43 protein-coding genes and 12 tRNA genes are annotated in these 44,509 nt (G+C 43.0%); 49 read left to right on the plus strand and 6 right to left on the minus strand.

Translation table 11 applies throughout. The features are described from left to right. Positions 1-61: 61 nt before the first annotated feature. The 12 genes from BTU61_RS06425 (at position 62) to BTU61_RS06480 (ending at position 1,103) form a co-directional block, all read left to right on the plus strand. A tRNA-Val gene (locus BTU61_RS06425) sits at positions 62-134 on the plus strand. Between the two features lie 5 nt (positions 135-139). Beyond that, positions 140-210, plus strand: a tRNA-Gly gene (locus BTU61_RS06430). 36 nt (positions 211-246) lie between these two features. Further along, positions 247-320, plus strand: a tRNA-Ile gene (locus BTU61_RS06435). Between the two features lie 10 nt (positions 321-330). After that, a tRNA-Glu gene (locus tag BTU61_RS06440) sits at positions 331-402 on the plus strand. Positions 403-409: 7 nt separating this feature from the next. Continuing rightward, positions 410-499: transfer RNA gene (locus BTU61_RS06445), tRNA-Ser, on the plus strand. 12 nt (positions 500-511) lie between these two features. Then, a tRNA-Met gene (locus BTU61_RS06450) sits at positions 512-585 on the plus strand. A 3-nt stretch (positions 586-588) separates the two neighbouring features. Beyond that, positions 589-661, plus strand: a tRNA-Phe gene (locus tag BTU61_RS06455). A 15-nt stretch (positions 662-676) separates the two neighbouring features. Then, positions 677-757 (plus strand) — tRNA-Tyr (locus BTU61_RS06460). A 6-nt stretch (positions 758-763) separates the two neighbouring features. Continuing rightward, positions 764-834 (plus strand) — tRNA-Trp (locus BTU61_RS06465). Between the two features lie 12 nt (positions 835-846). Continuing rightward, positions 847-919: transfer RNA gene (locus BTU61_RS06470), tRNA-His, on the plus strand. Between the two features lie 19 nt (positions 920-938). After that, positions 939-1,010: transfer RNA gene (locus BTU61_RS06475), tRNA-Gln, on the plus strand. Positions 1,011-1,019: 9 nt separating this feature from the next. After that, positions 1,020-1,103 (plus strand) — tRNA-Leu (locus BTU61_RS06480). Between the two features lie 335 nt (positions 1,104-1,438). Here the strand turns inward: BTU61_RS06480 and BTU61_RS06485 are convergent. Then, a complete protein-coding gene (locus BTU61_RS06485) occupies positions 1,439-2,695 on the minus strand; it encodes an MFS transporter (protein ID WP_200772842.1) in 1,257 nt (418 codons plus the stop codon). Between the two features lie 312 nt (positions 2,696-3,007). On the opposite strand from BTU61_RS06485, the gene BTU61_RS10315 reads away from it, so the two are divergent. The 6 genes from BTU61_RS10315 to BTU61_RS06510 all read left to right on the plus strand — a co-directional run bounded on the left by BTU61_RS10315 (position 3,008) and on the right by BTU61_RS06510 (position 7,438). Next, the gene (locus BTU61_RS10315; protein WP_267910313.1) at positions 3,008-3,133 is read left to right on the plus strand and encodes a hypothetical protein; all 126 of its coding nucleotides are present in this window, start codon (positions 3,008-3,010) and stop codon (positions 3,131-3,133) included. A gap of 165 nt (positions 3,134-3,298) precedes the next feature. Further along, positions 3,299-3,736, plus strand: coding sequence for a zinc-dependent MarR family transcriptional regulator (locus BTU61_RS06490; protein WP_200772843.1), 438 nt, complete (start codon positions 3,299-3,301; stop codon positions 3,734-3,736). 1 nt (position 3,737) lies between these two features. Further along, the gene (locus BTU61_RS06495) at positions 3,738-4,442 is read left to right on the plus strand and encodes a metal ABC transporter ATP-binding protein (protein ID WP_200772844.1); all 705 of its coding nucleotides are present in this window, start codon (positions 3,738-3,740) and stop codon (positions 4,440-4,442) included. Then, positions 4,435-5,238: a metal ABC transporter permease gene (locus BTU61_RS06500; RefSeq protein ID WP_200772845.1), complete on the plus strand. Its 804-nt coding sequence runs from the start codon at positions 4,435-4,437 to the stop codon at positions 5,236-5,238. The genes BTU61_RS06495 and BTU61_RS06500 overlap by 8 nt, the downstream gene beginning before the upstream one ends. 2 nt (positions 5,239-5,240) lie before the next feature. Then, positions 5,241-6,749, plus strand: coding sequence for a zinc ABC transporter substrate-binding protein AdcA (locus BTU61_RS06505; protein WP_200772846.1), 1,509 nt, complete (start codon positions 5,241-5,243; stop codon positions 6,747-6,749). 131 nt (positions 6,750-6,880) lie between these two features. Next, positions 6,881-7,438, plus strand: coding sequence for a DUF6287 domain-containing protein (locus BTU61_RS06510; RefSeq protein ID WP_200772847.1), 558 nt, complete (start codon positions 6,881-6,883; stop codon positions 7,436-7,438). 76 nt (positions 7,439-7,514) lie between these two features. Here BTU61_RS06510 and BTU61_RS06515 read toward each other — a convergent pair whose 3' ends face one another. Together BTU61_RS06515 and BTU61_RS06520 are read right to left on the minus strand one after the other, a co-directional pair. Then, complete coding sequence (locus BTU61_RS06515; RefSeq protein ID WP_200772848.1) at positions 7,515-8,369, minus strand: putative RNA methyltransferase; 855 nt, start codon at positions 8,367-8,369, stop codon at positions 7,515-7,517. A 107-nt stretch (positions 8,370-8,476) separates the two neighbouring features. After that, a complete protein-coding gene (locus tag BTU61_RS06520) occupies positions 8,477-8,785 on the minus strand; it encodes a YciI family protein (protein ID WP_200772849.1) in 309 nt (102 codons plus the stop codon). 87 nt (positions 8,786-8,872) lie between these two features. Between BTU61_RS06520 and BTU61_RS06525 the strand changes: the two genes are divergently transcribed. The 5 genes from BTU61_RS06525 (at position 8,873) to BTU61_RS06545 (ending at position 11,918) form a co-directional block, all read left to right on the plus strand. Beyond that, the gene (locus tag BTU61_RS06525; RefSeq protein WP_200772850.1) at positions 8,873-9,190 is read left to right on the plus strand and encodes a winged helix-turn-helix transcriptional regulator; all 318 of its coding nucleotides are present in this window, start codon (positions 8,873-8,875) and stop codon (positions 9,188-9,190) included. Between the two features lie 122 nt (positions 9,191-9,312). Then, positions 9,313-10,179, plus strand: coding sequence for an ABC transporter ATP-binding protein (locus BTU61_RS06530; protein ID WP_200772851.1), 867 nt, complete (start codon positions 9,313-9,315; stop codon positions 10,177-10,179). Beyond that, positions 10,179-11,021, plus strand: coding sequence for an ABC transporter permease (locus tag BTU61_RS06535; RefSeq protein WP_200772852.1), 843 nt, complete (start codon positions 10,179-10,181; stop codon positions 11,019-11,021). The genes BTU61_RS06530 and BTU61_RS06535 overlap by 1 nt, the downstream gene beginning before the upstream one ends. Before the next feature lie 18 nt (positions 11,022-11,039). Then, a complete protein-coding gene (locus BTU61_RS06540) occupies positions 11,040-11,495 on the plus strand; it encodes a LytTR family DNA-binding domain-containing protein (protein ID WP_200772853.1) in 456 nt (151 codons plus the stop codon). 9 nt (positions 11,496-11,504) lie between these two features. After that, a complete protein-coding gene (locus tag BTU61_RS06545; RefSeq protein ID WP_200772854.1) occupies positions 11,505-11,918 on the plus strand; it encodes a DUF3021 domain-containing protein in 414 nt (137 codons plus the stop codon). 62 nt (positions 11,919-11,980) lie between these two features. Here BTU61_RS06545 and tyrS read toward each other — a convergent pair whose 3' ends face one another. Beyond that, on the minus strand, positions 11,981-13,237 hold the full coding sequence (gene tyrS, locus BTU61_RS06550; protein WP_200772855.1) for a tyrosine--tRNA ligase: 1,257 nt from the start codon (positions 13,235-13,237) through the stop codon (positions 11,981-11,983). Positions 13,238-13,432: 195 nt separating this feature from the next. Between tyrS and pbp1b the strand changes: the two genes are divergently transcribed. The 22 genes from pbp1b to folK all read left to right on the plus strand — a co-directional run bounded on the left by pbp1b (position 13,433) and on the right by folK (position 39,173). Continuing rightward, positions 13,433-15,856 (plus strand): penicillin-binding protein PBP1B, encoded by a 2,424-nt coding sequence (pbp1b, locus tag BTU61_RS06555; RefSeq protein ID WP_200772856.1) that lies wholly within the window; start codon positions 13,433-13,435, stop codon positions 15,854-15,856. A 340-nt stretch (positions 15,857-16,196) separates the two neighbouring features. Next, the gene (gene rpoB, locus BTU61_RS06560) at positions 16,197-19,766 is read left to right on the plus strand and encodes a DNA-directed RNA polymerase subunit beta (protein WP_200772857.1); all 3,570 of its coding nucleotides are present in this window, start codon (positions 16,197-16,199) and stop codon (positions 19,764-19,766) included. A gap of 160 nt (positions 19,767-19,926) precedes the next feature. After that, complete coding sequence (gene rpoC / locus BTU61_RS06565) at positions 19,927-23,580, plus strand: DNA-directed RNA polymerase subunit beta' (RefSeq protein WP_200772858.1); 3,654 nt, start codon at positions 19,927-19,929, stop codon at positions 23,578-23,580. A gap of 326 nt (positions 23,581-23,906) precedes the next feature. Continuing rightward, entirely contained in the window at positions 23,907-25,055 is a 1,149-nt protein-coding gene (wecB, locus tag BTU61_RS06570) for a non-hydrolyzing UDP-N-acetylglucosamine 2-epimerase (protein ID WP_200772859.1), read from the plus strand. Between the two features lie 5 nt (positions 25,056-25,060). After that, a complete protein-coding gene (locus BTU61_RS06575) occupies positions 25,061-25,849 on the plus strand; it encodes a hypothetical protein (protein ID WP_200772860.1) in 789 nt (262 codons plus the stop codon). Positions 25,850-25,858: 9 nt separating this feature from the next. Further along, entirely contained in the window at positions 25,859-25,999 is a 141-nt protein-coding gene (locus BTU61_RS06580; RefSeq protein WP_187539697.1) for a hypothetical protein, read from the plus strand. Continuing rightward, positions 25,992-27,302 (plus strand): glycosyltransferase family 2 protein, encoded by a 1,311-nt coding sequence (locus BTU61_RS06585; RefSeq protein ID WP_200772861.1) that lies wholly within the window; start codon positions 25,992-25,994, stop codon positions 27,300-27,302. Before BTU61_RS06580 ends, BTU61_RS06585 begins: the two co-directional genes overlap by 8 nt. A gap of 8 nt (positions 27,303-27,310) precedes the next feature. After that, positions 27,311-28,414: a family 8 glycosyl hydrolase gene (locus BTU61_RS06590; protein ID WP_200772862.1), complete on the plus strand. Its 1,104-nt coding sequence runs from the start codon at positions 27,311-27,313 to the stop codon at positions 28,412-28,414. 228 nt (positions 28,415-28,642) lie between these two features. Continuing rightward, a complete protein-coding gene (locus tag BTU61_RS06595; protein WP_200772958.1) occupies positions 28,643-29,032 on the plus strand; it encodes a DUF1033 family protein in 390 nt (129 codons plus the stop codon). A gap of 85 nt (positions 29,033-29,117) precedes the next feature. Beyond that, positions 29,118-30,059 carry a competence type IV pilus ATPase ComGA gene (gene comGA / locus BTU61_RS06600; RefSeq protein ID WP_200772863.1) on the plus strand — a complete coding sequence of 314 codons (942 nt, stop codon included), beginning with the start codon at positions 29,118-29,120 and terminating at the stop codon, positions 30,057-30,059. After that, on the plus strand, positions 29,992-31,023 hold the full coding sequence (comGB, locus tag BTU61_RS06605; protein ID WP_244967046.1) for a competence type IV pilus assembly protein ComGB: 1,032 nt from the start codon (positions 29,992-29,994) through the stop codon (positions 31,021-31,023). The genes comGA and comGB overlap by 68 nt, the downstream gene beginning before the upstream one ends. Next, the gene (gene comGC, locus BTU61_RS06610; protein WP_187539705.1) at positions 31,020-31,337 is read left to right on the plus strand and encodes a competence type IV pilus major pilin ComGC; all 318 of its coding nucleotides are present in this window, start codon (positions 31,020-31,022) and stop codon (positions 31,335-31,337) included. The genes comGB and comGC overlap by 4 nt, the downstream gene beginning before the upstream one ends. Beyond that, entirely contained in the window at positions 31,327-31,731 is a 405-nt protein-coding gene (gene comGD / locus BTU61_RS06615) for a competence type IV pilus minor pilin ComGD (protein ID WP_234700114.1), read from the plus strand. Before comGC ends, comGD begins: the two co-directional genes overlap by 11 nt. Before the next feature lie 40 nt (positions 31,732-31,771). Beyond that, entirely contained in the window at positions 31,772-31,984 is a 213-nt protein-coding gene (gene comGE / locus BTU61_RS06620) for a competence type IV pilus minor pilin ComGE (RefSeq protein WP_234700115.1), read from the plus strand. Beyond that, the gene (gene comGF, locus BTU61_RS06625; protein WP_200772864.1) at positions 31,974-32,426 is read left to right on the plus strand and encodes a competence type IV pilus minor pilin ComGF; all 453 of its coding nucleotides are present in this window, start codon (positions 31,974-31,976) and stop codon (positions 32,424-32,426) included. The genes comGE and comGF overlap by 11 nt, the downstream gene beginning before the upstream one ends. After that, positions 32,392-32,859 carry a competence type IV pilus minor pilin ComGG gene (comGG, locus tag BTU61_RS06630; RefSeq protein WP_200772865.1) on the plus strand — a complete coding sequence of 156 codons (468 nt, stop codon included), beginning with the start codon at positions 32,392-32,394 and terminating at the stop codon, positions 32,857-32,859. The genes comGF and comGG overlap by 35 nt, the downstream gene beginning before the upstream one ends. A 30-nt stretch (positions 32,860-32,889) precedes the next feature. After that, positions 32,890-33,843 carry a class I SAM-dependent methyltransferase gene (locus BTU61_RS06635; protein WP_200772866.1) on the plus strand — a complete coding sequence of 318 codons (954 nt, stop codon included), beginning with the start codon at positions 32,890-32,892 and terminating at the stop codon, positions 33,841-33,843. Positions 33,844-33,894: 51 nt separating this feature from the next. Continuing rightward, on the plus strand, positions 33,895-35,088 hold the full coding sequence (locus tag BTU61_RS06640) for an acetate kinase (RefSeq protein ID WP_200772867.1): 1,194 nt from the start codon (positions 33,895-33,897) through the stop codon (positions 35,086-35,088). A gap of 416 nt (positions 35,089-35,504) precedes the next feature. After that, positions 35,505-36,464, plus strand: coding sequence for a dihydropteroate synthase (folP, locus tag BTU61_RS06645; protein ID WP_200772868.1), 960 nt, complete (start codon positions 35,505-35,507; stop codon positions 36,462-36,464). After that, positions 36,465-37,775, plus strand: coding sequence for a bifunctional folylpolyglutamate synthase/dihydrofolate synthase (locus BTU61_RS06650; protein ID WP_200772869.1), 1,311 nt, complete (start codon positions 36,465-36,467; stop codon positions 37,773-37,775). Between the two features lie 8 nt (positions 37,776-37,783). Beyond that, positions 37,784-38,338, plus strand: coding sequence for a GTP cyclohydrolase I FolE (gene folE / locus BTU61_RS06655; protein WP_200772870.1), 555 nt, complete (start codon positions 37,784-37,786; stop codon positions 38,336-38,338). 25 nt (positions 38,339-38,363) lie between these two features. Then, positions 38,364-39,173 (plus strand): 2-amino-4-hydroxy-6-hydroxymethyldihydropteridine diphosphokinase, encoded by an 810-nt coding sequence (gene folK / locus BTU61_RS06660; RefSeq protein ID WP_200772871.1) that lies wholly within the window; start codon positions 38,364-38,366, stop codon positions 39,171-39,173. 331 nt (positions 39,174-39,504) lie between these two features. Here the strand turns inward: folK and BTU61_RS06665 are convergent, their stop codons facing one another. Further along, entirely contained in the window at positions 39,505-40,989 is a 1,485-nt protein-coding gene (locus tag BTU61_RS06665) for a DUF1846 domain-containing protein (protein ID WP_200772872.1), read from the minus strand. A 493-nt stretch (positions 40,990-41,482) separates the two neighbouring features. Further along, positions 41,483-42,547 (minus strand): glutamyl aminopeptidase, encoded by a 1,065-nt coding sequence (gene pepA, locus BTU61_RS06670; RefSeq protein ID WP_200772873.1) that lies wholly within the window; start codon positions 42,545-42,547, stop codon positions 41,483-41,485. Positions 42,548-42,690: 143 nt separating this feature from the next. Here pepA and BTU61_RS06675 point away from each other — a divergent pair, with 143 nt between their 5' ends. From BTU61_RS06675 to BTU61_RS06690, 4 genes are all read left to right on the plus strand, one after another. Continuing rightward, a complete protein-coding gene (locus BTU61_RS06675; protein ID WP_003004245.1) occupies positions 42,691-42,981 on the plus strand; it encodes a DUF4651 domain-containing protein in 291 nt (96 codons plus the stop codon). Continuing rightward, on the plus strand, positions 42,978-43,295 hold the full coding sequence (locus tag BTU61_RS06680; RefSeq protein WP_200772874.1) for a thioredoxin family protein: 318 nt from the start codon (positions 42,978-42,980) through the stop codon (positions 43,293-43,295). Before BTU61_RS06675 ends, BTU61_RS06680 begins: the two co-directional genes overlap by 4 nt. 9 nt (positions 43,296-43,304) lie before the next feature. After that, positions 43,305-43,931, plus strand: a complete 627-nt coding sequence (gene ytpR / locus BTU61_RS06685) for a YtpR family tRNA-binding protein (RefSeq protein ID WP_200772875.1) — start codon at positions 43,305-43,307, stop codon at positions 43,929-43,931. A 97-nt stretch (positions 43,932-44,028) separates the two neighbouring features. After that, positions 44,029-44,424 carry a single-stranded DNA-binding protein gene (locus BTU61_RS06690; protein ID WP_003004675.1) on the plus strand — a complete coding sequence of 132 codons (396 nt, stop codon included), beginning with the start codon at positions 44,029-44,031 and terminating at the stop codon, positions 44,422-44,424. Positions 44,425-44,509: the final 85 nt, after the last annotated feature.

The raw sequence follows: 44,509 nt of genomic DNA on the forward strand, positions 1-44,509 counted from the left end.
AGGCTCATTTGGGAGTTTAACTTAATTGAAATTGAAAAACAATTAGGTTAAACGACCATAAGGGAGTTTAGCTCAGCTGGGAGAGCATCTGCCTTACAAGCAGAGGGTCAGCGGTTCGATCCCGTTAACTCCCATTTAAGCGGGTGTAGTTTAGTGGTAAAACTACAGCCTTCCAAGCTGTTGTCGCGAGTTCGATTCTCGTCACCCGCTTTGAACGATTGTTCAATTTACCAAGTTTTTTAACTTGGGCGCGTAGCTCAGGTGGTTAGAGCGCACGCCTGATAAGCGTGAGGTCGGTGGTTCGAGTCCACTCGTGCCCATTAATTCTATGGTCCGTTGGTCAAGGGGTTAAGACACCGCCTTTTCACGGCGGTAACACGGGTTCGAATCCCGTACGGACTATATTTTTGGAGGATTACCCAAGTCCGGCTGAAGGGAACGGTCTTGAAAACCGTCAGGCGTGTAAAAGCGTGCGTGGGTTCGAATCCCACATCCTCCTTATTTATATTAACGCGGGATGGAGCAGCTCGGTAGCTCGTCGGGCTCATAACCCGAAGGTCGTAGGTTCAAATCCTGCTCCCGCAATTTGGCTCGGTAGCTCAGTTGGTAGAGCAATGGATTGAAGCTCCATGTGTCGGCGGTTCGATTCCGTCTCGCGCCATCAATTCAATAATTCGGAAGGGTAGCGAAGAGGCTAAACGCGGCGGACTGTAAATCCGCTCCTTCGGGTTCGGGGGTTCGAATCCCTCCCCTTCCATCCTTTACGGGCATAGTTTAAAGGTAGAACTAAGGTCTCCAAAACCTTCAGTGTGGGTTCAATTCCTACTGCCCGTGTTAATAATTATGGCGGGTGTGGTGAAGTGGTTAACACACCAGATTGTGGCTCTGGCATGCGTGGGTTCGATCCCCATCACTCGCCTATTTATTATTTATATTATTGGGGTATAGCCAAGCGGTAAGGCAAGGGACTTTGACTCCCTCATGCGTTGGTTCGAATCCAGCTACCCCAGTTATACTTTGCCGGCGTGGCGGAATTGGCAGACGCGCTGGACTCAAAATCCAGTGTCCGCAAGGACGTGCCGGTTCGACCCCGGCCGCCGGTATAGTAATAAAGACAAGGTTTTCGGACCTTGTCTTTTTTTTCTTTGTTGTGTGTCGAGTTACCAATTTTTTCCGGCTCTTTGTCAACTGTAGTGGGTTGATGAAAAGTTACAACCTGGAGAGGACCAAATTGGTTCTCTCCTTTTTTAAGATAATAATATTTTTGTCTTTAATTCTAAGTATGTTTGTGATAAAATTTAATTGTTCCATAAGGTTCTTTCTAATGAGGGTTTGGTCACTTTTTCATTATAGATCTTATGGAGCTTTTTTTTACAACAAAACAGACTCCATAATTCCTACAGTGGTTTTACCCACTACAGAAATTATAGAACCAATTTCAATAAGTGTGTTCTTTTTGGAGTATTCTATATATTCTAGGTAACATTATCATGGTATAGATCAGGAGAGAAACACCTCCAAATATGAATATCAGACCTCCGTTTATATCTTTTTGAAATAGATAAGTAAATACAATGGTACCTATCGGCATGATAGACGTATTTAGTGTGAACAAAGTACTCATTACTCTTCCTAAATAATTTGTTTCAATGCTACTTTGAAGATAGGTCATGACGACAATATTTAGAATAACAAGAGTGAATGCGATAATTCCCATAAATAAACCGCCAACGGAAGAAATAATCACTTGGGTGTTAGTAGTTGCAAATGTAATACCCAAACCAATGATAGCGATAGTTAGAAGAAAAAGTGGAATGCGAATTTTATTAGAGAGAAGTGTGTTATTTTCTTTTTTGTCTGGCAGTAGCGACATAGACACACTGGCTAATAACATTCCAACTGCAGACATCGTTTCTAAGATACCTACTGTTGCATTATCTAATAAGAGTTGCTCTTTGACTACAAATGGTACTCCAATGCTAATGGAAGTATAGAAAAAATTCAGTACAACACTAACAAGAATAATATATTTGACAATCTGATTTTCTTTTAAAAATCGGATAATTTCTTTAACCCCGTGTTGATGCTTTTCATTCTGTTTAATCTTGACTTCTTGCTCTCCGTGTTCATAGAAGAATTTCATGGTAAGTAAGACACCTAAAGAAAGGAGGTTTGCAATGATTTCTATGAGAATAAAGCCCGAGAAGCCTAACCAATTGTAAAAAATAACTCCAATAGCTGGGGAAAGCATGGTTGCGATAGCAATGGCGGTTTGTGTAACAGAGCTTAATCGTTGAATTTTTGTATCATTTACTAACTCGTGGATAGAAGCTGAATAACAAGTATCATTTATGTTAACTGTAATAGAGTGGAGTATGACAAACGGGATTACTAGATATAAGATAGTAGATGAATTCGTTAAAAAATAAAAAGCATAAAACAGAAGAAAGATTATAAGCCTAAAGATGAAATTATAAATTAAGATCTTTTTATGACGGTATCGGTCTACTAAATTACCGATTGGAAGCAAGAAAATCAAACTAACTAAAGGATAGATGATCATATTGATTCCAAAACTCATTGCTGATTTTGTCTGGTCCAGTAACATTAATCCTAAAGCAAAATTAAAAGCTTTTCCACTTAAGGAACTAATAAAACTGCTAATAAAGTCTTTGATGATTTGTCTATTAGACATTTGATCACTTATTAAATTTTTAATATTAACCCCCTCCATTCGTTTCAACACTGATTCGGTTATCTAATTCCATTCAATGAACTTGAAAGGTAATCAGACTATTAGATAAACCATAATTTTTGTTAATTAAGATTTTACCAATTATACTAATAAAAGTATATTAAAAAATGTAGAAAGAGAGTAAATTTTTTAAGATTAGTGGTTGTATTATTTAATAACTAAGAAATAAGATTATCGACTCACTGCTTATGGAAGTAGTTATTTAAGAGAGAAAGATGAGTTACTAAAAATTACTATTTAGGATTTGGGGAAATGGCTGCATCTATTGCTGATAATCAATTTGTAAAAATGCGTTTTAACTATTTTAGAAATGAATTAGTCGGTTTGAAGTATTTGAAGGAATATTTATATTTTTTAAGAAGTATAGAGTTTTCTTAGTTTTGTATTACTAATAGAGTGTATAATGAACTTATTGCTTCTCAGTATCAGAATACTTTTCCTTACAATATTGAGTATGATTTGAAAGTTTTCCTTCTCCTTTTTCTTTTTTTGTGATATAATTAACCAGTAAAACATTTACCGGTTAATGAGAAGGAGTTTATTTTGTCTGAAGTTGCTAATAAAATTGATCGTTTTTTAAATTCGATTTTATTATTATCTGAGAATCAGCATGAAATTCTAGTTGGTTCTTGTACTAGTGGCGTTTCTTTAACTAACACGCAGGAACATATCTTGATGTTGGTTGCTGATGAACCGCTGACAAATTCAGTTTTGTCTAAGAAATTAAATGTCAGTCAGGCGGCTATTACCAAGGCTGTCAAACCGTTGTTGAGTCAGGGTATGCTAGAGACCTATCGTGATGAAAATGATGCACGGGTACTCTATTATCGTTTGACGGATATTGGAAAGCCGATTGCATTGGAGCATCAGCATCACCATCTGCATACTCTTCATACGTATGAGGATGTATTGGGTAAATTTACTCAAAATGAACAAAGTGTGATTTCTCGATTTTTAGAATTATTAGAAAAGGAGTTGTGAGTTGAGGTATATTACGGTTTCAAATTTATCGTTCTATTATGATCGAGAACCTGTTCTGGAAGGGATCAATTACTACTTAGATAGTGGGGAGTTTGTTACCTTGACTGGGGAGAATGGTGCTGCTAAGTCAACCTTGATTAAGGCTAGTCTTGGCATCTTACAGCCCAAGGTTGGGACTGTTGAGATTTCAAAGACCAATGTAAATGGAAAGAAATTACGGATTGCTTATTTACCTCAACAAATTGCCAGTTTTAATGCAGGATTTCCAAGTACGGTTTATGAATTTGTGAAGTCAGGCCGTTACCCGCGGAAAGGTTGGTTTCGTAAATTAAATGAGCATGATGAACAACATATTCTTAAAAGTTTGGAATCTGTTGGAATGTTAGAGCATAAGAATCAAGCGATTGGATCTTTGTCTGGTGGCCAAAAACAACGAGCTGTTATTGCGAGAATGTTTGCATCTGATCCGGATATCTTTATTTTAGATGAACCGACAACAGGGATGGATGCCACAACAAAGAGTGATTTCTATGAATTAATGCACCATAGTGCGCATCATCATCAAAAATCTGTTTTAATGATTACCCATGACCCTGAAGAGGTAAGTCAGTTTGCGGACCGCAATATTCATTTGGTGCGAGACCAGAGCTCTCCTTGGAGATGTTTTAACGTCCATGGGACTGAAGGGGAGGGTTACCATGCTTGATTTATTTCAGTATGATTTTATGCAGCGGGCCTTACTAGCCATGATTGCGATGAGTCTTTTTTCTCCGGTATTAGGGATTTTCCTGATTTTAAGACGGCAGAGTTTGATGAGTGATACGCTGAGTCACGTTTCTTTGGCAGGGGTTGCTTTTGGGCTTTTCCTGGGTATTTCTCCAACGCTCTCGACCATGTTGATAGTGATTGTAGCAGCGGTCTTCCTAGAGTATTTGCGGACCTTATTTAAGGACTTTATGGAAATTGGGACGGCGATTTTGATGTCGACGGGTCTTGCACTCGCCTTGGTCCTGATGCGTGGTGGTGGAAAGAGCTCCATGAGCTTGGATCAGTATTTGTTTGGTTCGACCCTAACCATTACGGATGAGCAGGTGCTGGCCTTGTTTGTTATTGCCTTCGTTGTATTGGTGCTGACAGCCTTATTCTTGCGTCCTATGTATATTTTGACCTTTGATGAAGATACGGCTTTTGTGGATGGGCTTCCGGTCCGGACCATGTCTATCTTATTTAATGTGGTGACAGGGGTTGCGATCGCTTTAATGATCCCTGCAGCAGGGTCTTTATTGGTCTCAACCATCATGGTCTTACCAGCTAGTATTGCGCTGAAACTAGGGAAGAACTTTCGTGGGGTCATGCTGATTGCAGTCATCATTGGCTTTATAGGGATGTTTAGTGGATTGATTTTGTCTTATGTTGCAGATACACCAGCAAGTGCTAGCATCACGCTTTTATTTGTGGCTCTGTTCTTGCTTGTGAATCTTGGATCACGTTTGAGGAAGTAAATATGAAATATAAAAAAATAGGTTTAATGTTGTTGGTGGCTTTTGTCCTTATCTTGACAGCTTGTGGAAAAAGCCAGAGTAAAAATGGGAAACTGAAAGTGATGACCACTTTTTATCCTGTTTATGATTTTACAAAAAATATTGTTGGAGATGAAGGAACAGTGGATCTGCTGATTGGAGCGGGGTCTGAGCCTCATGAGTATGAACTGTCTGCTAAGGGACGTGCCATGATTCAAGATTCAGATGTCTTTGTCTATGAAAATGAAAACATGGAAACATGGGTGCCAAATCTTTTGAAATCCATGAAGGATAAGAAAACCAAAGCGATCGATGCCACCAAGGGCATGGTCTTGCTTCCGGGATTGGAAGAGGAACATGAACACAAAGGGGGCGAGGAACACCATCATGAATATGATCCTCACCTTTGGCTTTCTCCACATCGTGCCATGAAGATGGTAGAGTCGATTCGCGATCAGTTGGTGGCAGCTTATCCAGATAAGAAAAAGACGTTTGAGAAAAATGCGCAAGCTTATTTGAAGAAGTTACAGGCTTTGGATCAAGCGTATCAAGATGGCTTGAAAGATGCGAAGCAAAAGAATTTTGTGACCCAACATGCCGCTTTCCGTTATTTGGCACTGGATTATGGCTTGAATCAAGTAGCTATTTCAGGGCTTTCACCTGATAGTGAGCCATCTGCCGCACGATTGCGTGAATTGACAGAGTATATCAAGAAAAATGAGATCAAGGTGATTTACTTTGAGGAAAATGCTTCTAAGTCTTTGGCGAAAACCTTGTCTTCTGAAGCTGGTGTTGAGTTGGCTGTCTTAAATCCTTTGGAAAGCCTGACGGATCAAGAAATGAAAGATGGCGAAGACTACGTGTCTGTCATGAAGGAGAATCTGAAGGCGCTAGAAAAAACAACGTCACAAGCTGGCAAGGATATTCAACCGGAACATGAGGAAGATACTAAGACGGTTCAAAAGGGCTATTTCGAGGATAGTCAAGTGAAGGATCGTAGCTTGGCCAATTATGCGGGAGATTGGAAATCCGTTTATCCATACTTGCAAGATGGAACTTTGGATCAGGTCTTTGATTATAAGGCAAAATTAAATCCAACCATGACTGCTGCTGAGTATAAGGAATATTATACCAAGGGTTACCAAACAGATATTGATCGGATCAAGATTGATAAGGATTCAATGGAGTTTTATCAAAAAGGATCTTCTAAGAAATATACCTATAAATACGTAGGGAAGCACATTTTGACTTATAAGAAGGGGAATCGTGGTGTTCGTTATCTCTTTGAAGCCAAGGAGAGCGATGCGGGAGACTTCAAATATGTTCAATTTAGTGACCATGAAATTACTCCGGTAAAGGCAGCTCACTTCCACATTTTCCATGGAGGAAAGAGTCAAGAGGCGCTTTATGATGAGTTGGAAAATTGGCCAACTTATTATCCTTCGAATTTATCTGGTTTAGAAGTTGCACAGGAAATGGTGGCTCATTCATAATCCGTATGCAAAGAAGTTGGGAGGAAACTCTCAGCTTCTTTTTGGTCTAAAATAGGGAGTGAAGCTTGTAAAATACTGGAAAATACGTTACAATGAAAGGGCTTTAAATAAAAATGTATGGGGAATTTTAAATGAAAAAAGTTGGCGCAATGTTAATAGGTCTTCTCAGTGTGATCCTGTTGGTGGCTTGTTCGCAACAGGGAGCAAGCAAAAAATCAACCGCCTCATCTAGTAAAACGACGACCTCTTCTGAGGTCAAAAAGACGGATGCCTCTAGTTCGGAAGTGAAGGAGAAAGAAAAAAAAGAAGAGAAAAAAGAAGTGAAGAAAATGGATCTTGAGGCTATTGCTAATGGGGATTACAGCAGTATTGCTGGTGTCTGGCAAGATGATAAAGGAAACAAGCTGGTCTTTAACGATAAAGGGTTAGTATCACAAGAGTTAGAGGGCTATGGAGCTTCTTTGACGGATTATGGAACAGCTTCTGAAGGTATCTATGGAGGTCGCGATGGAGGCTTCTTGTTGGAGTATATTCCTGCTGGAGTGAGCATTGGTGACCAAGTCGACGACCAAGGGCAAGTCGTCTTTAAGGACTCCTCAGACGCCACTAAAAATCGCTTGTGGTCGGGTGTCGGACAAGCTAGTTTCGCAGAACAAGGATCTTTCTACTATCATGTCGGAGATCAATAAAAATACAAAAAGGGAATAGGACAGAAGCAACTGTAACGGGTTGTGCTTCTATCTTATTCCCTTTTTAATCTGCACTTTACGGGCTTTGTATCTTGAGTTTTCCAACTAGTATTTGGGCTTCGATGGTGATTTCTGTGAGACGGGTCCAGTTGATTTTTTCTTGGTCAACATGAAATAAAAGAGGGGTCATGGCGAGGAGCGCCTGACGTTCTTCAGGAGTTAAACTCTTGGTAAGACTGACCGTTTCGGATGAGAGGATCTGACAGTGATCTTCAAAGTACTCCAAAATTTCCTGGTTGGAGTAAGATTGCTTGGCCAATTGATCTTGGGCCAACTGACGAATTTCTTTTAGATGAGAAGAGGTTGGGACGACCTTCATGATGATCCCTTCTGCCTTTAAGACACGTTCAAATTCAGCGTAATTAGCCGGGGAGAAGATGTCCAAAATGACCTCCATACTCTTAGATTGAATGGGTAAATGAGCCAAATCTCCTACAAACCAATTGACCTTCCAGCTAGCGTCACTCTTGGCAGCTAGTTGTACGGATTCCTTTGAAAGATCGAATGCATAGAAGGTAACTTGGGGATAAACTTCTTGTAGTTTTCGGGAGTAATAGCCTTCCCCGCAACCGATATCTAGAATTCTGGCATCCCTGGTCGGAATCTTTTGTCCGATCGCTGTGAGAATCGGCTCATAAAACCCTGCTTCTAAGATCAGCTGGCGATTCTGGAAATTTTCTTTGTCATAGTCCTTTGATTGTTTGATCTGGGGAGCCAGGTTGACATAGCCAAATTTCGCCAAATCAAAAGAATGGTTTTTCGGACATTTAAAACTAGTCCCCACAAGTTCTAGGCCTAGTTGACAGATGGGACAGGCAAAGGCAGTGGCTGTTTGAAATCGTTGTAATTTTGGTTTGATCGGTGTATTCATATTAGTAGTGTAACAAAAGAGCCTCTAGATAGCAACCGATGCTTTAATGGGACTAAGTCACACTTTTTAAACGGTTCTACGCGGTATTGAGTGGACCTTGAGTTTCTTTATCTAATTTTGTCCACTGGATTGTTCAGGACAGTTTTCAATTCAGGACAATATTTACTTACCTCAAATTCAATGATCTCATATTGAGCAATCTCATTTTGATAGAATGGATCGTGTGTAATGATTTCTTGAACGGCTTCTTTATTTTTTGCTCTCATGAGAATGATACCGCCGGTCCTTGGATTTTTCCTTCCAGATGCGATAAAATGACCTTTTGTATAATACTGATTTAAAAAATCTATGTGTTTTTCTAAGAATTTTTCAACTTTATCAAGGGGCTTGATATAGGTAAGATTTACAATAAACATAAGTGACTCCTTTAAAATAAATGATAAATAGATTATAATACTTTACAAACTACCTGAATAGTAGGCACATTTTTGTAAGGAGAAAAAATGTTAACAAATAAAAATTGGAACTGTAGTATGTCTCGAGTCTTAGATGTGGTTGGTGGGAAATGGAGGATGAATATATTATGGGTTATAAACAAGCATAAGAGAGTTCGTTTCAATCAATTGAGAAGAGAAGTTGAAGGGATTACAACGATCAGTTTGACACGTGGATTAGATGTTTTAATAGAGAACCAATTGGTTGAGAAATATGATTTTGAGTCTATGCCGCTCCATACAGAATATGAGCTGACGGAAAAAGGTAAATCACTGATGCCAATTTTAAAGGACTTGAATCAATGGGGAAAAGAATGGTTGCAATAAATTTTCTTCTTTTTGTCACTTTCATCTTGCCACTTAGGTTCTCATTTTGACCGCTTATCCCAAAAGGCCGTTTTTTAAACGGCTTTTTTGCTAGACTGATACTGTCAAAAAGGAGAGAGAACATGATATTACAAGCTAAAAACATCAGTAAACGGTATGGAAATCATCTAGTGGTTGATCATATTCACCTACAGTTTGAAAAGGGAACGTTTAATGCGATTCTAGGACCAAATGGGGCGGGGAAATCAACGACGATTTCCATGTTGATTGGTTTGAAACAACCAACGCAAGGCGACATTATTTATGAACCTGGTACTAAAATTGGTGTGGTCTTCCAAACCAGTGTTTTAGATGAGATGCTGACGGTTAGGGAAAATCTGACCATTCGTGCTAGACAGTACAAAGGACTAAAACCAAATCGTGTGTCTGATCTTATTGATCGACTAGGCCTATCAGCTTTCCAAAAGCAGAAATATGGGACGCTTTCAGGCGGCCAAAAGCGTCGGGTTGACATTGCGCGTGCTCTACTGCACGGTCCAGATCTTCTGTTCTTAGATGAGCCAACGACAGGTTTAGACATTCAAACTCGGAAGTCTATTTGGGATTTGCTCTATCAATTGCAGAGGGAAGAGGGAATGACCGTTGTATTGACCACGCATTATCTTGACGAAGCAGATGAAGCTGATCAAATTTATATTGTAGATCATGGGAAAGTGATTGCTCAAGGATCGGCACTAGATATTAAGAGCCAGTATGCTACTAATATCTTAAAGATTCGTTTCAAGGAGAGACAGCAGATAGAAAGCCTCAAATCTTCGGGAATGTCAGTAGAGCAACAAAGTCAATTGGAGTATATTTTTCAACCCGAGAGTGAAAGGGAAGCCATTGATTACCTGGCGCAAGTTAGTGATAAAATAGCCCATTTTGAGTTTCGTCCAGGGACCATGGATGATGCCTTTATTGCACTGACAGGAAGGGAGGTTCGCTAATGTTAGCCTTACTAAAGCGAAATTTTTTATTGTATTTTAGGAATCGTTCAGGTGTTTTCTTCTCCTTGTTGGGAGCCTTGATTTCCTTTATTCTTTATATTATTTTTCTTCAAAAAAATCTAACAGATGCCTGGGCTCAGCTTCCCAATGGTGGTCCTGTGTTAAATAATTGGTTGATGAGCGGGACGCTGGCAGTGACAGGTATCACAACGAGTCTGGCTGTCTTGACTCAGTTGGTAAAGGACCGCGAACGTCAAGTAGATCAGGATCTTTATTTATCGGATCAAGGAATATGGCGGTTAGCATTTTCGTATCTAACGAGTGCAATCATCATTTCTTTTTCCATGCAGATCCTTATGTATGTGCTGATGTGTGGCTATTTTAGAGAAGTTCCAACCTTATCTCTATTACCTGAAGTGCTCCTCATTATGCTACTTAGTAGCCTACTTTCTAGCTTAGTGAATGCCATTTTTGTTTATTTTTTCCAATCAGTAGACAGTCTTGGGAAGTTTGCGACCATAGTGGGTACAGCTTCCGGTTTTTTGGTAGGGACTTATGTACCTTTGGGCGTTCTACCTAATTTTGCTCAACTACTAATGAAATGTACCCCGGCTACTTATATTGCTGCACTTTATCGACAAGTCCTCATGAAAGAAGCATTAAGTGAGACCTTTAAAGGTCAAGATAAGCTTCTTCAAGAGTTTCAAGAAAAAATGGGTGTTCAGCTCAAATGGCAAACTTTATTGACAAAGGAACAAACATACCTTATAGTGTTAGGAGGTATTCTTCTAGCTTTGGGGATTTGGATTTCCTTGGCAAAAAGATCGAGTAAAAGAAAGTAAGTGAGAATTGGAGTAGGAATGAAGATTCGTTTTGAGGAAAAACAAGATGTCCCAGAAAACGACCCCTGTGTGGTCATTCAAGCCAAGCAATTATCTGATCAAGCACGAGAGGTGATGGAGTATCTCGAACAATTTTCGACAGTGAATCAAGTAGTGATCCCTATCAAAACAGATGATCATTTGATCATGGTGAAAATTGATGACATTATTCTAGCCGAGATTGATAAGAATCAGCTAACCATTTATACGACAGACAAAACGTTCACCATCAGAGATACTTTGACAAATTTTCAACATCGGATTAATCGTCGTAATTTTTTACAGATATCACGCCACGCGGTGATGAATATCGACCATTTAGAATCGCTATCGGATAGTTTTTCAGGCAATATGATGGCTAAACTGACACGTGGAGTAAAATCAAGTGTCAGTCGGAAATATGTCAAATCCTTGATGGATTATTTAGGGGTATAGGAGAAAGTGATGAAACGAGTTATAGCTTATTTTGTATCTGGTATGAGGACAGGATCCTTCTTTTATTTGTGTTTGGTGTTATTATCCCATGTCTATACCAACATCGTATATCCTGCCGTGAATGTACGCAACATCCTAGCGATCTTTTTAATGAGTGGAACAATGGGAGTCTTGACGTTCATTCTTGAGGAAGAAGAGTTTTTGACCTATAGTTTGCGTGTGGCTTTGCATTTAGTTGTGACAGCTACCATCTTAGCATTAACTTACTTATTTTTTGGCTGGGGGGGAGCCTTATGGAGCCCGATTCCTTGGTTGATCTTTCTAGCCATTTACGGCCTGATCTGGCTGTACCAGATTTGGCAACTCCATAAAAAAACTCAACGAATCAACCAAGCTTTGTTGCATCGCAGAAAAGGGAAATAGTCTCAGAAAAAAGTGTATAAGAAAACCACGAAGTTCATACCAAACTTCGTGGTTTTACTTTCTTAATAAGTCAAAACAAAGTATTTTTTCTTACCGCGACGGATAACGGTCAATTCATTTTCTAATTTATCGCTATCGCTCAAGACATAGTCAAGGTCTTGGATGCGTTCGCCATTGACGTAGATCGCTCCATTTTGAACATCTTCGCGGGCTTGGCGTTTAGAATTGACCACACCAGCTGTGACCAAGAGTTCAACAATGTTGAGGTTGTCTTCTGCTTGGACATGGTAGTTTGGCACACCACGAAGTCCTTGTTTGAGTTCTTTGACAGACAAGTTCTTGATGTTTCCTGCAAAGAGTTGTTCCGTGATGTTGAGGGCTTCTTTGTAGGCTTCTTCACCGTGGACAAGGGTGACCACTTCACGCGCCAAGATCTTTTGAGCCAAACGTTCATGAGGAGCAGCCTCAAACTGCTTACGGATCTCTTCGATCTCGTCCAGTGACAAGAAAGTGAAGATCTTCAAGAAGCGTACAGCATCGGCATCCATGACATTCATCCAGAATTGGTACATTTCGTATGGAGACGTTTTATCTGCATTGAGCCAGACGGCGTTGCCTTCTGATTTACCGAATTTCTTACCAGTTGCATCTGTGATCAAAGGAACAGTCATAACATGACCCGTCTTATCTGCTTTACGGCGCATCAACTCAGTACCAGCTGTCATATTTCCCCATTGGTCAGATCCACCGATTTGAAGGGTGACATTGTGTTCTTGGTTGAGGACGTAGAAGTCGTAGCCTTGCATGATTTGGTAGGCAAACTCCGTGTAAGAAATCCCTGTCTCAATCCGTTTTTTAACAGATTCTTTACTCATCATAGCATTGACCGTAAAGTATTTTCCGACATCACGAAGGAAGTCAATAAAGCTAATGCTTCCGAACCAATCGTAGTTGTTGACCATTTCAGCTTTGTTGTCCCCATTTTCAAAATCGAGGAAACGAGACAATTGCCCTTGAATGGAGCGAACCCATTCTTGTACAGTTTCTTTTGTTTGGAGACTACGTTCAGCATCTTTGAAGGACGGATCTCCAATGAGACCAGTCGCACCGCCAACGAGCGCATACGGTTTGTGGCCTGCTAGTTGAAGGCGACGGCTCGTCAAGATAGCCACCAAGTGACCAAGGTGAAGGCTGTCAGCAGTTGGATCATAACCAGTATAATAAGAAACCTGACCTTCTTCCAGCGCTTTGCGCAAGGCTTCTTCATCCGTTGTTTGAAATACCAAACCACGCTCTTTTAGCTCATCAAAAATGTGCATGTATCTTTTCTCCTTTATTTATTCATTTGTTCATCCTTCTATTCTACCATAAACCAAGGAAATGGCAATGATTTCCATCATTTTCTTACATCTCTGATAAGGAACGATAAGGAACTATCAAGAATTCTTGCGCGCTTGTGATTGAAATCGGAGGGCCTAATCTGCTATAATATAGGGAACAAGGAGAAAGAATCAGTGAATCAATTCAAAGAGAAGATGCAGGAATATTGGAAGAAGATCCAACAATTCTTTTCAAAACTGTACAAAGATATTTCCAAGAAGGAAAACAATGAAGAAAGTAGCTGGTCTGTTGGCGATATAGTTGCGACCTGTTTGCGGACCCTCAAACTCTTGTGGGATGTGATGATCGCCCTGTTCGTGTGCCTCTTTTTATTTGGTGCAGGGATCGGGATTGGTTATGCAGCGAGCCTCTTTAGCAATGTCAAGGTTCCAAAGACAGAAGAACTGGTCCAGCAGGTTCGCAATGTGAGCAGTGTTTCAAAACTGACCTATTCCGATAAGAGCTTGATTGCAGAGGTGGACAGTGACTTGATCCGTACACCTGTAGCGGGAGATGCTATTTCGGACAATGTCAAAAAGGCTGTGATTGCGACAGAAGATGAGAACTTTGAAAGCCATAATGGGGTTGTGCCCAAAGCGGTTCTTCGGGCAACGCTCGGATCTGTTGCAGGTGTTGGTTCTTCTAGTGGGGGATCGACCTTGACCCAGCAATTGATCAAACAACAAGTAGTTGGAGATGCGCCTACCTTTACCCGTAAGGCAACGGAAATTGTAGATGCCTTGGCTTTGGAGCGGGGGATGGATAAAAATGAAATCCTCACAACCTACTTAAATGTTTCGCCTTTTGGACGAAACAATCGGGGACAAAATATTGCAGGTGTGGAAGCCGCAGCTCAAGGGATTTTTGGAGTCCCTGCCAAAGACTTGTCTGTCCCACAAGCGGCTTTTATTGCTGGCTTGCCTCAAAGCCCCATCGTCTATTCTCCTTATGCAGCAGATGGTAGCTTAAAGAAAAAAGAAGATCTTGAGCTTGGTTTAGCGCGTGCCAAAGACGTCTTGTTCAATATGTACCGGACGGGAGCCTTGTCGAAAAAAGACTACGAGACCTATGCTCAGTACGACTTGACCAAAGACTTCATCGCTCCAGATGGCATCGAGAAAACACCGCATGACTACCTCTACTTCCAAGCCATGGCAGAAGCTAAAGAGGCCATGTATGATTTCTTGATCAAGAGAGACAATGTCACCAAGCAAGACTTGAAAAATAATGAAACCGTCAAGGCTTACCAGGAATTAGCTGAGAGCGAGTTGCGAGAAGGTGGCTACACCATTCAAACCACGATTAACAAACCAGTTCACAATGCCATGCAGGCCGCGGTAGCGAATTTTGGAAGTGTCTTGGATGATGGGACGGGTCTTGTAGAAGTTGGGAATGTCCTTATGGACAACCGAACGGGTGCTGTTTTAGGATTTATCGGCGGACGGAATTTTGACGGCAACCAAAACAACCATGCCTTTGATACAGAACGTTCACCAGGGTCTGCTATCAAACCGCTGTTGGCCTATGGTATTGCCATTGATCAAGGCTTGATGGGAAGTAATAGTATCCTCTCAAACTACCCAACTAATTTCTCTAGTGGGGAGCCCATCATGCACGTGGATAGTAAAGGAACGGCTATGATGGACCTCCGGGAGGCCCTCAATACCTCATGGAATATTCCAGCTTACTGGACTTACCGGACCCTTCGTGAAAAGGGTGTGGATGTCCCATCCTACATGAAGAAGATGGGCTATGATATCCCTGAATATGGCATTGAGAGTCTGCCGATGGGGGGAGGAATTGAGGTCACTGTTGCCCAACATACCAATGGCTTCCAAACCATTGCTAATAATGGGAACTACCTCAAACGCTACATGGTGGAGCAAATCATTGATCGAGATGGGGATGTGGTGTATAAGCACGAGGCAGATCCAGTTCGTGTCTACTCTCCAGCAACAGCAACGATTATGCAGGATCTCTTGCGCGGTGTTATTACGTCTGGTGCTACAACGACCTTTAAGTCTCGGATTAGCCAAGTCAACCCAACACTGGCGGGTGCTGACTGGATTGGAAAAACCGGTACCACTAACTCAAATGGGGATATGTGGTTGATGTTGTCCACACCAAATGTTTCTTTAGGAGGTTGGATCGGTCATGACAACAATGCTTCCATGCAGACCTTGACCGGCTACAACAACAATGCCCAATACATGGCGCAGTTGGCTAATGCGATCTACCAAGCAGATCCAAGTCTCTTTGGAATTCAGGATAAATTTACCCTCGATAAGAGTGTGATTCGTTCGGATGTTTTGAAGTCGACAGGTGAGAAACCGGGACGTGTCAATGTCAATGGTAAAGATGTAGATGTGAGTGGGCAAACTGTGACGAGTCTTTGGGCTAAGAATGGTGCTCCGACGACTCAATACCATTTTGCGATTGGGGGATCAGACAGTGATTATCAAAGTGCTTGGGCAGCCATTTTAGGAAATGCTAGTGGTAGTCAAAACAATAACCGAAATAACAATCATTCAAACCGAAGCAGTTCAAATCGAAGGTGATCAAATTTTGCGCAAAGCCTTGATTTTTCAAGGGAAAAACGGTATAATAAAGATAACTAATTTGTCGTGTGCTTTATTTGAAATATTGTCCAAATAAGAGCTTACAGCAGTTAAATCATACTTGGATAAGTCGATTTAGCTGCTCTTTTTGTGCCTATTTTTATGGGAAAATCGTATTTGTTACACAAATTTAATTTTTCTAAAAATTACAAAAAGCGACGAATGAGGTGAAGAGACAGCTCTTCACGTGATGCAAATCACACAATTGTAGTTGAAACCGGATAGGTGGTGAAAGTCATTTTACCAAGCTATCCTAGTATGGAAAAAGGAGCTAAAAACTTTGGCAGGACATGACGTTCAATACGGGAAACATCGGACCCGTCGTAGTTTTTCAAGAATCAAAGAGGTTCTTGATTTACCAAACTTGATTGAAATCCAGACAGACTCATTCAAAGATTTCTTGGATCATGGCTTGAAGGAAGTATTTGAAGATGTGCTTCCAATCTCAAACTTCACGGATACAATGGAATTGGAATTTGTGGGTTATGAAATCCGCGAACCCAAGTATTCGCTTGAAGAAGCGCGCATCCACGATGCCAGCTACTCAGCACCAATCTTTGTGACCTTCCGTTTGGTCAACAAAGAAACAGGTGAAATCAAGACCCAAGAAGTTTTCTTTGGTGATTTTCCAATCATGACTGAAATGGGAACCTTTATCATCAATGGTGGAGAACGGATTATCGTATCTCAGTTGGTGCGTTCACCAGGTGTTTACTTTAACGACAAAGTGGACAAAAACGGTAAGGTCGGTTATGGATCAACGGTTATCCCAAACCGTGGGGCTTGGTTAGAGCTTGAAACCGATTCAAAAGACATTGCTTACACACGCATTGACCGTACGCGTAAAATTCCATTTACAACGCTTGTGCGTGCTCTTGGATTCTCAGGAGACGATGAAATCATCGATATCTTTGGGGACAGCGATTTGGTTCGTAATACCATTGAAAAAGATATTCATAAAAATCCAATGGATTCTCGGACAGATGAAGCCCTCAAAGAAATCTATGAGCGTCTTCGTCCAGGTGAACCTAAGACAGCTGAAAGCTCACGTAGCTTGTTGGTAGCCCGTTTCTTTGATCCACGTCGCTATGACTTGGCCCCTGTTGGTCGCTACAAGATCAACAAGAAACTTAATATCAAGAACCGCTTGTTGAACCAAACCATCGCAGAACCATTAGTAGATGCTGAAACAGGAGAAATCCTTGTAGAAGCTGGTACTGTCCTGACGCGCGATGTCATCGATAGCATCTCTGAACAATTGGATAATGGCTTGAACAAGATCACCTACATTCCAAATGATGCGGCTGTTTTGACAGATCCAGTTGAATTGCAAAAATTTAAAGTGGTCTCACCAAATGATCCTGATCGTGTCGTTACCGTCATTGGTAATGCAAACCCGTCTGATAAAGTTCGTGTTGTGACTCCAGCTGATATTCTTGCTGAGATGAGCTACTTCCTCAATTTGGCTGAAGGCCTTGGCCGTGTGGATGATATTGACCACCTTGGAAACCGTCGGATTCGTGCCGTTGGTGAATTGCTTGCCAACCAAGTCCGTCTTGGACTTTCACGGATGGAGCGTAACGTCCGTGAGCGGATGTCTGTACAAGATAACGATGTCTTGACACCACAACAAATCATCAACATCCGCCCAGTAACTGCGGCAATTAAAGAATTCTTTGGTTCTTCACAATTGTCTCAGTTCATGGACCAACACAACCCACTTTCTGAGTTGTCCCACAAGCGTCGTTTATCTGCCTTAGGACCTGGTGGTTTGACACGTGACCGTGCTGGATATGAAGTCCGTGACGTGCACTATACCCACTATGGTCGGATGTGCCCAATCGAAACACCTGAAGGACCAAACATTGGTTTGATCAATAACTTGTCTTCATACGGACACTTGAACAAATATGGCTTCATCCAAACACCATACCGTAAAGTAGACCGTGAAGCAGGCGTTGTGACAAATGAAATCGTCTGGTTGACAGCTGATGAAGAAGATGAGTACATCGTAGCGCAGGCCAACTCTAAGTTGAATGAAGAAGGTGGCTTTGCTGAGCCAATCGTCATGGGACGTCATCGCGGTAACAACCAAGAGTTCCCGTCTGATCAAGTTGACTATATGGACGTTTCTCCAAAACAGGTAGTTGCCGTTGCGACAGCATGTATTCCTTTCTTGGAAAACGATGACTCCAACCGTGCCCTTATGGGTGCCAACATGCAACGTCAGGCTGTGCCATTGATTGATCCAAAAGCACCATTTGTTGGTACGGGTATGGAATACCAAGCAGCCCATGACTCAGGAGCTGCGGTCATTGCCCAACACGATGGTAAAGTTACTTACGCAGATGCGGATAAGGTAGAAGTTCGTCGGGAAGATGGTTCTTTGGATGTCTACCATGTTCAAAAATTCCGTCGTTCAAACTCAGGCACAGCCTACAACCAACGTACTCTTGTTAAAGTAGGTGAAACCGTTGAAAAAGGCGATTTTATCGCAGACGGACCATCTATGGAAAAAGGGGAAATGGCCCTTGGACAAAACCCAATCGTTGCGTACATGACTTGGGAAGGGTATAACTTCGAGGATGCCGTTATCATGAGCGAACGCTTGGTGAAAGAAGATGTCTACACATCTGTTCACTTGGAAGAATTCGAATCAGAAACGCGTGATACCAAGTTAGGCCCTGAAGAAATTACACGTGAAATTCCAAACGTCGGTGAAGATGCTCTTCGTGACTTGGATGAAACAGGTATTATCCGTATTGGTGCTGAGGTTAAAGAAGGCGATATCCTTGTCGGTAAAGTAACACCGAAGGGTGAAAAAGACCTTTCTGCTGAAGAACGTCTCCTTCATGCCATCTTTGGAGATAAATCTCGTGAAGTGCGTGATACGTCTCTTCGTGTCCCTCACGGTGGAGATGGAGTCGTTCGCGATGTCAAAATCTTTACGCGTGCAAACGGAGATGAATTGCAATCGGGTGTTAACATGTTGGTTCGTGTTTACATTGCACAAAAACGCAAGATCCGCGTTGGAGATAAGATGGCCGGTCGTCACGGAAACAAAGGGGTTGTGTCTCGTATTGTTCCAGTTGAAGATATGCCTTACCTTCCAGACGGTACACCGGTTGATATCATGTTGAACCCACTTGGGGTGCCATCGCGTATGAATATCGGTCAGGTTATGGAACTTCACCTTGGTATGGCAGCTCGTAACTTGGGTATTCACATCGCAACACCAGTCTTTGACGGAGCAAGTTCAGAAGATCTCTGGGATACGGTCAAAGAAGCTGGTATGGATAGCGATGCTAAGACGGTTCTTTATGATGGCCGTACCGGTGAGCCGTTTGACAACCGTGTTTCTGTCGGTGTCATGTACATGATCAAACTTCACCACATGGTTGATGATAAACTCCATGCCCGTTCTGTCGGACCATACTCAATGGTTACCCAACAACCACTCGGAGGTAAAGCTCAGTTTGGTGGACAACGTTTTGGGGAAATGGAAGTGTGGGCCCTTGAGGCTTATGGTGCATCAAATGTCCTTCAAGAAATCTTGACCTACAAGTCAGACGATGTCAATGGACGTTTGAAAGCCTATGAAGCGATCACCAAAGGAAAACCAATTCCAAAACCAGGTGTGCCAGAATCCTTCCGCGTTCTTGTCAAGGAATTGCAATCACTTGGTCTTGACATGCGTGTCCTTGACGAAGATGATCAAGAAGTGGAACTTCGTGATCTCGACGAAGGGGAAGACGATGATGTGATTCACGTGGATGACCTTGAAAAAGCACGTGAAAAAGCAGCCAAGGAAGCTAAAGCAGCCTTTGATGCGGAAGAAGCAGAAAAATAATCAGTCAAAATGATTGTCTTGTGAGAAACGAATGTTTCTGATAGGATGATTCGATAATAAGATACAGACACAAGGAGGTGGTGAGAAAGTTGGCTTTCTTCCCCCACCTAAGACTGTATTTAAATGAAACAAGTATGAAAACAAGGAAAGGTAAGAAATAGTGGTTGATGTAAATCGTTTTAAAAGTATGCAAATCACCCTAGCTTCTCCAAGCAAGGTCCGTTCATGGTCTTATGGAGAGGTCAAGAAACCTGAAACAATCAACTACCGTACATTAAAACCAGAACGCGAAGGTCTCTTTGATGAAGTCATCTTTGGACCTACAAAAGACTGGGAATGTGCGTGTGGAAAATACAAACGGATCCGTTACAAAGGGATTGTTTGTGACCGCTGTGGTGTGGAAGTAACACGTGCCAAGGTTCGTCGTGAACGCATGGGGCATATCGAGTTGAAAGCACCTGTATCACACATCTGGTACTTCAAAGGCATCCCTTCTCGTATGGGATTGACCTTGGATATGAGTCCTCGTGCCCTTGAAGAAGTCATCTACTTCGCAGCTTACGTGGTGATCGATCCAAAAGATACACCGCTTGAGCACAAATCCATCATGACAGAACGTGAATACCGTGAACGCTTGCGTGAATACGGACCAGGTTCCTTTGTAGCTAAGATGGGTGCAGAAGCGATCCAAGACCTCTTGAAACAAGTGGATCTGGAAGCTGAAATTGCTCTCTTGAAAGAAGAATTGAAGACTGCAACTGGTCAAAAACGTGTGAAGGCTGTGCGTCGTTTGGACGTCTTGGATGCCTTCTATAAATCTGGCAACAAGCCAGAATGGATGGTCCTCAACATCCTTCCCGTTATTCCACCAGATCTTCGTCCGATGGTCCAATTGGATGGTGGCCGGTTTGCCGCCTCTGACTTGAACGACCTTTATCGCCGGGTAATTAACCGCAACAACCGTTTGGCTCGTCTCTTGGAATTGAATGCACCAGGTATCATCGTGCAAAACGAAAAACGGATGCTCCAAGAAGCGGTTGACGCTTTGATCGACAACGGTCGTCGTGGTCGTCCGATCACAGGACCAGGTAGCCGTCCACTGAAATCATTGAGCCACATGCTCAAAGGGAAACAAGGACGCTTCCGTCAAAACTTGCTCGGTAAACGGGTGGACTTCTCAGGACGTTCCGTTATCGCCGTTGGTCCGACTCTGAAGATGTACCAATGTGGTGTACCACGTGAAATGGCCATTGAGCTCTTTAAACCATTTGTCATGCGTGAAATCGTTGCGCGTGATATCGTACAAAATGTAAAAGCTGCAAAACGCTTGGTAGAGCGCGGAGATGAACGGATCTGGGATATCCTCGAAGAAGTCATCAAAGAACATCCAGTTCTCTTGAACCGCGCACCGACCCTTCACCGTTTGGGTATCCAAGCCTTTGAACCAGTCTTGATTGACGGGAAAGCCCTTCGCTTGCATCCACTTGCCTGTGAAGCTTATAACGCCGACTTTGACGGGGACCAAATGGCTATCCACGTGCCTCTTTCAGAAGAAGCCCAAGCAGAAGCGCGTATCTTGATGTTGGCTGCTGAACACATCTTGAATCCAAAAGATGGAAAACCAGTCGTTACGCCATCTCAGGATATGGTTTTGGGGAACTACTACCTTACAATGGAAGAAGCGGGTCGTGAAGGGGAAGGCATGGTCTTTAAGGACCGTGACGAAGCTGTGATGGCGTATCGCAATGGTTATGTGCACCTACACTCACGTGTTGGGATTACGACTGATAGCTTGAACAAACCATGGACAGAAGCGCAACAACACAAGATTCTCTTGACAACTGTTGGTAAGATTCTCTTCAACGATATCATGCCTGCAGAACTTCCATATCTCCAAGAGCCAAACAACGCCAACTTGACTGAAGGGGTTCCAGCTAAGTACTTCTTGGAATCAGGTCAAGATGCTAAATCAGCGATTGAAAAATTAGAATTGAATGTTCCATTCAAGAAGAAAAATCTTGGGAACATCATTGCTGAAATCTTCAAACGCTTCCGTACAACAGAAACATCTGCTTTCTTGGACCGTTTGAAAAACCTTGGTTACAACCATTCAACCCTTGCTGGCTTGACAGTGGGGATTGCCGATATTCCAGTTGTTGAAGACAAGGCCGAAATCATCGAAGAATCTCACAAACGTGTGGAACAAATCACTAAGCAATTCCGTCGTGGTATGATTACAGATGATGAACGATACAATGCTGTTACTGCTGAATGGCGTGCGGCCCGTGAACGATTGGAAAAACGCCTGATTGATAACCAAGATCCGAAGAACCCAATCGTTATGATGATGGACTCTGGAGCCCGTGGTAACATCTCAAACTTCTCGCAACTTGCCGGTATGCGTGGTTTGATGGCCGCTCCGAATGGTCGGATCATGGAATTGCCAATCCTTTCAAACTTCCGTGAAGGTTTGTCAGTACTCGAAATGTTCTTCTCAACTCACGGTGCTCGTAAAGGGATGACCGATACGGCCTTGAAGACTGCTGACTCAGGTTACTTGACTCGTCGTTTGGTAGACGTTGCCCAAGACGTGATTATTCGCGAAGACGATTGTGGAACTGACCGTGGTCTCTTGATCCGCTCTATCACAGAAGGCAAAGAGATGATTGAGTCTCTGGAAGAACGTCTGAACGGTCGTTACACTAAGAAAACCGTTCGCCATCCTGAAACTGGTGAAGTCATCATCGGCCCAGACGAATTAATTACAGAAGACAAGGCGCGTGAAATCGTCAATGCTGGTGTGGAAGAAGTCACTATCCGCTCTGTATTTACATGTAACACTCGTCACGGTGTCTGCCGTCACTGTTATGGTATCAACTTGGCAACTGGGGATGCGGTTGAAGTTGGTGAAGCAGTTGGTACAATCGCTGCCCAATCTATCGGGGAACCTGGTACACAGTTGACCATGCGTACCTTCCACACGGGTGGGGTTGCTTCAAATACCGATATCACGCAGGGTCTTCCTCGTGTCCAAGAAATCTTTGAAGCCCGCAATCCGAAAGGGGAAGCGGTCATCACAGAAGTCAAGGGTGAAGTTACAGCGATCGAAGAAGATGCTTCAACTCGGACTAAGAAAGTCTTTGTCAGTGGAGCAACTGGTGAAGGTGAATACGTTGTCCCTTACACTGCTCGCATGAAAGTCGAAGTGGGAGATCATGTTTCTCGTGGTGCAGCTCTGACGGAAGGGTCTATCCAACCAAAACATCTCCTTGCTGTACGTGATGTCTTGTCTGTTGAAACTTACCTCCTTGCGGAAGTACAAAAAGTATACCGTAGCCAAGGGGTAGAAATCGGCGACAAACACATCGAGGTCATGGTTCGCCAAATGATCCGTAAAGTTCGCGTCATGGATCCAGGAGATACCGACCTTCTCATGGGAACGCTCATGGATATCACAGACTTTACAGATGCCAATAAGGATGTCCTCATCTCAGGTGGGGTACCAGCGACAGCTCGCCCAGTTCTTATGGGAATCACCAAAGCCTCGCTTGAAACCAATAGCTTCTTGTCAGCTGCTTCCTTCCAGGAAACAACGCGTGTCCTTACAGATGCAGCAATCCGTGGTAAGAAAGACCATCTTCTTGGTCTCAAGGAAAATGTTATCATCGGTAAGATCATCCCAGCAGGTACTGGTATGGCTCGCTACCGTAACCTTGAACCACAAGCTGTCAACGAAGTTGAAATTATTGATGAGGTTCCATTGACAGATGAAGCAGCAGATGCAGTCCAAACTGCTGAAGTCGTGGAAGAATAAAAATGAAAAATCGGAGCCCTCGGGTTCCGATTTTTTTTGAAGAAAAACATAAAAATTTATGAATAAAAAATTGACTGAATAATTATTTAATTAATATTTTACCAAAAATATTAGCCCGTTAAAATATATGCATTTGCGCATCAGTGCTTTAAAACTAGTGAATATGTATTACAAAACCCAAAATAAATAAATGACTAACTATTAGTAATTAGTAAATAAAACCAAAATAATATTTGACAAGTACAGTCAGAGGGGGTAGAATGAGAAAAAGATGTACAAAAATTAACAATTTGTTGAGATAATCACGATCTCAACGGGAGAAGTTTATGGGGAAATTGAAGATCATGGTTGTGTTTGGAACACGACCGGAGGCCATCAAAATGGTTCCTTTGGTGTTGGAGTTACAAAAACATCGAGAGACGCTGGAGACAGTCACCGTGGTTACAGCCCAGCACCGTCAAATGTTGGACCAAGTCTTAGAGACTTTTCATATTCAGCCACAGTATGACTTGAATATTATGGGGAAACGTCAAACCTTACTCGAGATTACTGGTAAGATACTGGATCAATTGGATCCTGTGGTGAAAAAGGAAAAACCGGATATGATGCTGGTGCATGGAGATACGACAACTACCTTTGCGGCTAGTCTGGTTGCCTTTTACAACCAAGTCAGTATTGGGCACGTCGAAGCTGGTTTACGGACCTTTGATAAGTATTCTCCATATCCAGAAGAGATGAACCGTCAGATGACGGATAACTTAGCAGATTTGTATTTTGCGCCAACAAGCGAAAGCAAGGCCAATCTTTTAATGGAACATCATCCGGAATCTGCTATTGTGGTGACGGGAAACACAGCGATTGATGCGCTGAAACTGACGGTTCAAGAGGACTACCACCATGAGGTGCTGGATCGATTGGATCCAACGAAAAAATTGATCCTTGTGACCATGCATCGAAGAGAAAATCAAGGGCAACCGATGAGAGCAGTATTTCATGCTCTACGAGAAATGGTGGACAAGCATCCAGAGATTGAGGTGGTTTACCCCGTTCATTTGAGTCCGGCTGTTCAAGAAGCTGCGACGAGTATCTTAGGAAATCACGATCGGATTCATCTCATTGCCCCTTTGGATGTATTGGACTTCCATAACTTGGCTTCTAGAAGTTACTTTATCATGTCGGATTCTGGTGGTGTGCAAGAGGAGGCGCCATCACTAGGAAAACCGGTACTGGTCTTACGGGGTACGACAGAACGTCCAGAAGGGGTCAAAGCTGGTACCTTAAAATTAGTTGGTACAGATCCTGTAATGGTCAAATCCACAATGGAAGAGCTATTAACCAACGAAAGACTGTATGCTGAAATGGCCAATGCTCGCAATCCTTATGGAGATGGAAAAGCATCTGAGCGGATCGTACAAGCGATTCAACAGTATTATGGTTTAGGAGATGCTGTTGAAGAATTTCAAGAGGGAGAATAAGAATCATGAAAAAAACTGAGAAGTTAAGTCGATGGTTGCTGATTTTGCTTGTTTTCGAAGTCCTTCTTTTCCTATATTGCTTATTTTTTGCAAGAGAGATTCTGATTGAAGAAGGTTTGTTTCTTGTCTTGGGTTTGTTCACAATCATTGTTTTAACGGATTTATTGCTAACCTGGGTCATCCTTCTTTCCTTTGCTTTTGGAATTGTGTCGTTGGTCGCAGGCGTTGTGTATATTCCGTTTAACCAGGCCTTGCTCTTACTCTTTAGTTTTCCAGTCTTGCTTGGAATCTTGAGTCAAATTCGTTATCACCTATTTAAAGAAATTGCAAAAGTACAGGATCAAGAACCAGATGCTTATGTGGATTATCGCAATCGAATTGCAGCCTATAGTTCGCAGAGCAACGATCGCATTCAGGCTCTCTTAATTCATTGGTCGCATGAAGAATTGTTTTTCCAAATGCAACCTAGGGAATACAACCGAACCTTGAATCAAATTCATTACTTGTTATCCAATCATATCAAGCAAAATGGGAGTTTGTATTATGTATCAGATGGAAACTTTTTGTTGTTCGATTCAACTAGTCAGACCAATCTGAAAGACGAATATGAAACGGTGGTAAAACCCCAATTGGAAAGTCTCGTTTTTCGTGGTGAAGATGGGGTTCAAGCCATTCAATTTCAATCAGGATTTTTAGCGGTTGATCCTACTAACCGCACCAAGTATTATCGCTATAAAGAGATGATGAGTTATTTAAAACGTCAGTTAGAGACGGATATTATTGTGGAATATTAGGAGGAAACCATGACGCTCACAACTATCTTTTTTAATATCGCCATCAGCATCAGTCTGTTTTTTGCCTTGTGCTTTATTGTATTATTTGTAGCCTATATGATGATCTATCATCGTGTGAATAAAAACTTTAAGGCGGTGGACCATGATTAGTCAAATTGTGATGATTATTGCCCTGGTCTCCATTTGGCTGTCCTTGGGCTGGGCCTTAGTAATCCTTTTTTCAGCCGTTCATTTTTGGTTCAAACATAGTGATTTTCGTGTCGATACGGCGCCTCTTCCTTATTATCCTAAAGTTACAATCGTTGTGCCAGCCCATAATGAGGATGTGGTCATTGCCCAAACAGCTAAGGCCATTCTCGACCTCAACTACCCCCATGATCGTGTGGAATTATTCCTCTTTGCGGATAATTGTTCTGACAGGACCTATGAAGAATGCCTTGCCGTTCAAGCTCTACCAGAGTATGCGGGACGTGATGTAACCATTATCAACCGAAGTGGGACAGGTGGAAAAGCGGGTGTTTTGAATGATGCTTTGAAAATGGCGACGGGAGACTACATTTGTGTCTACGATGCGGACGCCATGCCTGAAAAGAACGCCCTTTATTTCTTGGTGAAGGAAGTGCTCAAAGATCCAGAGCGTCATGTGGCCTCTTTTGGTCGGAATAAAACGCGGAATGCCGGTCAAAACTTCTTGACCCGTTGTATCAACCAAGAAATTGTGGTCACCCAACGGGTTCACCATGTGGGCATGTGGCATCTCTTTAAGATTGGCCGGATTCCTGGGACTAACTTTATCATCCAAACGGAGTTTGTGAAGAGTATTGGAGGATGGAAGAATGGTGCCTTAACAGAGGACACGGATATTTCCTTCAAAATTATGCACAGTGGGAAATTAATTGCTTTAGCCTATAATTCAGAAGCCTTTCAACAGGAACCGGAGACCCTGAAGAGTTATTATATGCAACGGAAACGCTGGGCTAAGGGGAATTATGAAGTGGTGCTGTCAAACTTTAAGCATTTGTTTGGCAAGGGCAATTGGCGGGTCAAGCTTGAAGTCATCAATTATTCTTGTATTTTCTTCTGGTTTAATGCAGCGATTGTCTTATCAGACTTGATCTTTTTTGCAAATATCTTAGCCATGTGTATCCATACAGTGGTGCCTGGGGTTCAAATTCCATTCGCGTTTGACTCTGAGAATATCTATATTGCTCAATTGATGCTCTTTAACTGGATCTTGATGATCGGGCTTTATTTGCTTCAGATCAATGTAGCCTTGGCTTCTCAGTTTGGACAAGCTACAGTTAAGCAAATTTGGTTAGCCTTGGCTGCCTATTTCACCTATTCCCAACTCTTCATCATTGTGTCGATTGATGCCATTTCTTCGATTGTAATGGATAAAGTATTGCACCGTAAAGAAACCAAATGGGTTAAAACAAAACGATTCGCTGGATAGGAGAACTTATGAAAACAAAAAAGATGAGATATGTGTGGTTTCTAGCGATCCTTTGTATTTTCTGTTTGACCTTGTTTTTGGCGAGAACGAGAAGTAAGGTGGACATGCGCAATCGGATCTACCGTCAGTGGCAGGACCATTTTGTGGTCTCTAAAGGAAAAGAGTCCTATGTTCAAACAAACAATTCTAAGGATCAGACAGTGGTTCTATCAGAAGCGCAGAGTTATGGAATGGTGATCACGGTAGCAGCTGCTAAAAAAGGACAAGCACAACAAGAAGATTTTGAGCGTCTCTACCAATATTATTTGAATCATCGGATTGCGGATACTCAATTGATGTCTTGGAAACAAACGATTGTGGATGGAAAAGCTTCAGCTGAGGATCATAATGCAACGGATGGGGATCTTTACATTGCCTACTCTTTACTAGAAGCTGCTCAACAATGGCCAAAACAGGCCAAAAAATACCAAGACCAAGCTAAAGCTATTTTAGAGGATGTCCTCAAATACAATTACAATGAAGAAACAGGTGTTCTGACGGTTGGGAATTGGGCCAATCAGGATTCAAATTTTTACTATTTGATGCGGACGTCTGACACGCTGCCAGCGCAATTTCAACTGTTTTATAAGGTCACAAACGATTCTAAGTGGTTAGATATCAAAGATAAGATGTTGCACCAGTTGGATGTAGTGAGCTCAAAGACATCCTCAGGTCTACTTCCAGACTTCATTTGGGTGGATCACGATGGGGCTAGTGTAGCCGATCCAAATACCATTGAATCTAAGTATGATGGTTCTTATTCCTACAACGCCTGTCGTTTACCTTATAACCTCTCTCAAAGCAAGGATAAAACCAGTCAGAAATTGCTGAAAAAAATGCTTGGTTTCTTTAAAAAGCAACGAAACCTTTATGCAGGTTATGATTTAAAAGGGAAGGCCTTAAACGATCATCAGGCAGCCAGCTTCCTTGCACCGATTGTTTATGCTTCAGAGAGTGGAGAAGGGTATTTAAAATTGGTTCAACAGAATAAATATATTTTTACCCAAGATCTCCCTTTGAACAACTACTATGATGCAACCATGACTACCATGATTGCCCTAGAATTGTTTTAAGTAAGAAACATAAAAAAGAGAGTCTTGCAAGATGCTTGTTTCATGTTGTAAGGCTCTCTTCTTGTTTGTGTCTCGTAAAAAAGACCTCAAAGAAATAGGACAGCCATTTTTTAGAAAATGGCGCTGATATTTTCATGAAAAGAGGCCCTTAAAGAGGGTCTTGAGCACAAAACTTTTATTCTCAAAGGATTTTCTATATAATAGAGGATACAAAGGATGGAAGAGTTTATGTATCGAGTGATTGAGTTGTACGGGGATTGTGAGCCCTGGTGGTTTTTAGATAATTGGCAAGAGGATATTGTGGATAGTTGGAAGTTTGAGGACTATTACCAAGCTTTGAAAAACTATAAACAAAAGTGGTTGGAATTGAACGAACGTTTTCCTAGTTATAAAAGTAGGAGTGATTTGATGACAGCCTTTTGGGATCCCAAAGAGCAAGAGTGGTGTGAGGAATGTAGTGAGGATGTGCAATTGTTTCACTCGATTGTCTTGCTAGAAGATGGGCACAAAATTCCAAAAAGTAAACTCCGGCCTGGCTACGAAAAGGAAAAAGGAAGCAAGAAGCACCGCTCCTGCCAATATACCCTTAGTGCTAAGCAGGCTCCAAAAAACCTATAATGAATCCAGAAGATTTTTTAGATGTTTCTAGAAAATCTTCTTTTTTTGCGTTCTTTTTCGAATAGTATAAGTGAGAGGAGGAACTATGGTTCAAGAAATTGCAAAAAAATTGATTCGCATGGGAAAGAAGGAAGAAGCCCAGGATCTTTATTTTATCCCTCGAAGTGAGGGATACCAAGTCTTTATGAGGGTGGGAGATGAGAGGCGCTTTGTACAGACCTTTCCTTTTGAGGAGATGACAGCGATCATCAGCCACTTTAAATTCGTAGCAGGGATGAATGTGGGTGAAAAAAGACGCAGTCAATTGGGCTCGTGTGACTACCCTTTGGAAGAGGGGGTGGTCTCGATCCGTTTGTCAACGGTTGGGGATTATAGAGGCTATGAAAGCTTGGTAATTCGTCTCCTACATGATGAGGAGCGGGAGTTGCGCTTCTGGTTTGACCAGTTGCCGGAATTGCAGAAAAAGTTAGCAGGTCGGGGGCTCTATCTTTTTGCGGGGCCTGTTGGTTCGGGCAAGACCACCCTCATGCATGCTTTAGCGCAGGCCCGTTTTGCGGACCAGCAAGTCATGTCTATTGAAGATCCTGTTGAGATCAAGCAGGACAATATGCTCCAGCTCCAGCTCAATGATCAGATTGGCATGACCTATGACAACTTGATTAAACTCTCCCTACGCCATCGACCGGATCTTCTCATCATTGGGGAGATCCGAGATAAGGAAACCGCTCGTGCAGTGGTACGAGCTAGTTTGACAGGTGTGACGGTCTTCTCCACTATTCACGCCAAGAGTGTTAGAGGAGTCTATGAGCGCCTCTTGGAGCTTGGGGTGAGTGAGGATGAGCTAAAGATTGTCTTACAAGGAATTTGCTACCAACGATTAATTGCAGGAGGAGGTGTTGTTGATTTTGCAACGGAAAACTACCAAGAACACAAAGCCAGCCGCTGGAACCAGCAAATGGATCTCTTGGCTCAATCAGGATATATCCAGCTGGCTCAGGCACAAGCCGAAAAAATTATCTACAACTAAACAAAAGCAAATCATTGAATTGTTTTCCAATCTTTACTCGAGTGGTTTTCACCTAGCTGAAATTGTGGATTTCCTAGACCGTTCCCATCTGGTGGATGGGCGCTTGGTAGCTAAGATGCGGGAGGATCTTGCTCAAGGACGACGCTTCTCTGAGATGATGGCGGGAATTGGTTTTTCAGATGCGGTGACCACACAGTTATCTTTAGCAGAGCACCACGGGAACATTGAATTGAGCTTAGAGAAAATCGGAGCTTATTTGGAAAATATGCGCAAGGTCAAGAAAAAATTAATTGAGGTAAGTACCTATCCTCTTCTTTTAGTCGGATTTTTAATCCTCATTATGTTGGGCTTGCGCAATTATTTACTTCCTCAGATGGATAGCCAAAATATAGGAACGCAATTGATCAGCCTGTTTCCGCAAATCTTTTTGGCTCTCGTCGCGGGCAGTGGGATTTTGGTCCTACTAGGAGTGGCTTATTACCGGAAATCTGGCAAAATCAAAGTATTTAGTGCCCTGTCTCACCTGCCTTTTGGGAAAGGCATGATTCAAGCTTATTTGACGGCTTATTATGCCAGAGAATGGGGCAATATGATCGGCCAGGGATTAGAGTTATCCCAAATTTTTAGCATGATGCAAGAACAAAAATCTCAGCTCTTTCAAGAGATTGGAGTGGACTTGGTGCTGTCCTTGGATCGGGGTCAATCTTTTTCAGAGACAGTTGGCCACTATCCCTTTTTCAAAAAAGAGTTGCCTCTTATGATTGAGTATGGCGAAGTAAAATCAAAACTCGGAAGTGAGCTAGAGATTTATGCTGAGAAAACCTGGGAGGATTTCTTCCGCCGGGTTCACAAGGCTATGAATGTGATTCAACCCTTGGTCTTTGTCTTTGTGGCTCTTGTAATTGTATTACTGTATGCAGCTATGTTGCTGCCAATTTATCAAAATATGGAGGTTCATTTATGACATCATTAAAAAAATATACGGTAAAGGCGTTCACGCTGATTGAAATGCTGGTGGTTTTATTGATCATCAGTGTCCTATTGTTGCTCTTCGTGCCAAATTTGACCAAACAAAAAGACTCTGTGAAAGAAACAGGAAATGCAGCGGTTGTCAAGGTGGTCGAAAGTCAGGCAGAACTCTATGAACTCAATCATACTAACGATAAGGCCAGCTTATCAAAACTTATTTCTGAAGGCAATATTACCAAAAAACAAGCAGACTCTTATCGTGCTTATTATGCGAAAAATAGTGGAGAAACACGTGCGGTTGCAGATTAAGGCTTTTACCTTGGTGGAGACACTCTTGACCTTGATGATTGTGAGTTTCATATATATGGGTCTAACTGGATCTGTCAAGACTAGTTTTCAGCAGGTGGAGGAAAAAGTATTTTTTGCAGAGTTTGAACACCTTTACCAAGAAAGTCAAAAGATCGCTCTGGCAAAGCAAACAGAGCTAGATCTAGAAGTGAGTGCCAGTGAGATTCGTACGCCTTACCAGACGGTGAGCATTCCTGCATCGGTGAGTGTACAAGACCCGAAAACGATTCAATTAGACCGAGCAGGTGGGAATTCCTCCCTTGCAAATCTTCATTTTACTACACAGAGAGGAGTGGTGACCTATCAGCTATCGCTTGGTAATGGAAAAATTAAAAAGAGTATCCAGCCCCGCTAGTATTCTCCTAGAATCATTAGTGGCCTTGAGTTTATTTGCCATGATTACGACCTTGCTCTTAGGAGAAATGAGGCGGTCACGAACAGAGCGACTAGCAGATTTCAAAGAAATGGAAGTGTTATCCGTCGCTCAAATGGCCCTACAGACAGGTAAGAACTCCTTAACGGTCAATGGAATTCAAGTAGAGGTTGAAAAAGATGCGCAACACATCACGGTCTACCATCAAGGAAAGGCGGTGCTACATGTGGAGTAAACGAAAGGTCAAAGCTTTCACCCTACTCGAAGCCTTGGTCGCTCTGTTGGTGCTTAGTGGCGGTATCCTGATCTTTCAAGGATTGACCAAACTCTTGCATTCGGAGCTGGACTACCAAGCTCACCAAAAACAGGAAGAGTGGCTGTTGTTTCAACAACAATTGCAGGTAGAATTGGATCGCAGTCATGTTGAAAAAGTGGAGAACAATCACATCTACTTGACTCAAGATCAAAAACCAATTGCGATTGGCCAGTCTAAGGAAGATGATATTCGGAAAACGGATGATCGGGGTAGGGGGTACCAACCCATGATTGCAGGTGTTCGCTCTAGTAAAATATGGCAGGAAGAAGATCTCATTCATGTGCAGATAAGCTTTGAAGAAGGCCTAGAAAGGGAGTATATCTACCATGTGGTTCCAGCGATTCAAAAAGAAAAGAGTTAAAGCGGGTGTCTTGCTGTATGCCCTCTTGATGGCGGCTGTTTTTAGCCTTTTACTCCAGTTTTATCTGCATCGCCAGGTTGCTGAAAGACGTATTCTCAAAAGTAGTGAGGACCGTCTGCGTGCCTATGCCTTGGTGCAGTTGGCTATGGGTCAGGAAACCAAGGAGGAGAAAACAGCGGATATTCATTTGAAATCTGGGACGGTTCACCTCAAGTGGGATGCTGGTTTTCTTTATGCCAAGGCTGAGATTCATCAGGAAAGCTATGACTTTGTTTTGCCTGTAAGCGAAGAAAAAGAGAGCAAGAAAGAGAAAAAAGAGAAGAAAGAGAAGAAGGAAAAGAAGTCCAAGAAAGAAAAAGCGATGCCAGATCTACCTTCTGAAGAATCATCAAGCGAGGAGAAGAAGCAAGCAGACAATAGCGAAAACGACTAATTTTTGGTATGATAGGGTGCGGAGGAAATCATGAATTTCGAAAAAATTGAACAAGCCTATACCTATCTATTAGAAAATGTCCAAAGCATTCAAAATGAGTTGGCAACGAGTTTTTATGATGCCTTGGTCGAACAAAATGCGATCTATCTGGATGGTGAGACAAGCCTGGAAGTCGTCAAAAACAATCACCAACGTTTAAAGGAGCTTCAATTAAGCAAGGAAGAATGGCGCAGGGCCTATCAGTTTCTCTTTATGAAGGCCGCACAGACCGAGCCCTTGCAAGCTAACCATCAGTTCACACCGGATGCAATTGGCTTTATCCTAACATTTTTGATTGATCAATTGGCCAAAAGTGACCAAGTTGATGTCTTGGAAGTAGGGAGCGGCACAGGTAATCTCGCTGAGACCATTGTCAACAATAGTCGCTTGGAAATGAGTTATTTGGGATTGGAAGTGGATGATCTCTTGATCGACTTGTCTGCTAGTATTGCAGATGTTATGGCGTCGAGTGTGGCATTTGTCCAAGGAGATGCGGTGCGCCCTCAAGTCTTGAAAGAAAGTGACTTGATTGTAAGTGACCTTCCCATCGGCTACTATCCTGATGATGCAATTGCACAGCGTTACCAAGTGGCAAGCTCAGAAGGGCATACCTATGCCCATCACCTGATGATGGAACAGGCCTTGAAGTACTTGAAACCTCAAGGAGTGGCGATCTTTTTAGCGCCCAATAATCTTTTGACGAGCCCTCAGAGCGATCTCTTGAAGGCCTGGTTGAAAGAACATGCCCAACTACTAGCCATGATGACCTTGCCCGAATCCCTCTTTTCAAACCCAGCTTATGCTAAGACTATTTTTGTCTTTAAAAAGCAAGAAGAAGGACAGATGCAACCATTTGCCTATCCATTTACAAATTTACAAGATCAAGATGAGATTGTTCGCTTTATGGAAAGTTTCCAAAACTGGTTACAGGATAGTGAAATTTGAGCAAAGATCTGTTATAATAGAGAATGTGAAAACGCTTGATGAGGTGAAAATATGTCGAAAACAATTTCAATTAATGCAGGGAGCTCCAGTTTAAAATGGCAATTGTACCAAATGCCAGAGGAAACCGTTCTTGCAAAGGGATTGATTGAACGAATTGGTTTGAAAGATTCTATTTCAACTGTTAAATTTGATGATCGTTCTGAAAAACAAGTATTGGATATTCATGACCATACACAAGCTGTAAAAATTTTGTTGGATGATTTGATTCGCTTTGATATTATCAAGTCATACGATGAGATTACAGGGGTTGGTCACCGAGTCGTTGCAGGTGGAGAGTATTTCAAAGATTCTGCTTTGGTAGATGACGAAGTTCTTCGAAAAGTGGAAGAATTGTCTTTATTAGCACCGCTTCATAATCCTGCCAATGCTGCCGGCATTCGTGCCTTTAGAGAGATCTGTCCAAATATTACCAGTGTCGTAGTATTTGATACGTCCTTCCATACGACGATGCCAGAGAAGGCTTATCGCTATCCTCTTCCAACGAAATACTACACAGAAAACAAGGTTCGCAAATACGGTGCCCACGGGACCAGCCACCAGTATGTAGCTGGGGAAGCGGCAAAACTCCTTGGGAAACCATTGGAAGAATTGAAATTGATCACTTGCCACGTCGGAAATGGTGTATCTGTTACAGCGATTGATAAGGGAATTTCTGTTGATACTTCAATGGGCTTCACTCCTTTAGGTGGGGTTATGATGGGAACACGTACAGGAGATCTCGATCCAGCGATCATTGCTTATTTAATGGAGCACACAGAAGACTTCAATACGCCTGAAGATATCAGCCGGATCCTTAATCGTGAGTCAGGCCTTCTTGGGGTATCAGAATCTTCTAGCGATATGCGTGATATCCACACAGCAATGCACAATGGCGATGAAAAAGCTAAATTGGCTTATGATATCTTTATTGATCGCCTACAAAAATATATCGGTCAGTACTTGGCTGTCTTAAATGGTGCAGATGCTATTGTCTTTACTGCTGGAATCGGTGAAAATGCAGTGAACGTTCGTTCGTCTATTATTAATGGCATTAGCTGGTTTGGTTGTAAGGTAGACCCTGAAAAGAACGTCTTTGGAGTAGTCGGTGACATTTCTACAGATGACTCCCGTATCAAAGTCTTAGTCATTCCAACAGATGAAGAATTAGTCATTGCGCGTGATGTTGAACGGTTCAAAAATCAGTAGATCAAACGGATAGGAGAAGGTCGGAGGTGTAAGCCTCGGCCTTCTTTTGGTCCATCCTCCTTTGCTAGCTATAGTCCTTTAACAAAGTTTGATGAGTCTGTACCCCCTTTCTATATGGTATGTCCGGATCAAAAAACGTTTTTTCAAAAAGGTCGATACGAGTGTCCCTACTTGCCGTCCTCAAAGAGAAACTTCTCCTTCATTTTCTTCATCGCATCAAGAGTTTTCTTCCATGATAAATTGTGATAAAATGGTAGGTACCAATGAGTTTTGATGGTGTTCCATCAGCTAGAGGCGAAGAAAAAATGAACCATCAACTGCAATCGGTCAGATGAGCTAACTCGGAGGTTTGGAACCCTTGTTCTGGCCTCTTTTTATATCGATACTCTCTGATTGCAAGGGAAAGGAGTTGGAAGATGACGAAATGGGTAGATAGGAAAGGACTAAGTGGCCAAGGGACCCTTCTTTGTGGGATCTTAAATGTCACTCCGGATTCATTTTCTGATGGCGGTAAGTATACGAGTGTGGATGCAGCCTTGCAGCAGGCGAGAAAACTGGTCCAAGAAGGAGCGCAGATCCTGGATATCGGAGGAGAATCGACGAGACCAGGCAGTCATTATGTGGAAATCCAAGAAGAGATTGACCGCGTGGTTCCGGTCATTGAAGCCATTCGGAAAGAAAGTGATGTCTTGATCTCAGTGGATACTTGGAAGTCCCAGGTGGCGGCCGCGGCACTGGAAGCTGGAGCTGATATTGTCAATGATATCACTGGTTTTCTTGGAGATCCAAAGATGGCCACTGTTGTGGCAGAGCATGAAGCTGGTACAGTTCTCATGTTTAATCCAGTGATGGCAAGGCCACATCATCCAAGCTCCACTATTTTTCCAACTTTTGGTTTTGAGCCAGCTTTTACAGAAGCAGAGCTTCAAATAATGGCGCAAGAACCGATTCAAGATGTGATGTGGACCTTCTTTGACCGTTCGCTTGCGCTAGCAAAAGAATCCGGTGTCCAGATGGACCGGATCATGCTAGATCCTGGGATTGGATTTGGTTTGACCAAGCGCGAGAACTTGCTCTTGTTGCAAGAGCTTGAAACCATCCACCAAAAAGGTTATCCGATCTTTCTAGGGGTCTCCCGCAAACGCTTTGTGGTCAATATTATTGAAGAAGCTGGATTTGAAACAGATCCTGCAACGGAGACTGGTTTTTGGAATCGGGACCTGGCTTCGAGCCATTTGACGAGTATTGCAGCCAGTCAAGGAGTCGAAGTGGTGCGGGTGCATGACATTCCCCTTCACAAGATGGCGGCCAGCTTAGGACAAGCCATTTTCCAAGCCCAAGAGGCAGCAGATACTAATTTAAAACAATACAAGTAAATGAAGACAAAAGAACATCAGTTGGATCTTCGTTGGCTAGAAGCCTATCGATCTCAAGATCCACATTTTGGCTTGGAGCGCATGGAAGCTCTCTTGGCTTTGAGAGGAAATCCTCACCTAGACTGTCGGGTCATTCATGTTGCGGGGACCAATGGCAAGGGCTCTACTATTGCTACCTTATCCCAACTTTTGAGACAGGCAGGTTTACGCGTTGGAGTCTTTACCTCTCCTTATCTGATCCATTACAATGACCAGATCACCATTAATGGCGAAGCCATCTCCGATCAAGACCTGCAAACCTATCTGGATAGCTACCAACAGCTCTTGGAAGCTGAAGAATCAAGAGACATCTTTCAAGGTTTGACGGAATTTGAGGTGATGACAGCCATTGCCTATGATTATTTTGCTCATGAGGAGCTGGATTACGTGATTATGGAAGTCGGTATGGGCGGACGATTAGACAGCACCAATGTCTGTCAGCCCGTTCTGACCGCGATCACATCGATTGGCTTGGACCACGTCGCCCTTTTAGGGCCGGATCTGGCTTCCATTGCCCGTGAAAAGGCTGGTATTATCAAGCCTGAAATTCCTCTGGTTTTAGGGAAATTAGAGCCTGAAGCCAGCCAAGTGATTGAAGGCATTGCGCTTCAAAAGCAGGCCCCGATAACAGCCTATGACAGAGACTACCAGATTGAGCTAGAAGCTTCTTGCCTATCGGGCCAATCCTTTTCTTATCACAGTTCCAAAAGAGAAAAAGCTTCTTATCAAGTAGCGCTTTTAGGTCATCATCAGGCCAGAAATGCAGCCCTTGCGATCAGTATCTGTGATGTACTTTTTGAAAGAGAAGGGCGTGGACTCTTGTCAAAAGAATTGGTGGATGAGGCCCTGCGTCAAGTTGTCTGGCCTGGTCGGATGGAAGTGATCTCTCAAAAGCCCATGATCCTGCTAGATGGGGCCCATAACCCCCATGCTGTTGCGCCTTTGATCGCAAGTCTTCGAGAACTGTTCCCGAGTCAAAAAAAGACCATTCTTTTTACCTGCATCCGGACCAAAGCCTTGGAAGAGATGCTGGAGCAGTGGCAGAAACTGGAAAATAGTCGCTTGGTTCTCACGACCTTTGACGATCCAAGAGCCTATTCTCAAGATAAAATGACAGCTGTTGCTAACAAGCACCAGCTTGAGGAAGTGGACTGGCGAGAATTTCTACAAAACTGGCAAGCTGGAGATGATGAGCTCCTCGTTGTAACGGGATCGCTCTACTTTCTCAGCCAAGTACGACCTTATTTATTAAAAACAGAAAAATCCAACTAGGAGATGATATGGATACAAAGAAAATTGAAGAAGCAGTGAAAATGATCATCGAAGCAGTCGGTGAAGATGAGAACCGTGAGGGACTCCTGGAAACTCCGACCCGCATCGCAAAGATGTACCAAGAGATCTTTTCAGGTTTGGGACAAACAGCAGAAGAGCATTTGTCAAAATCATTTGAAATCATTGATAACAATATGGTGGTTGAGAAGGATATTTTCTTCCATTCCATGTGTGAGCATCACTTCTTGCCGTTTTATGGCAAGGTACATATTGCCTACATTCCAAATGGCCGTGTTGCTGGGCTTTCAAAACTGGCTCGGACGGTCGAAGTTTATGCTAAAAAACCACAGATTCAGGAACGATTGACGGTCGAGATCGCTGACGCCTTGATGGATTATCTGGGAGCACAGGGAGCACTGGTCTGGGTAGAAGCAGAGCATATGTGTATGAACATGCGTGGTGTCCGTAAACCTGGGACTGCTACAGTGACAACGGCTGCGCGTGGATTGCTTGCGACAGATAAAGACTTGAAAAATGAAGCCTATAAACTCATGGGCCACTAATGGCTGACTATAAGAGGTGAAGAGAGTGGATCAATTACGGATCAAGGACTTAGAGGTATACGCCTATCATGGTGTTTTTCCGGCAGAAAAAGAATTGGGACAACGCTTTGTCTTGGATGTTTGGGTGGATTATGAAATGACCCGAGCTGCTCGTACAGGTGATTTGGAAGCTTCGATCCATTATGGAATCTTAGCGGAACAGTTGACCGAGTGGATACAGGCTGAAAAGATTGATTTGATTGAAACGGTTGCCTTTCAATTGGTGCAAAAAATTTTCGAAAGCTATGCATTTGTAGAAAAAGTCCGCCTGGAGTTGAAAAAACCGTGGGCACCAGTTCCTTTGCCTTTAGAGACTTGTTCGGTGACGATTGAACGAGAGAAAAAACGGGCTTTTATAGGCCTTGGGACCAATATGGGAGACAAACCTCTTCAGCTAGATACTGCGCTAGAAAAAATCAAGGATCGAGGGATTCGTATCCTGCAGACTTCTACAAGAATCCAAACAGAGCCTTGGGGTGGTGTGGAGCAGGACGCCTTTTTGAATCAGGTGGCAGAAGTCGAAACATGGATGACCCCGCAGGATATCCTAGAGACCTTACTTGCCATCGAGCAGGAAATGGGTCGAGTCCGTGAGGTCAAGTGGGGGCCACGTGTGATCGACTTAGATCTACTTTATATGGAGGACACCATTTGTTACAGCCCTAGCTTGATCTTGCCGCATCCTTATGTGGCAGAGCGCGCCTTTGTCCTAGAATCTTTGAACGAAATTGCCCCTCATTTTGTGGATCCTGTTCAAAGAAAGCCCATTCGCCAATTATGGGATGCTGTCAAATAGTCTCTCTTCTTTGCATCATAAAAAAATCCCTGCTCGAGGGATTGTTCAAATTGTAGACAAAGACTTCTTAAAAAACTTTCCTTAGGTGAGTACGGACGTCTGCGAACTTCTACGAAGTTCCAAGACTAATGATTGAGCCTGAGGTCTCAATCATTCCGAGTGCCTGAAACTGATTCGTTTCAGGCACTTTTCTCACGGCGGAAAGTTTCAGAATATGATTGAATAACTATAACGAGTATAATTTTTAAAGAATTGATTAGATTTTATTAAAGATTCGTTTATCTACACTCTCAACAATCCCTCGAACGGGATTGTTTTTGTTTGTCTTCAATTATTTACGATACAAGCGATCGTATTGGTAGACGGGATCCATGGTGACGTGGATACCGAGCTTGCGAAGGACATTCTTGTCTTCGTCTGTCAGCATAACAGTTGAATGGGCTTCGCTGCCTTTCAACTTGCCTAATTCTTGCATAGCAAGCTTAGCGTCTTCATTGCTCATGGCCGTAATAGCAAGGGCAATGAGGATCTCATTTGAGTGAAGGCGAGGGTTGCGACTGCCTAAATGATTGATCTTCAAGCCTTGGATCGGTTGCACGTACTCTGGCTCGATCAACTTAGTTTCTTTGTCAACGTGAGCTAATTTCTTAATGGCATTGATTAAGAGGGCTGCAGTTGGACCAAAGAGATCAGATGTTTTTCCAGTGACCATCTCGCCGTTTGGCAATTCAAGGGCCAAGGCTGGCTCCCCTGTTTCTTCTTCTTTCTGACGGGCAAGGACGGTCACTTTCCGATCATTTGGTGTAATGCCCAAATCATTCATCAAGAGCTCAATCTTTTTCACAGCTCCTTCACCGACACGTTCTGCCTTGACATCCAAGATGGTTTGGTAATAGCGACGGATGATTTCTTGTTGGGAAGCTTCAATCGCAGCATCATTGTCCACAATGGCAAAGCCAACCATGTTGACACCCATGTCTGTCGGAGAAGCGTAAGGGGAGGTTCCCAAGATCCGTTCCAACATGCGCTTCAAGACAGGGAAGATTTCGATATCGCGGTTGTAGTTGACCGTTGTTTCCCCGTAGGTTTGGAGGTGGAAGGGATCGATCATATTGACATCGTCTAGATCGGCAGTCGCTGCTTCATAGGCCAAGTTGACTGGGTGGTGCAAGGGAAGGTTCCATACTGGGAAGGTTTCAAATTTAGCATAGCCAGATTTGATGCCATTCAATTGGTCATGGTACATATTGGACATACATGTTGCCAATTTACCAGAACCAGGACCAGGAGCCGTCACAACGACCAAATTGCGGCTGGTCTTGATGTAGTCATTTTTCCCCATCCCTTCAGGAGAGATGATGTGGTCCATATCAGTCGGATAGCCCTTGATCGGATAGTGTAGATAAGAGGCAATCCCACTTTTATCCAGTTGCTTACGAAAGGCGTCCGCAGCGGGTTGTCCAGCATATTGGGTGATCACGACCGAGCCTACAAAGATCCCCAATTCGTTGAATTTATCGATCAAGCGCAGGACTTCTTGGTCATAAGAAATCCCAAGATCCCCACGCGCTTTTGAGTGCTCAATGTTGTTGGCATTGATGGCAATGACAATTTCCACCTGGTCCCGCAATTCTTGGAGCAACTTGATCTTATTGTCTGGTTCATAACCAGGCAGGACTCGAGCAGCGTGGAAGTCCTCTAACATCTTGCCGCCAAATTCGAGGTAGAGTTTGCCATCGAATTGGTTGATCCGCTCGATAATGTGGTCCCGTTGCAAATTCAAATACTTTTCAGAACTAAAAGCTTGTTTTTTCATCTAAATCTCCTGTAAATAAGGGAAACCTGCTCCCTACACGAAATATTCATTCTTTCATATTATATCAGAAAACAGATGGAAGACAAACTATTCTCTGTCGCTTTCCATAGAAGAGATTAGACATCATAGAATTTGATTGTTCAGGCATATTTTTTACATAAAATAACCTAAGTAATGATAAACAAATAAAATGAGGTAGTCTATTAAGGTCATTGCAGGGGGCGCTTAAACTTTCCGCTGTGAGAAAAGTGCTAGAAACACTACTGTTTCTAGCACCCGGGGGTTTTGGGAGTAAAACAGTTTGAGAAACTGTTTTAGCCTGAGCCAAAAAAATGAAAAGCGAAGGGTCCAAAACTAAGTCATAGAACTTCTTGGATCGCTGAAATCATCCACTGGATAATTTCACCTAACGTCCGTACTCACCTAAGGAAAGTTTTTAAGAGGATTTTATCCTCTATCTAAAGCCCCTTACGGGGCCTCGTGCTCAATGCTCTTAATAGTGTTTGATCAAATCAACTGTTGAGCGATCCAATTTCTTAACCAATGCTTGCAAGAAGGCTTGCGCTTGTAAGAAATCATCCATAGCATAGAGGGTTTGGTGAGAGTGGATGTAGCGGGCACAGACACCGATGGTGGTAGATGGCACTCCGCCATTCTTCAAGTGTGCGGCACCGGCGTCGGTTCCACCTTTACCACAGTAATATTGGTATTTGATACCGGCTTCTTCAGCAGTTGTGAGTAAGAAATCTTTCATATTAGGCAATAGGATGTGACCAGGATCATAGAATCGGATCAGGGTTCCTTCGCCAATAGCACCTTGCCCTCCAAAGATATCAGCAGCTGGGGAACAATCGACAGCAAGGAAGACTTCCGGATCAAATTTAGTGGTAGAGGTATGGGCACCACGAAGTCCCACTTCTTCTTGAACATTGGCTCCGACATAGAGTTCATTGCTCAAGTCTTGATCAGAGAGGTTCTTGGCCAATTCACTGACCATCAAGACGCCGTAGCGGTTATCCCATGCTTTAGAGATCACATTTTTACCATTTGCTGTGAGAATAGCAGAGCTGTCTGGCACCAAGGTGTCCCCAGGATGGACGCCATAGCTTTCAGCCTCAACTTGGTTGCTAAATCCAGCATCAAAGACAATGTCCCCAATAGTAGGAACGGTTGGACCGCCCGCACCACGTGTCAAATGTGGAGGGACAGATCCAGAAATAGCAGGGTATTCACGGCCATCGCGTGTCAAGAGTTTGAAACGTTGGCTGCTGACCACCATCGGGTTCCAACCACCGATTGGCACCACACGGAAAGTCCCGTCAGCTTTGATTTCGCTGATCATAAAACCAACTTCGTCCATGTGGGCAGCGACTTGGACGCGAGGGGCATCACTCGCTGTTGAGTGTTTGATCCCAAAGATTCCACCGAGACCATCGGTCACGATCTCATCCACATGAGGGGTCAATTGTTGGCGCAAATAGTCCCGTACAGGTGCTTCATGGCCTGAGATAGCGGGAATTTCAGTTACTTCTTTGATTTTAGAAAATAAATCAGTCATAGGTTACCTTCTTTCTGATGTTATTTTATCATTTTTTTGGCGAGGATGGTAGCCTCATGGGAGAGGCGTTTCTGTTGGAGGGCCAGGAGGAAACCCTAGCTCGACCATTGTCCCCTTGCTGATTTTGTGTTACAATAGGCACTATGAAAGCAAAAAAAATTATTTTATCGAGTCTGGCTGTCGCAAGTGCCGGAGCTCTTGCGGCTGGTGTTTATAAAATTGCCAAAGATCAAAAGCGCCTTCGTACCCAAGAAGAGTTGGTCGCAGAAGTGCGGGAGCAAATGGAAGCTATGGGGACGATTGCGACCCTGTATGTGGAACTCTACGAGTCCAGTGAAGAACGTTTGGTAGGGGGCGTTATCTTTGAGGATGAGCGCCATTACCGCTTTGTCTACGAAGACGGCCTCTTGCATTATGAAGAGGAAAAACTATGATCACACCTCATTCTTTCGAAGAAATCGCCTCCTATATAGAGCAAGAAGGCAAGAAAGTCTTTGTCTTTTCAGCAGATTGGTGTGGGGATTGCCGTTATCTCCAACCTTTTTTGCCGGAAATTGAGGCGGAAAACCCTGAATTTACCTTTATCTTGGTGGACAGAGATGCTTATATGGAGCTAGCCAAAGTCTGGAATGTGTACGGAATTCCGAGTCTGGTCGTACTGGAAAAGGACAAGGAAATCGGACGGTTTGTCAATCGTGATCGAAAAACCAAAGCGCAGATTACGACCTTCTTAGCAAGATTAAAATAGGAGAAGAACATGATTGTAACATACAACAAAGAACAAGTCGGCGATGTCTTGATGCTGACCTTGAAAAATAGTGGAGAAGCAAAGCTCGCTGTTGAAAGAAAAGGAAAGGTGGCTCGCGTTTACCGTGAGGACAAGCAAGAAACGGTTGCCTGGAATATCTTTGATGCCTCGTCTTTCTTCGTCATCGAAGGCAATGGCCAAGTCTTTTTGACAGATGAGCAAGTAGATCGGTTGAACCAAGAGTTGGAAAGCGAAGGCTTTGCAGAACGCTTGGTCAATGACCGCGAACCGAAATTTGTGGTGGGAGAAATTCTTGAAATGGTAGCCCATCCAGATAGTGACCACTTGAATATCTGTCAAGTAGCAGTTGGGCCGGATAAGACAGTTCAGATCGTGGCAGGAGCTCCAAATGCGCGTGTCGGTCTCAAGACCATTGTCGCTCTTCCAGGTGCCATGATGCCAGATGGCAGCTTGATTTTCCCAGGTGCCCTTCGTGGTGAAAAAAGTTATGGCATGATGTGCAGTCCTCGCGAATTGCACTTGCCAAATGCTCCTCAAAAACGAGGCATTATTGAATTAGATGACGCAGAAGTGGCAGGAACACCTTTTGATCCTGCCCGTCACTGGAACGGATAAAAAAGAAGATTCTAGGATGCTTGCAGTCCTAGAATTTTTTTATGGGAGCACCTCCATTTTTGAAGATTTTTTCGAATAAATAGATAGGAGGTAAATGATGTATAATAAAGTTATTTTAATCGGTCGCCTAGTAGCGGCTCCAGAATTGCATAAAACCAGCACAGATAAATCGGTTGCTCGAGTGACCGTGGCGGTCAATCGCCGTTACAAGGATCAAAATGGAGAGCGGGAAACCGATTTTGTCAATGTCGTTGTTTGGGGGAAATTGGCTGAAACCATGGCTAGTTATGCCAGTAAAGGCAGCTTGATCTCTTTGGATGGAGAGATCCGTACCCGTCGCTATGAGAAAAATGGGGTTATGCAGTATGTGACAGAAGTCCTCTGTCAGAGCTTCCAGTTGCTTGAGAGCCGGGCTCAAAGAGCGATGCGTGAAAATGGTGGGACAGGAGATCTTGCTGATATTATCTTAGAAGAGGAAGATTTACCTTTCTAGAAAGATCGAACCATCAGGCTTTGTGGGTGGAATGAGGCTGGGATAAAAGTCCTAGCCTCTCCATTGTCTTTGGATTGTCGAGCAA

The organism is Streptococcus lactarius (genome assembly GCF_016642265.1).
GTDB lineage: Bacteria > Bacillota > Bacilli > Lactobacillales > Streptococcaceae > Streptococcus > Streptococcus lactarius.

What these genes read in the sequence shown, in the direction of transcription:
- BTU61_RS06485 (WP_200772842.1), bottom strand. Translation starts at nt 2,695, where the DNA reads ATGTCTAATAGACAAATCATCAAAGACTTTATTAGCAGTTTTATTAGT.
- BTU61_RS10315 (WP_267910313.1), top strand. Translation starts at nt 3,008, where the DNA reads ATGGCTGCATCTATTGCTGATAATCAATTTGTAAAAATGCGTTTTAAC.
- BTU61_RS06500 (WP_200772845.1), top strand. Translation starts at nt 4,435, where the DNA reads ATGCTTGATTTATTTCAGTATGATTTTATGCAGCGGGCCTTACTAGCC.
- BTU61_RS06505 (WP_200772846.1), top strand. Translation starts at nt 5,241, where the DNA reads ATGAAATATAAAAAAATAGGTTTAATGTTGTTGGTGGCTTTTGTCCTT.
- BTU61_RS06510 (WP_200772847.1), top strand. Translation starts at nt 6,881, where the DNA reads ATGAAAAAAGTTGGCGCAATGTTAATAGGTCTTCTCAGTGTGATCCTG.
- BTU61_RS06515 (WP_200772848.1), bottom strand. Translation starts at nt 8,369, where the DNA reads ATGAATACACCGATCAAACCAAAATTACAACGATTTCAAACAGCCACT.
- BTU61_RS06520 (WP_200772849.1), bottom strand. Translation starts at nt 8,785, where the DNA reads ATGTTTATTGTAAATCTTACCTATATCAAGCCCCTTGATAAAGTTGAA.
- BTU61_RS06525 (WP_200772850.1), top strand. Translation starts at nt 8,873, where the DNA reads ATGTTAACAAATAAAAATTGGAACTGTAGTATGTCTCGAGTCTTAGAT.
- BTU61_RS06530 (WP_200772851.1), top strand. Translation starts at nt 9,313, where the DNA reads ATGATATTACAAGCTAAAAACATCAGTAAACGGTATGGAAATCATCTA.
- BTU61_RS06535 (WP_200772852.1), top strand. Translation starts at nt 10,179, where the DNA reads ATGTTAGCCTTACTAAAGCGAAATTTTTTATTGTATTTTAGGAATCGT.
- BTU61_RS06540 (WP_200772853.1), top strand. Translation starts at nt 11,040, where the DNA reads ATGAAGATTCGTTTTGAGGAAAAACAAGATGTCCCAGAAAACGACCCC.
- BTU61_RS06545 (WP_200772854.1), top strand. Translation starts at nt 11,505, where the DNA reads ATGAAACGAGTTATAGCTTATTTTGTATCTGGTATGAGGACAGGATCC.
- tyrS (WP_200772855.1), bottom strand. Translation starts at nt 13,237, where the DNA reads ATGCACATTTTTGATGAGCTAAAAGAGCGTGGTTTGGTATTTCAAACA.
- wecB (WP_200772859.1), top strand. Translation starts at nt 23,907, where the DNA reads ATGGGGAAATTGAAGATCATGGTTGTGTTTGGAACACGACCGGAGGCC.
- BTU61_RS06575 (WP_200772860.1), top strand. Translation starts at nt 25,061, where the DNA reads ATGAAAAAAACTGAGAAGTTAAGTCGATGGTTGCTGATTTTGCTTGTT.
- BTU61_RS06580 (WP_187539697.1), top strand. Translation starts at nt 25,859, where the DNA reads ATGACGCTCACAACTATCTTTTTTAATATCGCCATCAGCATCAGTCTG.
- BTU61_RS06585 (WP_200772861.1), top strand. Translation starts at nt 25,992, where the DNA reads ATGATTAGTCAAATTGTGATGATTATTGCCCTGGTCTCCATTTGGCTG.
- BTU61_RS06590 (WP_200772862.1), top strand. Translation starts at nt 27,311, where the DNA reads ATGAAAACAAAAAAGATGAGATATGTGTGGTTTCTAGCGATCCTTTGT.
- BTU61_RS06595 (WP_200772958.1), top strand. Translation starts at nt 28,643, where the DNA reads ATGTATCGAGTGATTGAGTTGTACGGGGATTGTGAGCCCTGGTGGTTT.
- comGA (WP_200772863.1), top strand. Translation starts at nt 29,118, where the DNA reads ATGGTTCAAGAAATTGCAAAAAAATTGATTCGCATGGGAAAGAAGGAA.
- comGC (WP_187539705.1), top strand. Translation starts at nt 31,020, where the DNA reads ATGACATCATTAAAAAAATATACGGTAAAGGCGTTCACGCTGATTGAA.
- comGE (WP_234700115.1), top strand. Translation starts at nt 31,772, where the DNA reads ATGATTACGACCTTGCTCTTAGGAGAAATGAGGCGGTCACGAACAGAG.
- comGF (WP_200772864.1), top strand. Translation starts at nt 31,974, where the DNA reads ATGTGGAGTAAACGAAAGGTCAAAGCTTTCACCCTACTCGAAGCCTTG.
- comGG (WP_200772865.1), top strand. Translation starts at nt 32,392, where the DNA reads ATGTGGTTCCAGCGATTCAAAAAGAAAAGAGTTAAAGCGGGTGTCTTG.
- BTU61_RS06635 (WP_200772866.1), top strand. Translation starts at nt 32,890, where the DNA reads ATGAATTTCGAAAAAATTGAACAAGCCTATACCTATCTATTAGAAAAT.
- BTU61_RS06640 (WP_200772867.1), top strand. Translation starts at nt 33,895, where the DNA reads ATGTCGAAAACAATTTCAATTAATGCAGGGAGCTCCAGTTTAAAATGG.
- folP (WP_200772868.1), top strand. Translation starts at nt 35,505, where the DNA reads ATGACGAAATGGGTAGATAGGAAAGGACTAAGTGGCCAAGGGACCCTT.
- BTU61_RS06650 (WP_200772869.1), top strand. Translation starts at nt 36,465, where the DNA reads ATGAAGACAAAAGAACATCAGTTGGATCTTCGTTGGCTAGAAGCCTAT.
- folE (WP_200772870.1), top strand. Translation starts at nt 37,784, where the DNA reads ATGGATACAAAGAAAATTGAAGAAGCAGTGAAAATGATCATCGAAGCA.
- BTU61_RS06665 (WP_200772872.1), bottom strand. Translation starts at nt 40,989, where the DNA reads ATGAAAAAACAAGCTTTTAGTTCTGAAAAGTATTTGAATTTGCAACGG.
- pepA (WP_200772873.1), bottom strand. Translation starts at nt 42,547, where the DNA reads ATGACTGATTTATTTTCTAAAATCAAAGAAGTAACTGAAATTCCCGCT.
- BTU61_RS06675 (WP_003004245.1), top strand. Translation starts at nt 42,691, where the DNA reads ATGAAAGCAAAAAAAATTATTTTATCGAGTCTGGCTGTCGCAAGTGCC.
- BTU61_RS06680 (WP_200772874.1), top strand. Translation starts at nt 42,978, where the DNA reads ATGATCACACCTCATTCTTTCGAAGAAATCGCCTCCTATATAGAGCAA.
- ytpR (WP_200772875.1), top strand. Translation starts at nt 43,305, where the DNA reads ATGATTGTAACATACAACAAAGAACAAGTCGGCGATGTCTTGATGCTG.
- BTU61_RS06690 (WP_003004675.1), top strand. Translation starts at nt 44,029, where the DNA reads ATGTATAATAAAGTTATTTTAATCGGTCGCCTAGTAGCGGCTCCAGAA.